Below are 57,201 nucleotides of genomic sequence, written 5' to 3'. Positions count from 1 at the left end.
TCAGGCATGCGCATTCTCACGAAGATAAATACGGGTTTCGGGCGTCGGAATGGCGAGCACGCCGCGCACGTCGTTCAGTAAATTGATGGCGGCGAGCCCCGCGCAATGGACGATGCCGCGCACATCCTGATCGAGGATGACGTCGATCGCCCGCTCCGACAGTTGCGCCCGAGTGTCGGCCGTGCACTCGTGGCCGATCAGCACGACGCGCGTCTTGTCACCCGATTCCTGCAGCGTCGACGCGATGCCGGAAATGCCGCCGCCCGTCACATACACGCCGACCAGATCCGGATGTCCCGCCATCAGTCCTTGCACGGCGAGTCCGGCGCTGTCGTCGTCTTCGGCGAAATCGGGCTCCGTGAGCCAGCGCAGGTTGCGAAAGTCCTCTTCGAGCACCTGGGAAAAACCCGTGCGACGCTCGAGCTGATCGTGCAGACGCGACGACGCCGACAACACGGCGACCGTGCCGATGCGCGAACCGACGAAGCGGCCCATCAGCAGCCCCGCCGTTCGTCCGGCAATGCGGTTATCGACACCCACGTACGCCGCGCGCGCACTCGACGGTAAATCCGAAAAGACCGTGACGACGGGCACGTTGGCATCCGTCAAGTCCTGAATCATCCGCTCGACCCAGGGGTAATCGAGCGGCACGAGCACGAGCGCGTCGTAGTCGATCAGTTGCTGCCCGAGTGAGCTTGCGTCGCGCTGGCTGGACAGGTCGCAACGGTAGAACGAGGGAACAAGGCGATGCTCGCGAAAAAAGCTGGCCGACAGCGCGATATCGCGCTCGACCTGATCGAGAAACCGGGAGTTGATTTGCGGTAAGACGAAGGCGACCCGGAATGACGTGGCTTTCGCAGGCCGGCCGCGACTCGCGCGATCGTCACGCAAAGTGGCCAGTGCGAGATGCACGCGCTCGGCTGTTTCAGGGCGAACCCCTTGATCGTCGCGCAGCACACGATCGACCGTGGCGACGCTCACGCCAGCACGACGCGCAATCATCATACGTGTTGCCGGCATGGGTCTCCTCCGGTGCCAGGCGAAGAATCGTTTTGTTAACCAAAGATAGTTTTTCACACGCGAAATGCAAGCTTTTTTGACGCGTTAAATGCGTCAAACCGGACGGTCGCCGAACGCGCTTACCGAGGACGAGCGCAAGCGCATCGCGGTGCATGAGGCGGGTCACGGTCTGGTCGCCGCGCTGCGTCGGATTTGCAGGAGGCATCGCGTATCGGCCTCGATATGGTGTCGAAGTTCGGCTTCAACACCGATGGGGATCTGTTCAGTCTCGCGGCGCTGCCGTCGCAGTACGCGGGCCTGCAAATGAAGAGCGCAATCGAGCATGCGAACGTGCTGCTCAGGGAACGCAACGAGCTTGGCTACGTCTTGCTGCAAGCGTACGAGCCGGTACTGCGCGACATTTCAGACCCGGTGCTAGAGCACGAGACCGTACTTGGGGATACAGTCTATCGGCTCATGGCCGAGCACAAGAGCACCGTTACCGTCGCGACATTAAATTTGTCACAACGCGGCGGACGACCGACCTGTGCCAACTGGATGGAGCTGAGAAGCGGCCGCGTCAAACTCCCTTTGTCACACGGTGCGAACTGCCGGTGTCGGACCCGTCTTGGAGATTCGCCCTTTCATGTCGAAACGGCTCGATCTGGATGAACTTCGGTCATTGAGCCGCCGAAACAGACTGCCGTCGAATGCAAACTCATTGTCGGCGCGGATATCATGATTCCCCCAGCAAGGCGCCGCTCATGCGCCGTTAGCGAGAGCAGCGCCGAAGCAAGTCGCGGGCTGCAACCGGCCGCGCAAACCAGCACCAGCTCGCGGGCGCGCCGGCGCCCGCAATGGCGAGGCTCAGAATTGCTTGCCGAGCGAGACGCCCACCACGTCTTCGGACAGGTGAACATTCGCATTGCCTCCACCGAAGGCTGCGGGAATCGAGTTGTCGCCGTTCACCGTGTTCTTGAACGCATGTCCATAGAAGAGGCCGAATGATGTTTTCGCATCGGGCTTCCACGTGGCGCCCAGGGTCGCCTGATCCTGCACAACACCCGGTGCGAGGATATTCAGGAATGTTTCCGTGCTAGCCACCGGCTGGCTCGAATGACTGTAGCCTGCGCGGAGCGTGAGATGGCTCGATACATCATAGCTCGTGCCGATCTTGATCACGTTCGTGTTGCGCCAGCCAAAGCCTGGGCCGTCGGACGATCCCAACGCATTGCCTGCAAACAGGTTGGCGAGCGGATTCGCGATCGAATTCACGTTGCCGTACATAATGCGCTGAAAGTCCGCCGCCACCGTCCATGCCGGCGTAACCTTCCAGGAAAACCCGACACCGTAGTTCTCCGGGATGTCGAATGAGCCGCCGTCCGCGAAGAGACCTTTGTATTTGTCGAAACGGCCATGAATCTTCGATGCCCACGTCACGCCGACGGTCAGTGTCGGCGTAATCTCCCCGGTATAGCCAAGATGCACGCCAACCCCGACCGAAGTGTCGGCACCCTGATCGGTTACGTTGCCGGGTGCGACCGACATGCCAGTGAACGGCTGCAGCCCGCTTGCCGTAAAGCGTTGAAACGCGACGTTCAGGCCGATGCCGAACGCGTGCCGGTCGAGCAGTTTGTAGGCAATTGTCGGCGAGAGAAACATCTGTTCGAGATCCACGCCTGCTGACCCCGTGGCACCGAACGCTTGATAGGGGTTATGGGCGTAGCCGGTGTCGAGCCCCCCGTTCGCGTACAGTGCAAGGCCCGCATACACGTTCGGCAGAAACTGATATGTAACGCCGAATTCGGGCAGCACGAAGATCGAGCGATTGTTGCCGTCGTAGTCGCCGTTAGCACCGTAACGGTTGCCGGACACGTTGGCGCCACGATCTGGCAGGAAGAGACTGATGCCGCCATCGATGCGGTTACCAACGAAGGCAATACCTGCGGGATTGGCCGCAGCGGCAAGGGCGTCCTGCGGAAAGCCGATGCCGACGCCGGCCATGCCCTGTGATGCGACGCCGTAGCCGTTGGAAAAATAGCCGTTGGTGGCCCATGCAAAGGTTGGTGCTGCCGCGACGACAGCAATGAGCGCGCGAGTGGCTTGTAGCTTCATTGTTTCCCCGAATAATATTTGGAATAGTCAGGGAGACGGAGTGTATTGATTCGATCTCGCGCCTCAAACCAAGTTTTTCACATAAGCACTAGGTTAAAAACATATAAAGTTTCTCTGCCGATGAGTTTTTCGATTCTTGCATTGACCTTCGGACCATGCAGGCTTCAGCGGAGAAAGCCTGCGCCCTACTCAAGGGCTCGCCAATCCTGCAAGAGACATGGTATTCACACCAAAAGGCGACGAATTCGGTGGCGGAGGCTGGCGGCTCCATCTCCGAATTCACCATGGTTCTGCCACAGCTGCTTATTGCAATGTTGCTGTCAGGGAGCTTGAAACGGCGCAACACTATCTCGTCGAATTTCGCTCTCAGCGCCGCGCGTAATGCTGTTCGATGCCGTGCGCGAGCTGTGTAACGAGTCGCTGCATCGCCACCTGAGTCCGCCATGCGACATGTGGAGTCACAATCAGATCCGTGCGCGCGCTGGTCAACAGCGGATGACCGATCGCTGGCGGCTCCTGCTCGAGGACGTCGAGCGCGGCGTTCGCGATCAGCTTGCGGTCGAGCGCCTCGATCAGCGCCCCCTCGTCGACGATGCCGCCGCGCGCGGCGTTCACGAGCGACGCGCTGCGCTTCATTCGCTCGAATTCGGCGAGACCGAAGAGATGTCGCGTTTCATCGGTAAGCGGGCAGTGCAGGCTGATTACATCCGCCTCGCGCAGCACCTCGGCGAATGCAGCGTAGCCTTCGCGCACCGCCTTGGCGTGCTTGCGTTCGGCGAAGAGCACACGCATGCCGAACGCGCCGGCCAGTTCGGCGAGTCGCTTTCCACCGTGACCGGCACCGACGATGCCGAGCGTCGACCCGTGCAGATCCGCGATCGGATGCAGTTCAGCGTAAAAAGTGGGTGACCCGCTCCAGCCTCCAGCATAGACGTCCTTCCAGTAAGGAATCAGGTTGCGGCGCAGCGCGAGCATTAGTGCGAACGCGTGCTCCGGCACGGAGATCGTCGAATAGCCCGGACATGCGACTACTTCGATGCTCCGTTGGCGGCATGTTTCCATATCCAGATGATTGACGCCTGCGGCCGGCACGCCGATCAGTTCCAGTTTCGGCAACTGCTCGAGCACTTCGCCCGACAGTGGAACCTTGTTGGTCACGACGATCTGCGCATCGCGGCAACGCTCCAGCACATGTTCCGGCGCCGTAGATGGATATTCGACCCAGCGATGCGAAAACGGAAAATCGGGTAGATCGGCCGACAGCGTCGCGCGGTCCAGAAAGACGATGGTTTTCAACAGGCTGCTCCACTTCATTAACGTTCGGACGTGCTCGTGGACACGGTGTCGAGCATGCGTTTCTTGCCCGTCTGCACGTGATTCTCGAAAGCCTCCGCAGCCGCGTCGGCTTGGCCCGCGCGCAGCGCCTCGAAAAGCTCGCGGTGTTCTTTCGCGGAACGCTGCATCTGCGTGAACGAATACACGCCTTTGTGAATATAGAGCGTCAGTTCATCTGCGACAGCCTGGTTGATCGTGATCAGCCGCGGATTCTTGGTCGCTGCCATGAGTTGACGGTGGAACTCGGTGTTCAGAGTCTGATACAGAGGGCTGTTGCGCTCGGCTACGGCGGAGTCCATCTTGTCAACGAGAAGGCTCAGCGACTGCTCCTCGTCGGTGGTCAGACGCAGAGCGGCGAGACGTCCCGCCGTGCGTGCGAGCCCTGCTCGAATCTCATAGAGATCCATCGCCTCTTCGAGCGACAGCCGCCGTACTTCGGCGCCCCGATTGGGGACGATTCGCACGAGCCCCGCCTGTTCGAGCGAGCGCAGGGCCTCGCGCGCCGAATTGCGGCCGACGCCGATCTGGTTTGCAAGCGCCTGCTCATTCACACGTTCGCCGGGGCGCAAGTCCCCCCGCTGGATCATGGCGCGCACCTGTTCGCGAATGTCGTCGAGCTTCGACGCGATTACCTCGGGCGCGCGCGCGTTCCCCTTGCCGTTCGGTTCACTGTTAAACGCGTTTTTCATGTTGATTGCCCTTTCTGTGTCATTCGATACCTTTATTTTGCTTGCAGAAAACCCGTCGATACCCACGGAACCAGCACTATCACGATGAGGGCCACCGCCAAAGCCCCCAGATACGGCCAAACGCGGCGCATCGCGGTGGACGGGTCGACCTTGCTGACCGCGCACGCCGCATAAAAGCCAAGGCCAAGCGGGGGGGCGAACAGGCCCAGTCCCATCGCGAACACCACGACCATTGCGTAGTGCACGTCCGCGATGCCCATCGCACGCGCGATCGGGAACAGTAGCGGCCCGAACAGTACGATTGCCGGAATTCCTTCCAGAAAGCTGCCGAGCATCACGAACGTAATCGCGGAGATCGCCAGGAAGCCGAGCTTGCCCCCAGGCGCAGCCATCATCAACTTGGCGAGTTGCGCGGAGAAGCCTGACTGCGTGAGCGCCCATCCCATCGCGGTTGCACACCCGATGATGATCAGAATCGCGCCAGACAGCGACGCCGCTTCCACCAGAATAGGATAGAGCCGGCTCCAGTCGAAACGGCGATACAGTAGCAAACCCGCCACACAGGTGTAAGCCACGCCGATTGTCGCCACCTCCGTCGCGGTCGCGATGCCTTCCACCACGGCCGCGCGGATCACGAAGGGCAGCGCGAGCGCAGGCAGAGAAATCAGGAATGCGCGGCCGACCTGGGCCCGGGAGGCCCGTTGCACGCCTTGCAGGATTTCCCCGCGGCTTCTGAACCAGACGACTGCCGCGAGTGCTACCGCGCCGACCACGGCCGGCATGAAGCCGCCTGTGAACAGCGCGGCAATCGAAACGCCGGTTACCGACCCAATCGTGATCAGCACGAGGCTGGGCGGAATGGTTTCCGACATGGCCGCCGCCGAACTGAGCATTGCGACGAGGTCGCCTTCATTCGCGCCGCGCTTTTTCATTTCCGGGAACAGGCCCGGCGCGAGCGCAGCCATATCCGCCACCTTCGAGCCGGAGATGCCGGAGACGAGATACATGGCGCCGATCAGCACATAGGCGAGGCCGCCACGCTTGTGCCCGATCAGCGAAGCGAGGAAACGGATCATCGCTTCGGCAAGCCCCATCGCTTCCATGAGCGCGCCGAGCAGGATGAACAGCGGGACGGCGAGCAGGATCAGGCTGGACATCCCCTGATTCATGGTGCTCACGACAATCGTCAACGGTGCGCCGGTGACGGTTGCGAGATAAGCAAACGTGCACACCCCGAAGGCGACCATGATCGGCACACCGAGACAGATGATCGTGACTACGCCGACGGCGAAAAAAAGGATCAGGCTGACCGCGGTCAGTGGCGCGAGCGCTTGCCGTGCGAAATAGAGCGCAATTGCGACCCCGGCCACCAGCGCGAACGCCTTCACGCAATCGCGCAGTGACGAGCGCTCGATCAACCGCGTAACGGCGAGCACGAGCATCAGCACAGCCGCCACGGGAATCGCGGCTGCGGGGATGGCATTCGGCAGATCGAGCGCCGGCGTGCTGATGATCCATTCGTTCATCGCCCAGTCGGTTGCCGGCCGTACCAGCAGCAGCACGAAGGTCATCACGATGAAATTTCCAAGCGTTTCCGCAAACGCGCGGTTTTGCGGGGACATTCTGGCAACCAACATCGTCAGCCGCAGATGTTCGCCGCGCCGCAACGCCACCACTGCGCCCAGCATCGACAGCCAGATGAACAGGATCGACGCGAGTTCGTCACCCCAGATCAATGGATCCTGCAGCACGTAGCGGCAGAAAACGTTGGTGAGCAGCAGCACCACTTCGGCCACTAGCAGCAGCGCAGCGGGCACTTCGGTGATCCACTTGATGGCCAGTTCCAGTGCGCTGCCGACGCGCACGACCTTCGATGCCGCATGTCGTTGCTTCGGCGCGCCCATGTCGTGGGCGAACACCTGCTCGGGATGAACTCGGGAAGTCATGACTCGTTCTCCAGAAACTCTTCGGTGGTCCGTGCTCATGCGAGCTTCTGCGTGTACTTCTCGAGCAACGCCCAAGCTTCATCGCCGTACTTCTTGCGCCACTGGTCGTAGAAACCGGCCTTTTGCAGCGAGGCGCGGAACGGCTGGATATCGGGCTTGTTGAACGCCATGCCGTGTGACTGCAACTTCCCGATCAGCGATGTGCTCAGTGCGGCGACGTCGGCGCGTTCAGCCACTGCGGCCGCATTCAGGTGTTTCGCCACGATCGTCTGCAAGTCCGGCGGCAGCTTGCCCCACGACCGCGCGTTGCCGAGAAACCAGAAGCCGTCCCAGATATGGCCGGTCAACGAGCAGAACTTCTGGACTTCATAGAAGCGTCCGGTTTCGATCAGCGCGAGGGGGTTTTCTTCTGCTTCAACGACCTTGGTTTGCAGCGCCGAATACGCCTCGCTGAAGTTGATGCTGGTGGGCGAGGCGTCGAGCGCCTTGAACATCGAGGTCCAAAGGGGGCTGACCGGCACGCGAATCTTTAAGCCTTTAAGGTCGGCCGGGCTTTGCACCGGCTTGACCGAGCTCGTGAGATGGCGAAAGCCGTTGTCCCACGGTTTCTCCATCGCGACGAGCCCGACCTTCGAGATCGCCGTGCGGATGTGGCTCCCGAGCTCGCCGTCCATTGCTGCCCATACCTGGTTGTAATCCTTGAACGCGAAGCCGATGCCGTTGATCGCCGAGACCGGCACGAGCGTCGACAGCACCACGCCACCTTGGGTCAGGAAGTCGATGGCGCCCGATCGAACCTGCGACAGCATGTCGGTATCCGTGCCCATCTGACCGTTCGGGAAAATCTGCAACTCGACACGGCCGCCGGATTCCTTCTGGATGGCGTCCGCGGCTTCTTTCGCGCGAACGTTGAGCGGATGGGACAGCGCGAGGTTGTTCGCGTACTTCAGCTTGAACTGCGCGCTCTGCGCTCGAGTGAGCGACGGCACGGCGCCAGTCCCCATCGCCGCCACCGTGGCGGCCCCGAGCGTTTGAAGAAAGGTACGACGGGAATACGAACTCATTTTCGTCTCGCTCCATGGAAAGCAAATGGTGGATGACGCATTCGGCGGCGCCGGTGGCGTTCTTCTTGTGAACCTCGGTTACTGAAAGTGCATGCGATGAATCGTATTTCGCTGACACAAACTCTAAAAGTGTTGACACTTAGATGTCAAGATGTTGATATAAGAAAAAGAGTGCATGCAAAGGAGTCCCCGGGAAAGCACCTACAAAGCCGCGAACATCCGCGATACCTGTCAGGAGGAAGCAAATGGAATTAGAGGCGCACTACCGCGAGCACGGCTTGCTGCTCGGAGGCCGCTGGCAAGCCGCGACGGCTGACAACTGCCAGCTTTCGATCAATCCGGCGACGGAACAGCGGCTGGGCTATCTGCCGCTGGCCACGCAGGCACAGGTCACCGAGGCCATCGACGCCGCGTCCGACGCCTCAGCCGCAATGCGCAAGCTCACGCCGTGGGAGCGCTCAGCGCTGCTGCGCCGGGCTGCGGCGATCGTCCGCGAACGCGTGCCGCAGCTCGCGCGAATCGTCGCGCTCGAAACAGGCAAGCCGATCGCACAGGCCAGTGGGGAAGCGAATGCTTCCGCTGAGTCGATCGACTGGTTCGCCGATGAAGCGCGCCGGGTGTTCGGTATGTCTTACGAAAGTCGCGTCAAGGGCGGACGGTATCTGGTGCATTACGAGCCGCTCGGGGTGGTCGCCGCTTTTACGCCGTGGAATTTCCCGCTGCTACTGCTGGCCCGCAAGATGGGTCCGGCGCTGGCTGCCGGCAACACGATCGTGATCCGGCCGTCGAACGAAGCGGCCGGGGCGACGATGGCACTGGTGCGCTGTTTCGTCGATGCCGGGTTTCCCGAGGGCGCGGTCAATCTGGTGATCGGCAAAGCCGACTCAATTACGCCGACGATCATGGCCGACCCGCGCGTGACGAAGATCAGCTTCACCGGCTCGGTGCCTATCGGCCGTCAGATCGTCGAAATGTCCGCGAAGACCCTCAAAAAGGTCACGATGGAACTCGGCGGCCATGCGCCCGTGATCGTGCATCGCGACGCCGACATCGGCGCATTTGCGCACCTCGCGTCACTCGGCAAGTTCCGCAATGCGGGCCAGGTCTGTGCGTCGCCGACACGTTTTTACATCCACGAATCGATCTTCGACAAGACCGTGAAGGCGCTGGTCGAGCGCTCCAAAGCGCTTCGCGTCGGCGATCCGTTGCAGCAGGACACCGATCTCGGTCCGCTGACCACGTCGAAGCGTCGCGACGCGATCGAACGTCTGGTCGATGAAGCCGTGAGTGAAGGCGCCAGCGTGCTATGCGGTGGCCGGCGCCCCTCGCAATTCGGTCGCGGCTGGTTCTACGAGCCGACGCTCGTCGCCCACCCCGCTTCGCACATCGGCCTGATGAACGACGAGCCGTTCGGCCCGGTCGGGACCCTCACCCCGTTCGCGACGATGGACGAGGTCATCACCGAGGCGAACCGGCTGCCGTTCGCGCTCGCGGCGTATGTCTTCACGCGCTCGATGCGCAACACGCTGGAAACCACGGAGCGCTTGCAGGCCGGCGTGGTCGGCGTGAACACGTTCGTGGCGTCGACGGCGGAGACGCCATTCGGCGGCAGCAAGGACAGCGGGTTCGGACGCGAAGGCGGACCGAACGCGATCCGCGACTACATGGACACCAAATTCATCAACCTCGAACTGGCGAACGACGAGCCTCTCGACGGCACCGCCTGAATGGAATCCCTCATGAGAACCATCAAGAATCACGCGAAAGCGCAACTCGCCGCGGGTGAACTGGCACTCGGCATGGGGCTGCGCCAGGCCCGCACCGTCGACATCGCGCAGATCGCGCAGACGGCGGGCTTCGACTGGCTGTTCATCGATATGGAACACAATTCGATGGACGTCGACACGGCCGCGCAGATTTGCGCGGCCGCTCTGGTGGGCGGTGTGACGCCGATCATCCGGGTGCCGGGGCACGAGCCGTTCCACGCCACTCGACTGCTCGATACCGGCGCAATGGGCATCGTGGTGCCGCACGTGAGTACGCGCGAACAGGCCGCGCGGATCGCCGACATGTGCCGCTTCCCGCCTGCCGGCGGGCGGTCGATCCCGGGCATGTTGCCGCAGGTCGGCTTCCAGGCTCTTCCGATCGCCGATGTGGTTCGCGCGATCAACGAAGAGGTGCTGGTCGTGGCGATGATCGAGACCCGCGAAGGGCTCGAGAACGTCGACGCGATCGCGGCGGTGCCCGGCATCGACGTGCTGCTGGTCGGCGCGACCGATCTTGCGGCGGATCTCGGCATCACTGGACAACTCGGCCATGTGCGTGTAGCGGCCGCCGTCGACGCCGTGTGCGCCGCATGTCACCGGCACGGCAAGGTGCCGGGCGTCGGCGGGGTGTACGACGAGGCACTGATGACCGCCTACGTGCAAAAAGGCGCGCGTTTCATTCTCAGCGGCTCGGATCTTGCGTTCCTGATGACGGGGGCGAAGTCGCGTTCGGAGATGCTGCGTGCAATCCCGCTCGGCCAGGCCGAACAAGACATGGCTCAACGCAAGGCGTCCTGATCGGACAAGGAGGAGACAGAGTGAATCCCGAATACGCAAGCAATCTGGTCAACCGGCGTGACCTGAAACCCTATCTGAATGCCGATCAATTCGAATTTCGAGATTCGGTGAATCGGGTGCTGACGCGCCATGCATCGCCGGAATACGTTCGCCAGTGCGACGAAGAGAAGCGCTTCCCACAGGAACTCGTGAAGGTGGCCGCCGCACAGGGCTGGTTCGGCATCACGCTGCCCGAAGCGTACGGCGGCGTCGGCGGCTATCTCGACATGGCCGCTTATCTGGAGGTCGTCGCGTATCACACCATCGCGCTCGCGCGCTTCTGGAATGCCAACGTGAACATGGTGGGCGGCGCGCTGGCGCGCTTCGCTCCGGACGATATCAAGGCCATGGTGTTGCCGAAGCTAGCCGAAGGGCGTGCCTTTCTTGCCTTCGCACTGAGCGAAAACGGCTCTGGCTCGGATGCCGCCTCGCTGACGACGCGCGGCGTGGCCGACGGAAATGACTTCATTCTCGACGGCACCAAGATGTGGATTTCCGGCGCGCTCCAGGCCGACTACATTCTGACCGCGGTGCGCACCAATCCGGAAGCGAAGAAGCACGACGGGATCAGCCTCTTCCTCGTACCGAAGGAATCCAGGGGACTGACCATAAATCCGATCGATTTGCTCGGCGGCCACGCTATCCGGACCTGCGAAGTGGTGTACGACGGGGTGCGTGTCCCGAATGAAATGATCGTGGGCGGCCTGCACGTGGGTTGGAAGAAGCTCACCACGGTGCTGTCGAAGGAGCGCATCGCGTTGTCGGCGATGTGCGTGGGCGGCGCACAGGCGGCGATCGATCTTGCGCGCTGGTATGCGAACGACCGCAAACAGTTCGGACAGTCGATCATCGATTTCCAGGCCGTGTCGCATCTGCTTGCCGATATGCAGACGCGCGTGGATGCCGCTCGCCTGATGGCGTTTCGGGCGGCGAAGCTGCTCGACGAAGGCGACAGCTGCGACGTGGAGTCGTCGCAGGCGAAGTACTTCGCGTCGGACACGTACGTGCAGGTCGCGACCGACGGCATCCAGATCATGGGTGCCAATGGCTACTCCGCCGAATACGCGATGCAGCGTCATTACCGCGAAGCCAAGATGTTCCAGATCTTCGGCGGCACCAATCAAATTCAGCGCAACATCGTGGCGCGCGCGCTCAAATCGTAAGCGGAGACGGACGTGACGGCAGTTCGGACATTGGAGAAATTCGGCTTTAGCGTCGACTACGCGCAAGCCGACGTAGTGGTGGTCGGCGGTGGCGGCGCGGCGTCGCGTGCTGCCGTGTCGGCGGCACAGGCGGGTGCGAAGGTCCTCATGCTGGCCAAGGCGCCGGTCGGACAGGGTGGCAGCACGGTGCACGGCGCTAGCGAAATCATGAGCATGGGGGCATCCGGCTACGGCAGTCCCGACGATAGCGCAACCGTGCACTACGAAGACACGATGCGTCCGGCAGCCGGCTTCATCGACCGCGACCTGGTGCGCGTTCTGGCGGAGGACGCACCGAAGCGCATCGCAGACCTGATCGAACTCGGCGTGCCGTTCGACCGCGTCGCTGATGGCTATAAGCTCATCCGCAGCGACTTCGGCAGCTATGCGCGCGCGCTAGGCGTGAAGGGCAAAACCGGCAAGGCCTTCGTGGGCGCGCTAGCCGAGCAAGGCAGAAAGCTCGGTGTCGAGACCCGTCAGCCGGCGGCGTTGATCGACCTTGTGCGCGATTCGACAGGGCGCGTGAGCGGCGTGGTTGCGATGGACCTCGATTCGCGGCGGCTGCTGGTGGTCTCGGCGGGGGCCGTCGTGCTTGGCACGGGCGGCGCGCACGGTCTGTTCTCGCAGCAGGTGTCGACAGCGGAGATGACTGGTGACGGCCAGGCGATCTGCTTCCGCCACGGCGCGGAACTCGTGAACATGGAGTTCCATCAGTTCGGGCCGGCGATGGTGCACCCTTACGTGCAACTCTTCAGCAAGTCGTGCTTCATCCTGCATCCAAAGATGCTCAATCGCGACGGTCACGAATTCCTCCCGGACTATCTGCCGACGGGCGTGACGCCCGAGGCTGCGATGGACGAGAAAGTGTTCCCGTTCACGATCTCGAACGAGTCGCGCTATATCGATATCGCGATCGCAACGGAAATCGCGCAGGGCAGGGGCACGGAACGCGGCGCGGTGCATTTCTCTTTCGCCGACATCGCCGAGGAACGGTTGGCGGCCACCATTCCGAACACCCTGCGCTGGATGCGCGCCAAGGGACTCGATCCGAAGCGCGATCTGCTCGACGTCGGGATTGCTTTTCAATGCCTGAATGGCGGTGTCCGGATGACCAACACCGACGCGATGTCGACCATCGAGGGGCTCTTCGTTATCGGCGAACTCGCGGGCGGTGTGCGCGGTCCGGATCGTCCGGGCGGCAACTCGCTTGCAGAAGGTCAGGTTTTCGGTCATCGCGCAGGCGTGGGTGCGGCCGCATTCGCACGCGGCAGTGCGGCGCCCGGCACGTCCGATGTGGCGCCGCTTGCACGGCGTCTCGAAACGGCGCTGAAGCCGAATGCGTCGTTCGACGCTCGACGTATCGCCTCCGATCTGCGTGCAGCGATGCAGGCGCATTGCCTCGTCGAGAAGACGGAAAGCGGTCTGAACATCGCGTTAGCGGCCGCTCGCGAGGCGCGCGCGGAGTTTGCCGCAGGGGGCGGGGCCACGCCGCAGCAAGTGATCGATGCGTTGACGATCGACAACATGGCGACGACTGCCGATGTGATCGTGCAGGCGTGCATCGAGCGGCGCGAATCGCGCAGCAGCCACTATCGCACCGACTTTCCTGAGCGCGACGACGCCCGTTTCGGTCATGCATTGACCATCACGCGCGGTGAGGCCGACCCGTTCCACCTCGCCTTCGACGTGCTCGACTACCCCCGTGCCGAACTCACGGACGCATCGCATTCCCAGGTGGCAAATCATGGATAAGAAGCAAGTCGGCCCGTTGTCGGGCTACCGCATTCTCGATCTCACCGTCATGACCGCGGGTCCGGTCGGTACAGTGCTGCTTGCCGACCTCGGCGCGGACGTGATCAAGGTTGAGGAACCGAAGGCCGGTGACCTCTCGCGCAATCTCGGTAATCAATTCGTCGAAGGCGAAAGCGTGCAGTTCCTGTCGCAGAACCGTAACAAGCGCAGCATCCGCCTCGACCTGAAGTCGCCGAAAGGACGCGATGCATTTCTGCGCATGGCGAAGCAGGCGGATGTCGTCGTCGAAAACTTCCGGCCGGGCACGGTGGATCGGCTCGGCATCGGCTACGAGGCCGTGAAAGCGCGCAATCCGATGATCGTCTATGCAAGCGTGTCGGCGTTCGGACAAAGCGGTCCTTACGCCGCTTGGCCCGCGAACGATCCGATCGTGCAGGCCGTGGCGGGTCTCATGGACATGACGGGCGAAGCCGGCGGCAATCCGGTTCGGCTCGGGGCGCCGTTGCCGGACTTCGGCGCGGCTGCGCTGCTCGCGTTCGGCATCTCTGCGGCGCTGTTGCATCGCGAACGGCATGGCGAGGGTCAGCGCATCGATACGTCGCTGCTGTCGGCTGCGCTTTTCAGCACCATCCCGCGCGACGGCGAGACGCTGAGAAGCGGCAAAGCGCCGGAGCGCCTCGGCAGCGGCCATCCGACGATGGTGCCGTATCGCAACTATCAGGGGTCCAATGGCCGCTATTTCTTCGCGGCCTGCTTCACCGAAAAATTCTGGCAGAACCTTTGCCGGGCGTTGGGCCGCGAAGATTTGCTGAGCGATGAACGCTTTGTCGGCAACACCGCGCGGACAGCGAATCGGCATGCGCTCGACGTAATCCTCGAACAGCAGTTTCTGCTGCACACCGCCGAATACTGGGTGGCGCATCTGAGTGCCGCGGACGTGCCATGCGCGATCGTGCAGGACTATCACACCGCGTTGACGGAGGACCCGCAGATCGCGCATAACCACGCGGTCGTCGAGATCGAACATCCGCTTGCGGGCAGGGTAACGAACATCGCGAGTCCGGTGAACTTTCACGGCAGCCCGGTGGCTTACCGCCGTGCGCCGCCTACGCTCGGACAACATACGGCTGAAGTACTTGCCGAGTTCGGTTTCGCCGAGGAGGAGATCGCAGCACTCGAAGGTCGTGAACCGGCCGCTGTCGGAGAGAAGTCATGAAATCGTACACAACGGACTACGTGATCGTCGGCGCGGGGACGGCGGGTTGCGTGCTCGCAAACCGTCTAACCGAAGACCCGAACGTCAAAGTGATTCTTGTCGAAGCCGGCGAGCGCGATCGTCACCCGTTCATCCACGTACCGGCCGGCTTCGTGCGATTGCTCGATCATCCAACCGTGACATGGCGCTATCGCACGCGGGCCGACGCCGAGACCAGCGGCCGCGCAATCCTGTTTCCGCGTGGACGCGGACTCGGCGGGTCCAGCGCGATCAACGGCCTGCTTTATGTGCGCCCGTTTGCGGAGGATATCGATAGCTGGGAGCAGTCGGGCGCCAAGGGCTGGACCTTCGGCAACTGTCTGCCGTTCTACCGCCGCTCCGAAACGTGGACCGAGGGCAACAGTCCTCAACGCGGCAAGGATGGTCCGATCCAGGTCAGCCGGGTGGAGGATCCGCCGGAGATCTGTGGTGCGGTCGTGCAAGCGGCCCAAAAAGCCGGTCTCGAGTTTGTAGATGATCCAAACAGCGATACGCGCGGTCCGTCGATCTGGTACTACCAGCAAACGCGCGACGGACGTCGCCGCTCCAGCGCAGCGCGCGGTTATCTGCGGCCCGCAATGGCGCGGCCGAATCTCACGGTGGTGACCGGCGTCCAGGTGTCTGGGCTCGAAATGAACGGCAAGCACGTGAGCGGCATCAATGCGACGACGACCGCAGGCGTTTCGATGCAGTTTCGCGCGACCCGCGAGGTCATTCTTAGCGCCGGCGTGATCGGCACGCCCAGGCTGCTCGAAATGAGTGGCATCGGCGATAAGGACGTGCTCGACAACGCGGGCATTCGAACACGAATCGCGTTACCGGGCGTCGGCAACAATTTGCAGGATCACTATGTAGTCCGGCTCGGCTATCGGGTACGGGGTGCAGGTACCGCGAACGAGCGCTCGCACGGACTCGCGCTCGCGCGCGAGATGATGCGCTACGTCGTGTCGGGGACCGGCGTACTGACCTATAGCGCGGCGATCGTCGGCGGCTTTGCGCAGACGCGGCTCGCAACGCGGCCCGACGTGCAGTTCGTGATCGCGCCAGGCAGCTTCGTCGAGGGACGGATCGGAGTGCTGGAGTCGGAGCCCGGCGTCTCCTGCGGGGTCTGGCAGATGCGCCCGGAAAGCCGTGGGCACGTGCACATCACCAGCAGCGAGATCACGGCAGCGCCGACGATCGCACCGTCATACTTGAGCAGCGAACTGGACCGCAACACGATGGTGGAAGGACTCAAGATCGGCCGCCGGATCTTCGCGCAGCCCGAGGTCGCCCGGTATATCGTCGACGAAACCGTACCAGGCCGTCAGGCGGACACTGATGAGGCGTTACTGCAATACGTGCGTGACAATGGCTCGACTGTGTATCACGCGGTTGGCACGTGCCGGATGGGAGAGGACGAAATGAGCGTCGTCGATTCCGAAATGCGGGTGCGCGGAACGACCGGCCTGCGCATCGTCGACGGCTCGGTGATGCCGTCGATAACCTCGACCAACACCAATGCGACGGTGCTCATGCTAGCCGAGCGCGCAGCTGACATGATCCGTTCGCCGATGACTGCGCGCACGGCTTCGGCATATTCGAAGGAGACGGTATGAAAGTGCTGGTAGGTGTAAAGCGAGTGGTCGACTACAACGTGAAGGTCCGGATCAAGTCGGACGGCACGGGTGTCGACATTGCAAACGTGAAGATGTCGATGAATCCGTTCGACGAAATCGCGGTTGAGGAAGCGGTGCGGTTAAAGGAAGCCGGCGTGGTTAGCGAGGTGGTGGCGGTTTCTTGCGGTGTTGCTCAGGCGCAGGAGACGCTGCGTACGGCGTTGGCGATAGGCGCCGATCGTGCTGTGTTGATCGAGTCGTCCGAAGACCTGCAGCCTCTCGCCGTTGCCAAACTGCTCAAGGCGCTGGTCGACAAGGAACAGCCTTCGTTGGTATTGCTGGGCAAGCAGGCCATCGACGACGACTCGAACCAGACCGGGCAGATGCTCGCCGCTTTGGCTGACCTTCCGCAAGCGACGTTCGCTTCGAAGGTCGTTGTGGCTGACGGGAAGGCGACCGTGTCGCGCGAACTGGACGGCGGAGCTGAAACGCTGTCGCTGACGCTTCCCGCCGTGGTCACAACTGATCTACGCCTGAACGAGCCGCGCTACGTGACGTTGCCGAACATCATGAAGGCGAAGAAAAAGCCGCTGCAAACGATCAGGCCCGAAGACCTCGGCGTCGATGTCACGCCGCGTCTTAAAACACTGAAAGTCGCCGAGCCGCCCACGCGTTCCGCCGGGGTGACAGTGCCGGACGCAAAGACGCTGGTCGAGAAGCTGAAGACCGAAGCGAAGGTGCTTTAGATAGAACGGCAACTATGTTGCATGGGACTGGAGTAAGCGCTAAAGCGCTAACTCCAGTCGACACGGAGACAAAGCAAATGACGAATCTGGTTAGCCTCGTAATAGCAGAACACGATAATGCGTCGATCAAGGCAGCGACACTGACTACCATTGCAGCGGCGAAGAAGATCGGCGGTGAAGTTCACGTGCTGGTCGCGGGTCACAATGCGCAGCCCGTAGCCGACGCGGCAGCGAACATCGTGGGCGTTAGCAAAGTATTGCTGGCCGATGCGCCGCAACTCGAAGCGGGCCTCGCGGAAAACATCGAAGCGACGGTGCTGACGCTTGTGCAAGATGCTGCGAAGAACTATTCGCACATCCTCGCGCCGGCCACCGCCTACGGCAAGAACGTCGTGCCGCGTATCGCCGCGAAGCTCGACGTCGCTCAGATCAGCGACATCACGGCAGTCGATTCACCCGATACGTTCGAGCGCCCGATCTACGCGGGCAACGCAATTGCGACTGTGCAATCTCAAGATCCGATCAAGGTCATCACGGTACGCACGACTGGCTTCGATGCCGTCGCAGCGGAAGGCGGCAGAGCCTCGGTCGAGAAGATCGAAGCCGCAGCCGACGCAGGCATCTCGCAGTTCGTGAGCCGCGAAGTGACGAAGCTCGATCGTCCGGAACTGACGTCGGCAAACATCATCGTGTCGGGCGGCCGCGGTCTCGGCAGCGGCGAGAACTACACGAGGGTGCTGGAGCCTTTGGCAGACAAGCTCGGCGCAGCGATGGGGGCATCGCGTGCAGCCGTCGATGCGGGCTACGTGCCGAACGACTATCAGGTCGGTCAGACGGGCAAGATCGTCGCGCCGCAACTGTATATCGCGGTCGGCATTTCGGGTGCGATCCAGCACCTTGCGGGCATGAAGGACTCGAAGGTGATCGTCGCGATCAACAAGGATAAAGAAGCGCCGATTTTCAGCGTCGCGGATTACAGCCTCGTCGGTGACCTGTTCACCGTCGTGCCCGAACTCGTCGGAAGCCTATGAGGCCCTTGATGACTGGCTGCTCGCGTTCACTGGCGGAGGAACCATTGGATCTTTCAATCGGGATACACCTGGTGTTCATACCGGCCTCATCGACGCCGTTGCCTAACTGTCGGCTTCGGCCGGTGCCCTTGAGTGACGGCACAGAATGTCCGTTCCCGCTGTGATACCTGCCCTTTAATCTGCGACGGCCCGACCGGGGGAATGGGTCGTGCATGGTCGCTCGATGACAGCGAAAGCTGTCGTTCACCCGGAACCCCGAGCATCCTCAACTGAGGTACCCATTCCAGCTGCTTACAATCTTGAGAAGCTCGGCGTGGACGTTTTTGCCTGGTAGCGGTCACAGACGCTTACGGGGCCAGTCGCAAGGATGGTTGACGAGCTTTTGCCGCGATGGAAGATTTATGGTTGAAAGTTGTTGGTCCTGGAAGTTATTTGAGTAAAAAGACCGTGGCCGAGGCCCCGTTTCTACCTCAGGCTCCGCCCAAAGCGGAAGTTATTTGGTTGAATTTTCGGAAGCCAATCGAGTTCTTCCACAAAATCCTCCATCCGGCGTCGCTGTTTCATCTGGAACACTCCCACTGCCTGAGCAGCTTTCAGTGTGTTGCGTCCATCGGTTGAATCCGCCGAGAAGATCAGACTCCACGGTAACTCAGAAGAATGTTGGTAAGCCCTTGCAGTCCGCATAGGCCGATACTCTCAAAATACCAGGAGGTTATCCAGCGATGCTATTGGCGCAGAGTCTTGTGGCAACAGTGCTAGGATTGCCATCAGCTAAAGTCTCTTCGAAGTGGTCGGACCAGTGAGATACGCCATGCAGGATGTCAAATCAGAATACCCGTCACAAATCGCGGATGTGGTCGCCGAACGCATAGAAAGCCTGATCGTCGACGGCGTCCTGAAACCAGGTCAAGCCTTACCGTCCGAGCGGCGTCTGATGGTCAAACTGGGTGTGTCGCGCTCCGCGTTGCGAGAAGGGTTGAAGGTGTTGCGGGCGCGCCGAATCATCGACACTGCGCACGGCCGCGGGTCGTTCGTCGCAGCGCTCACCTCGCAACCCGCCCTCACGCCGATGATGCATCTTCTCGGCTCGCAGCCGAGAACCCTCTACGACATTTTCGAAGTACGCGAGATGCTCGAGGCTGAATCGGCGCGTCTTGCCGCGCTTCGGGGAACGCAGGCGGATTTCGCGCTGATCACCCGCCGCTACGAGGAAATGCTCGCCGCGAACCGGAGCGATGTGGACGAGTCGACGCGTGCGCGGCTCGACTATGCGTTTCATCTCGCGATCTGCGAGGCCTCGCACAACCCAGTGCTCGTGCACACGCTGAGTTCGCTCACCGATTTGTTGCTGAGCTCCGTCTTCGCCTCCGTCAACAACCTCTACCATCGCGAGGCGGAAAAGCGTGTGATCGACAGGCAGCATGCCCGGCTCTACAAGGCCGTCATCGGCAAACAGCCGGAGCCGGCTCGCAAGGCTGCCGCTACGCATATCGCCACCACGATCACCTGTCTGAGAGAAATCGAAGCGGAGGAGCAGCGTCTGGTGCGGGCCACGCTGCGGCTCGAGGGCTGGGCGTGACGCGAGCCGCGAGCGAGCACGAGTGTGCGTCCGCCGGGGCACCAGTGTCTGCGTTGATTCGCGCGCGAAACCGCGTCCTGGCACCAAAAAATAACTGGTAGGACCAGTGCTGAAACGTCTCGACAGTCTCGTACTGGCGCGAAACAATGCGCGTTAGCAAACTCAGCTGCGGCGGCAAGCCGCACAGGAATCAGGAGACTCGCGATGACCTCGCACAACCCGCCAGGCGTGTCCGCCCGGCCCGCTACGGATAGATCCCGCACCCTCGCTTCAACTGCAACGACCGGGTTCGAAAACGCGACTTACGCGAAAGTGACCTGGCGTCTGCTGCCATTTCTCTTCATCTGCTATGTCGCGGCCTATCTGGATCGCGTCAACGTGGGATTCGCCAAGCTGCAAATGCTCAGCGACCTGAAGTTCAGTGAGTCGGTGTACGGGCTTGGCGCGGGGATTTTCTTCATCGGCTATTTCGTGTTCGAAGTGCCGAGCAACATTCTGCTGCATCGCGTGGGCGCACGCTTGTGGATCAGCCGGATCATGGTGACATGGGCGTTGGTGTCGGCGGCGTCGCTGTTCGTGAAGACGCCCGCCATGTTCTATACGATGCGCTTTCTCCTCGGCGTCGCCGAGGCAGGGTTCTTTCCGGGCATCGTGCTTTATCTGACGTACTGGTATCCGTCGGTGCGTCGTGGCCGCATGAACGCGCTTTTCATGATCGGCATTCCGGTGGCTGGGGTGCTCGGCGGCCCGCTGTCGGGTTGGATCATGCAGGCGTTCAACGGCGTGCGGGGTTTGTCGAACTGGCAATGGCTGTTCCTGATCGAAGCGCTCCCGTCCTTGGTGCTCGGCATTGTCACGCTGTTCGTGCTGCCGAACGGCATCCGCGCCGCGTCCTGGCTCGACGAACGGCAAAAGCAGCTTCTCGAGGACAACATTGCACGCGACGCAGATGCAGGCGCTGAGGCGTCGCTGAGCAGCGTCGTGTCCAATGGCCGCGTCTGGCGGCTCGCGGCGATCTACTTCTGTTGCATGATGGGTCTCTACGGCGTGAGCTTTTATTTGCCCACGCTGATCAAGGCGGCGGGCGTCAAGGAAGCGCTGGATGTCGGCATGGTGACTGCGGTGCCCTATGCGGTCGCGATCGTGTCGATGATTCTGGTCGCGCGCAGCTCCGACCGTCGCAACGAACGCCGCTGGCATCTCGCGATGGCGGCCGTTGCCGCCGCAGCGGGCTTTTACGCAAGTACGCTCCATGCGGGCAATCTCGCGCTCGTATTGTTCACGCTGTCGCTCGGCACCGCCGGTGTGTTGTCGATGATGCCGGTCTTCTGGACGTATCCGAGCAGCGTGTTGACCGGCACGGCCGCCGCCGCGGGAATCGCGATGATCAATTCGGTCGGCAATCTCGCCGGATTCGTCAGCCCGTCGATCATCGGATGGATGAAGGACGTGACGCACAGCACCAACGCCGGTCTGCTGGTCGTCGCGGCGGCGCTGTTCGTCGGCGCGGTGCTGGCGCTGACTCAGCGCACGCCGTCCGTATCGACATCGGCGGCGCAGCCGAGCCGGGTCTGATGCCACTCTTGCGTTGATATGTGATCGAAGGCCGTTATGTCCGATACAGCCTATTCCGCGATTTCCCCCGGGGATACGCGTAGAACATTGCTCGCGTCGCTCGGCGATATCGTCGGCGCGCGCAACGTGCTCACCAGTGATGCGCAAACGCGCCGCTACCGCACCGGCTACCGCTTTGGGAACGGCCGCGTGCTGGCGGTGGCGCGCCCCGGCACGCTGGTCGAACAATGGCAGGTGCTAGCCGCATGCGTCGCGGCGCGGGCGATCGTCATCACGCAGGCGTCGAATACCGGACTGACCGGCGGTTCGACGCCTGACGGCGACGACTACGACCGCGACGTTGTCATCGTCAGCACGACGCGCATCCGCCGCGTGCATCTGATCGGCGGCGGGCGTCAGGTCGTCTGCATCGGCGGCACGACGCTCGATCAACTCGAACGCACACTGAAACCGCTCGGACGCGAGCCGCATTCGGTGATCGGCTCGTCGTGCATCGGCGCGTCGGTGCTCGGCGGCATCAGCAACAATTCGGGCGGCTCGCTGGTGCATCGCGGACCGGCCTATACAGAAATGGCGGTGTTTGCCGCCGTCGATGCCTCGGGCACGCTGCGGCTCGTCAACCATCTGGGTATCGAACTCGGCAACACGCCCGAAGAGATTCTGTCGCGGGTCGAGAACGGCACGTTCACCGACGCGGACATTCGCAACGACGCGGCGGCTTCGGACCATGAATACGCCACCCATGTCCGCAATGTCGATGCGCCCACGCCTGCGCGCTTCAACGCCGATCCGCGACGCCTGTTCGAAGCTTCCGGTTGCGCCGGCAAGCTGATGGTATTCGCGGTGCGTCTCGACACGTTTGCGGCGGAGCAGGGCGCGAAGGTGTTCTACATCGGCACGAACGACACGAGTGTGCTGACCGAGATCCGACGCCATGCGCTCGCGAATTTCGCGCACCTGCCGATTGCCGGTGAATATCTGCATCGTGACGCGTTCGATGTTGCGCGAAAGTACGGGAAGGATCTGTTCGTCATCATCGACAGGTTCGGCACGGACCGGTTGCCGATGTTCTTCAATCTGAAAACGCGCTGCGATGCGTTGTTCGAGCGCCTCGGCTTCATGCCGAAGCATCTGACCGATCGTGTGCTGCAATGGATCAGCGAACGTCTGCCGGATCATCTGCCTGCGCGGCTCAACGCTTATCGCGAGCAGTACGAGCATCATCTGATGCTGAAGGTGCCGGCGGCGGGCATCGAGGAAGCGCGCGCCTTCCTGTCGGAACGCTTCGCGCAATCCGGCGGCGCGTATTTCGAATGTACCGAAGAAGAAGGCCGCAAGGCATTTCTGCATCGCTTCGCGGCGGCGAGCGCGGCCGTTCGATACCGTGCGGTTCATCATCGCGAGGTCGAGGATATCGTCGCGCTCGATATCGCGCTACGACGCAACGAGCGGGATTGGTTCGAGCGGTTGCCGAATAAAATCGAAAATGCGATCGTGCTGAAGCTGTATTACGGGCACTTCCTGTGTCACGTCTTCCACCAGGACTACATTGTCGCTAAAGGCAACGACTGTCTCGCACTCGAACATGGGATGCTCGAGTTGCTCGACATTCGCGGTGCCGAGTATCCCGCCGAGCACAACGTGGGGCATCTGTACGAGGCCAAGCCGCAACTCGCAGAGTTCTACAAGAAGCTCGACCCGTGCAATTGTTTGAATCCAGGCATCGGAAAGACTTCGAAATTCGCTGCCTATCGCGACTGCACAGTTGAAGCTTGATGGCGGTCTTCGCGGACTCGGCTGTTGAATAAAAGGGGACGGTCCGCCGACTTCTTAGGCGTCCGCATATCAAGGAGACGTGAATTGCATGTCCCTGGCGGCTTCGCGTCTTCCCGAAGGTCGTTTTCGGGGACGGGCAATCATGGCCTCAGCCAGCCACGACTTATCGGCCATGCAAGCAGCATACGATAGAGCGTGACCACCAGACCTGTCATCGCCGTGCCGCCCGTTTGCCACAGCCTCGCGATTGCCGCATAAGCGATGCACGCGACGGCCACTGCCCCGAGCATATCGAGCGGAAAATGCACGCCGAGAAACACCCGTGCCCACGCGACGATGATACCCACGACGAGTGTCACGCCACCGAGCCAGCACATCCGCCCGAAAAGCAGCGGCAGCGCGATGCTGGCAAAGAGGGTGGCGTGATCGCTTGGAAACGACGAATCGGGCGCATGCGCGAGGAACGTGTGGCCAAGCCCGATCATGAACGGCCGGGGGTGCTGCCAGACCAGACCGATCAACTGGTTGACGCCGAGCGCCAGCAGCGCGACGCAGCAGGCACGCAGGGCCAGCTCGCGCCGCTGGTGGTCCCCGGAAAGCCACATCATCACCAGGATGAGCGGGACTAACCAGACCAGATAGTTTGCACAGGCGAGCGCCGCGCTGACCAGCCATCCTGGCGTTGCCGGCGTGCCGTTGATCATCAGGAAGAGCGCGTGGTTGAATGCTTCGATGGTATTCATTGCGTCGTTTTGTGCTGAAGATGAAGAATGCGCCAGCCGCCGTGTGTCTGCGGCCGCGGCGCCTGGCTACACATGGCAACCAGCACCGCAGCGAGCGCGCCCCTGGGTGTTGCGGCGAAACCTTCGCGTCGCAGGCCGGGTCTGAGTTCATTGCCGATCAGCGGATCGGCCTCAGCCAGCAGTATTCGCATCCGCCGTCATCCTGGTCCCGCCGGTTCCCTGACGCGGTGGCGCAAGCTTACCGGCCGGAAGGTTAACACTGCATTAAGAGGCGGACACCGCGCAGCGTCGCCTTCACTCTGGCTTCAGCCTCGGGTCCGTAGACTGCTTTCTGTCGCGACCACGATGTCGCCCGTTCAAGGAGAACCAATGAAGAAGCTCATTGTTGCCTGCCTGATCGCCATGTCCGCCGCAGCGGCCCACGCGGCATACACAGGACCGGGTGCCGAAGCGACGGCCACGACGGTCCAACAGCTCCGCGACGCAGGCAGGGAAGACCAGCGCATCTCGCCGCGCGGCCATATCGTGAAATCCATCGGCGATCAAAAGTACCAGTTCGCCGGCGGCACGGGAGAGATCCCGGTCAAGATCGAGCACGAACGCTGGCCGGCCGGACAGGTCAAGGTCTATGACATCAAGGTGGTGCAGTAATGGTCGCCGGCCCCCTGCACACGTCCCGGCTGTTTGCACGGGAATGGGCGACGGCGCCCTGGTCGGTCGGCGCCATCTGCCCGAGCTCACGGCGACTCGCCGCGCGTCTTGCGCGGGAGGTGCCGGCAGGCAACGGTGTGGTCATCGAACTCGGTGGCGGTACCGGCGCGGTCACGCACGCGTTGCTCGAAAACGGCGTGCCAACCGACCGGCTGATCGTCGTCGAGCGCTCCCCTACCTTCGTGCGGCATCTGCGCGGGCGATTCCCGAATGTGTCGGTCATGCACGCCGACGCTGCCCGCCTGGCCTGGTGCCTGCCACTGGACCTGCGCGTCGACGCGATCGTGTCGTGTCTGCCGTTGCGCTCGTTGCCTCATCGCGAGGTGGATGAGATCGTTGACCAGTGGCGGCAGGTCCTGCGTCCTGGCGGTGTCGTGATTCAGTTTACTTACGATATCCGGCCGGACCGGAACATCGTGAATGCCGGTGGGATGGGCGACTTTGTGATGCTGTCGAGCCGGATCATCTGGGCTAACCTGCCGCCGGCCCGTGTCGTGACGATGCAACTGTAAGCGGCACGACACGCGTCCAGCGGTCATGGCAAGAGCGCCTCGCACGTGCATTGCCAGGGCTACCCTTCCTCCGCTTCCGGCACGACGAGCGGCGGTAGCGGGCAGTCGAGCGTATCGCAGATGGCGCGAAGCAGTTCGGCTTCGCGGACGGTGACCTGCCGATTTGCCAGGATGCAGGCCGTGCAGGCGGCGACGATCCGGCGCTTGATGGCCGGGACCGATTGATTGAGCGTTTGCAGGGCCGCGTCGAATCCGGCGAGCGAGCATTCTTCGCGAGGCGGCAAGCGGTGGGCGTGCTCGCCGCCGATGTAGCCGCGCATGCCCGTATCGAAAGCCCGGGCGGCCTGGTCGGTTTCCGGCTGGCCTTCCCAGGCCAATAGCGCCAACACCGTTGCCACCGGGTGCGCGAGGCTCTGCAGGGAGCCGCGCACTGCACGCGCCGGGCGCTGAGGGAGGAATTGGGCGTCGAGATGCCGATGCAGCACACAGCGAAGCGTGTACTCGAACAAGCTCAGCCGCTGGTCGGCGACCATCAGCATCTCGACCTGAGCGCGGAATGCATGATGCTGCCGCGGCGACATCTGCCGCAGTGCTGGCAGGCTCAGGTCCAGAAGGGGCAGCCGATGTGTGTCCGGCAGAGCCTGGACAGGGGCGATCAGCCGCAGGGTTTCGGCGAAGTCCTGAGGCTCAGCGCCGGCTTTCAGCCGGGTCAGCTGGAGTTCCCGCAGGTCCGACCCCGGGTCCATGAGAAGGGCATAGACCAGGGCGCGAGCACTGAACGGTTCCTGGGCGGCGACCCGGAGCAGGTCTGGCATGCCATCGTGAAGCCCCTGCGCATAGCTGATCAGTTCCGGATCGATGCGGCCGACCCGGGATGCTGTTTCGTCGGCGAGCCCCAGGACCGGCACCGGCACCTGCGGAAGCCCCGGTAGCGTGGGAGCCCCGCCGAACGGCGGGGCATGGCTGCGCCGGGGGCCTTCAGGTTCGTCCCGATCGACACCTACCGGCCGCACCTCCGGGAACCGGCCGTCGAACTGGGGATTGAGCCGGCGAATGCGCTCGACGAGGGGCGGGTGGGTAGCCAGCAGTCCGGCGAGTCCCTCGCCAGCGAAGGCGTTGGCGAAAAACATGTGACCGGCCTCTGCGGCTTGGGGGTTGCCGATGCGTGACCCCTCGGCCAGCCCGCCGATCTTCATTAGCGCCCCGCCGATTCCGTCGGGGTTGCGCGTGAACTGGACGGCACTGGCGTCGGCCAGGTACTCGCGCTGCCGCGACACCGCCGCCATGATCAGCCGACCGAAGAACGCTCCCACGAGACCGAGCACGAACACGCCCAGGCCCAGCAGCACCATGCCGCCCTGGGAATTCTGCCTTCCCGACGAGCGTCCTCTGGAAGCGAACATGAGGCTGCGGCCGATGATGGACAACACCATGATCCCGAAGATCAGGCCGATTAGCCGGATGTTGAGTCGCATGTCGCCGTTGAGGATGTGGCTGAACTCGTGGGCCACCACGCCCTGGAGCTCGTCGCGGGTCAGGTAGTTCAGGCAGCCCTGCGAGACGGCGACCACAGCATCGCCCGGAGCGTAGCCGGCCGCGAATGCATTGATTCCGGGCTCATCCAGAATATAAACGGGGGGTACCGGCACTCCCGCAGCGAGGGCAATCTCCTCGACGACGTTGAGCAGCCGTTTCTGCCGCGCGTCGGTGGTCGTGCGGGGTACCTCCACACCGCCCAACATCAAGGCGACAGCCTGGCCGCCGGAAGCGAGCTGGCTCACCTTGAATGCGCTGGCACCGCCGACCACAAGGCTCACCCCCAGCGCCGCGAGCAGGAGCATCTCCGGCTGCCACCAGGAGACCGGCGCGTGGGCGCCATAGGTGCTGAGCGCCACCAGCAGCCCGTAGACCAAGGCGATCAGTATCAGGATCGCCAGGACGAAATAGACCACCAGCTGAAAGGTCTTGTGTCGGGCCGAATCCTGCTGCTGAAAGAAATTGGTGGTCACGGTCAGAGCGGCTTGGGGAGCATGAGACGCACAGAGCGATCGCGGTCCCGGCCTACCGGAACGACACCTTGGGCGCTGCGCGCTCGGTCTCTGCGGTTTCCAATAGCGTCGCCTCCTTGAAGCCGAACATGCCGGCCACCGTAACCGCCGGGAAGACCTCGCGCCGGATGTTGTATTCGGTGGCGGCGTCGTTGAACGCTTGCCGGGCGAAGCCGACCTTGTTCTCGGTCGAGGTCAGCTCTTCCTGCAAGGCGAGCATGTTCTGGTTGGCCTTGAGGTCCGGGTAGGCCTCGGAGAGGGCAAAGAGCCTGCCCAAGGTGCCGCCCAGCAGAGCCTCGGCCTGGTTAAACCCCTTGATGGCCGCCGGGTCGCTGGGGTTGGCGGCGACTTTCTGCTCGGCAGCCATCGCGCTGTTGCGGGCCTTGATGACGGCGTCGAGCGTCTCCCGCTCGTGGCCCATATAGCCCTTGACCGCTTCGACCAGGTTCGGAATCAGGTCGTAGCGCCGCTTGAGCTGCACATCGATCTGCGCAAAGGCGTTCTCGAAGCGCTTCCGGGCAACCACCAGCCCGTTGTAGATGCCCATTAGCCAGAGCGCGAGCAACAGCCCGATGCCAAGGAGCACGAGCAGGGTGATGATGACGGGACTCATTGGCCGTGACCTCCGACGAGAGCACTGCTGGTTTGGACCATCGCACGACTATGGAAACAGGATAAACGAAATGGCGTTCAATTCAATCGAGTCGCGATGCCGATATATGTAAAACGACGGAGATTGATGCGCAATGCGCCAATTCCTTGCTTCCGTGATTGTTTCTTTATCTGGTGCCGCGTCCGCATCGAGAGATTATCGTTAGTTATCGGAATCGCGCCGAAAATTGTTTGAGCAGCAACTGACGGGTGAAATGACTCAACGTTTGTGGCCGGAACGAGGCCGGAAGCGGAAGCTATTTGGTCAACTTTCAGGAAGGCAATCGGGTTCCTCTACAAAGCCGCCAGTGGGCGGCGTGACACCCAATCTCGCCGCTGCGGCGGAAAAGCTTTTCTGCTCAGCGACGGCAACAAACGTGGTGATTCCGTCGAGGCGATCCTGTTCCATCACCTTTTGCAAGACCCGATTATCTGTTCTGATCGCTCCTTGCACGGTGCGGCGAAATCGAGTCAGGCTGATAAAAAGAAAATCAATTAAAGACCGTTGGCTGCGCTCTAATGGCGTTAGTCGTTTTGCCGAGGGCGGCGCGCCATTCTGTACCACGGCATCCTTGGCGGGCAAGTCAATTCTATCCTTGCGTCAATTGCTCAGTGTCAGCGCCGGGGCCATGTGTTTTAGTCAGCTCGTGCCCGCAATTGGAACCGATTCCAAAGAGGAGCGCTGACGCCGACCTATAGAAGTTGTCTGGTTGAATCCGGAGAACCTGATCGGCTTCCTGTACACATCGAGTGCCAGCGCCCGAAAACGCCGTAGAATTCCCCAAGCACAGTTCGCCCTCGTGCGATGCAACCGAGTTTGTGCGACCAGCGGTCGCCGCTTATCGGGAGACAGTCATGGCTGCGCGTTCAATTGCGTCTCTGACGCTTTCCTTCGGTCTGGTATCAATTCCGGTCAAGCTTTACTCGGCGACCGACAGCGCTTCAGGTGTGGGATTCCATCTCCTGACGCCTGACGGCGGACGGGTCAAACAGCAGTACATCTCCGAGGCGACAGGCGAGGTCGTGGCGCGAGCCGACATGAAGAAAGGCTATGAGTTTGAAAAAGGCCAGTTCGTCGTTTTCACGCCAGACGAACTGAAAGCGCTCGAGGAAGGCGCAACGCATGTCGTTGAGATTGTTTCCTTCGTGCCGGAGAAATCAGTCGACCCTCTGTATTACGACAAGGCTTATTTCATCGCGCCAGACAAGCGCGGCGGCAAACCGTACAGTCTGCTTCAGCAGGCGATGCGCGAAAGCGAACGGTGCGCGCTCGCAAAATGGTCATATAAAGGGAAGACACGCATCGTCCAGATTCGCCCGGCCGAGGACGGCATGGTGTTTCAGCAACTGTTGTTCGCGGACGAGGTTCGCTCGCTGACTGAATTGCATATCGAGCATGTAGCCGTGACGGGCACCGAGCTTCAGCTCGCGCTGCAAATAATCGACCAGGTGTCCGAAGATTCGTATGACCCAACGGCGTACGAGGATGAGGAAAAGAAGCGGATTCTGGCAGCGATTGACCAGAAGATCGCCGGCAAGCAGATCGTGTCTCCCGCCGAACCAGGCATGGAGTCGGGCGCCGAAGTGATTGACCTGATGGAAGCCCTTCGTGCGAGCCTTGGCCGCAACAAGACCAAGCAGGCCGCGCCCGCCAAAGCCGCGCCCGTAAAAAAGGCGCCCGCAGCGCCAGCCGATGAGCTCGCATCCAAACCGAGGCGACCGGCGAAGCGGGCGCCGGCCAAGGTCGAAGAAGCGGCTCCTGCCAAGGTTCGGGCGCGCAAGTGAAAAGGCGCAATGCCTCGCACGACTACTCGTTGCGCAGTCTCCAGTCGCTGCTGGGTGTCTCACGACGAGTGCTGTCCGGCCTGATAGACGCTGGATTCGTGCAACCGTCGCGCGGTCGCCGTAACGAGCTCCGGTTCACGTTCCGCGACGTCGTGTTATTGCGCACAGCTTTCCAGCTTCAGTCGGCCAAAATCGCGTCGCGAAAGATTCTGCGAGCGCTTGCGCGGCTCAAAGCGGAATTGCCTGAAGAACTTCCGCTGACCGGCATCCGCATCACGGCTGTCGGTGACTCGGTGGTCGTCAAGACCGGTGAATCACAATGGGATGCGACCTCGGGTCAGCTTCTGCTCGATCTGGAAGTGGCGCCTGTCAAGGGCGAAGTCGCGTTCCTCGACGCTGCCCCCCGCAACATCGTTGGCCGGGAAAAGCAAACCGAGGAGTGGTTTGCTCTTGCAGAGGAACTTGCCGATACCGACGTCATCGGTGCTGAGCAGGCGTATAAAAAGGTGCTCGAATTGTCGCCGACTCCGCACTACGACGCTTATAACAACCTGGGCGTCCTGCTTTGCGAAGTCGGCATGAAGTACGACGAGGCATTGTCCGTCTTTGACCGGGCGCTCGAGCATTTTCCGCAGGACGCTCTGTTGCACTTCAATCGCGCAGTCGCTCTGGAAGAACTGGAGCGCTACGACGCAGCGATGCAAGCCTATGAACGATGCATCGAGCTCAATCCCACGCATGCCGACGCTCACTTCAATATTGCACGCTTGAGCGAGATTCGAGGCGACAAGCAGGGACTTGTCAGGCACCTGAGTGCGTATCGCCGGCTAAGCAGGTGACGCGCACTCGACTGCTCCGCGGCGCAGGCACTTACGCGGCGCTATGCCTGCGGGCGGCGCGCCCGCCTCTGCACGCGGAACCGCTCAGCTCTTCTGCCGTCAGGAAAAATTGACTGTTGTCCGCGAGCCGTGAAACCGCAAAATCGATGAAGGTTCTCACGCGCAACGGTTGCTCGGTTCGGCGACGGTAGTAGACGTAGATCGACTCGCGCTGGGTCACATGCTGAGTGAGCAAAGGCACCAGTCGTCCGGCGCGGATGTGTGACACCGCTGAGAAGCTTCCGAGCTGCCCGATCACCAGTCCGGCTAGTACCGCTTCGGCTTCCGCGTCGACATCGTTCGAGCACACCGACGCAGCCATCTCCTTGTACACGATCTCTCCGCCGATCATGAATTCCCATGGCGCGTGCTTGCCGGTGTTCGCCCGCCGATACGCTGAGCAACGATGCGCATCGAGGTCATTGACGGTTTTCGGCACGCCGTACCGTTCGAGGTAGGCCGGTGACGCGCACACGATCAGCTGAATTGGCAGAAGTCGTCGGGCAATGGCGCCCCCAGATGGCGGCGACCCGCCGCGAAAGCCGACGTCCGCGCGATCGCTGACGAGATCCGTGAAGCGATCGTCGAAACGCACGTCGATCTGCACATCGGGGTATAGCGCCGCGAACTCCAGGATCAACGGCAACAGTACCGTCCGTCCGAGTGCGGTCGGCGCGCTCACACACAGTGGTCCCGCGACTTCCTCTTTTGAACGGCGAGCATCGTCGATCGCCGAAGACAGCATGGCGAGCGCCGGCTCGACGCTGCGCAACAGTCGTTGTCCCTCGTCGGTCAGGCTCAGCTTGCGTGTGGTCCGATGGAAAACCTGGACGCCAAGGGATTTTTCAAGCTGCATCACAGCGTGGCTCGCCGCCTGAGGCGAGATACCCAGATCGACGGCGGCGCGGCGGAAACTGCCGAGTGTCGCCGTGCGGACGAAAACCGAAATAGCGCGGACCTCGTTCATCGTCGCCCCCATTAGCAAATTTTTGTTGATTAATGACTCTAACATCCGTCGGGCTAGTGCATGTTAATCGTGCGTCCCATGCTGCTGTTCACCTTCACGACGAAATGGGAGGACAGCATGAGCAACGCTAAGAGCCCGAATAGCAACGCTGTGTACGCAGACGCCATGACCCTTAGAGAGGAATTGGAGAAACGCTTGTAAGCGAATGCGGCAAGCTCTGCCGAGAATCGAGTTGGCTGTCCTCGGGTCGCGTGCAGGCAACGCTACGGAGACGTGAACATGGGACAAGAAGAGGCCGTCGTTTCGGTAGCCTCAAAGGAAGCGCGGCGGCGCGCGGCACGCTTGCCTCCCTGTGTGTGCAGAGCATTCTCGCCATCGCGCCGGCGCTAACTGCCGAGTACGCACCGTTGTGGTTCCATCGAATCCGCAGACGCGCATATCGTTCTGACGAAAAAATCGTTGTCGACGCTTATCGCAGACGCCACTCTGGAAGGTATTTTGTTTCTCGGGTGTCTGAGCATGCTGAGTGATTCCACGGACGAAATGACCGACTGGCTGCTTTCCAGTCTCGAACTAAAGAGCACGGTGTTTCACGTTGGGCAGTACTGCGGCACGTGGCAAGCATCGACGGCAGGCCGTCACCTCGCCAGCTTTCATGTCGTGCTGTATGGCGAGTGCTGGCTGCATGTCGCAGCCGGACCGGAACGGGCGGCACACAGCATCCGCTTGCAAGCCGGTGATGCAGCGTTTCTGGTGCGAGATGTTCCGCATTGTCTGTCGCCGTCAGCCGAGCCGCCGGCGGCCGGCAGCGAGACCGCGCGCATGGGCGTGATGACGCCACTCGAACCCGGGCAGACTCACGAGCGGACCGCGGCGGGCGTTGGCATTGCTTGCGGTTTCTTCGAATTCGCGTCGGCGCTCGACGGGCTGCTGGTCGGGCTGTTGCCGGAAAGGATCATTGCGCGCCACGACCACCCGTCGATGGAAAAGGCACGCACGATCTTCCGCCTGATTCGGGACGAAGCGTTGGGCGGCGCCGATACAGTGTCGCTGGTTCTCGCCCGGCTCACCGGTCTGCTTTTTGTGTACGCGTTGCGCGCACATGATCGCGACGAGGATGCGGTGCCAAGCTTCTGGCGACTGTTGCGGCACCCCGCGTTCGCGCAACTGGCTGGCGCCATCGTCGAGACTCCCGAGAAGTGCTGGACGACGCAGACGATGGCCGCCTTCGTCCATATGTCCCGTTCGCGTTTTTGCCGGCTGTTCGGCGAGCTTGCCGGTCAGCCGCCTGCACGGTTCGTCGCCCTCGTCAGAATGAAACTGGCCGCCACCATGCTTGCGCATGGCGCATCGACCGCGAAAGTGATCGAGCAGGTTGGCTACCATTCCGAGTCGGCATTCGCGCGTGCGTTCCAGCGCGTGATCGGAGTACAGCCCGGATCATGGCGGCGCGGTCATCCCGTAGTGCGCGACCAACAGACAAGCTCCATACAAAGCGGCGCGATTCATTGAGCAGCAGCGGTCAAAGACAATCGGGCAGAAATTAGAGATGGTTTCGACTTGTTGGCAATCGGGCACGGCGCACAGAATACGTCTCCAACTGAAAGGAGTGCAATATGAGCCGCCTGCCCCTGCAGACTATCGAGAGCGCGCCCGAGGCGAGCCGCCCGTTTCTTCAGCGCTCACTGGCTGCAAATGGTTTCCTGCCAAACCTCGTTGCCGCGCTGGCGAATGCGCCTGTGGCGCTGGAAACGTACCTGAGCGTCGGAGAAATCAACTCGCGCGGCGGACTGACGTTGGCCGAGCGTGAAACGGTTCAGATCACGGCTGCGGCGATTCACGGTTGCGGTTTCTGTGTGGCGGGTCACACCGCGGTTGCGTTGAAGAAAGCACAACTTGCCCCGGCGCTGGTGGATGCGCTGCGTGCGCAGCAGCCGCTGCCCGACGCGCGGCTCGACGCGGTCGCTGTATTCACGCGCGCGGTGATCGCCACGCGCGGCGCTGTCGCCGACTCGGAACTCTCGGCGTTCCTGGCGGCTGGCTTTACCAATGCGAACGCGCTCGAAGTGGTCCTCGGCGTGAGTCTTGCGACGCTCTGCAACTTCGCGAACAACCTCGCTCGCAATGATCTCAATCCGCAGTTGGCCGACTATCGTTGGGAACCCGGGACGCAAACAGTATGAGTACCGCTTCTTTCGTCCCCGCCGATCTTGCCGTATGGCTCGACACGCACGCGGAGTCGCTCGACTCGAGCGCGGGGCACGCACGTGAAATCGTGCCGCGGCTTGCCGCCGCCGGACTCTTCGGCGTTGGCGTTCCCGCTACCTATGCCGGTGGTCGTGGTGGTGCCGCGACCGATGCAGTCGAAGCGATCGCGCAGGTTGCTTCCCACTCGCTGAGCGCCGCGTTCGTGTTCTGGGGCCATCGGACCTTTATCGAATACCTGTTGCACACTCCGAACGCCGGGCTGCGCGACACGTGGCTCGCGCCACTGCTGAGTGGCGAGGTCGCGGGCGCGACCGGCCTGTCGAACGCAATGAAGTACCTGTCCGCGCTGGAGCCGTTGCAGATGAGGGCCGAACCGGTTGCAGCCAATGGGTCCGGCGCGCGTCGCTGGGCGCTGTCGGGGAGTCTGCCGTGGATCACGAATCTGCGTCCCGAGGGATTTCTGGTGGCAGCAGCGTTCGATCACGCGGACAGCGGCAAGCCGTCGATTTTCGCGGTTCCGCACGATCTTCCCGGCGTTGGGCGTAGCGCCGATCTCGACCTGATCGCATTGCGCGCGAGCAATACCGCCGCGTTGAAGATCGAGGGCGCACAGCTCGACGAACGCTGGATGATCGCCGCCGACGCGAGTATGTTCCTCACACGCGTGCGTCCCGGCTTCCTGGGCTTGCAGTGCGGTCTTTCGCTTGGCCTTGCGCGTCGCGCGCTCGCGGCCGTGGCGCTGGCCCGTCCGGCATCGAGGCTGGCGCTGGCCGCAGACGCCGAACAGCTCGCCGACGAGCTTGCGCGGTTGACCGACCAGCTATGCACGGGCATTGCGGCTCAGACGTATATCGAGGATGCGCCGAACCTTTTCCGCCTGCGCATTGCGCTGGCGTCGCTGGTGGCATCGGCCGTGAACCTCGAGGTCCAGGCGAGCGGCGGACAGGGCTATCTGCGCGAGCAGTCGGCCGTTGCGCGTCGCGTGCGCGAGGCGTCGTTCGTGCCGATCGTCACGCCGAGCATCGTGCAACTCAAGCACCAGCTTGCGCTGCATGCCAGGACCGAATGATGGCCGAGTTCGTCGCACCTCACGTGGAACTCCACGACATCGCGCTCAGCTACGGACAGCGTCGGGTTATAGATGGCGTGACGTATAGCGTGCGACGCGGCGAGATCGTGTCGATCCTGGGTCCGAGCGGGGCGGGCAAATCGTCGTTGCTGCGGGTCGTGGCGGGACTGTCCGCGGCAACGCGCGGCACCGTCCTGATCGATGGCGAGCCCGTCAGTGGTCCGCGCCCGGACGTGGCCATTGCCTTTCAGGACCCCTGCCTGCTGCCGTGGTTGTCGGTGGAGCGCAACGTCGCATTCGGACTGGGCTTCGCGAGACAGACGAAGTTGTCCGCTGCTGAACGCCGGGCGCGTGTGGCCGCGGCGCTCGAAGAAGTCGGGCTCGCACACGCGCGAGACCTGGTGCCTTCACAGCTGTCTGGCGGCATGGCGCAGCGCGTGGCTCTGGCGCGTTGCGTGGCCCGGCGGCCAAAAGTATTGGTCCTCGACGAACCGTTCGGGGCGCTGGATGAAATCACCCGCGAGGGGATGCAGAAACTGCTGAAACAGGTTGTCGCCGACACGCAGGCAGCAACGCTGCTCGTCACGCACGACATCGATGAAGCACTGCTCGTCTCCGACCGCGTGGCGGTGCTTGGCCGGCGCGGCACGCTGGCGCTGGAACTGGACATCGACATCCGTTACCCACGCGTCGAACATCTGCAGAGGCTCGGCGCGTTGCGGCTGCGAATCTTGGAAGCGTTACGCGATTCGATGCCTTCATCCGTTTCCTCCCACAACGACTGAGGAATGCGTTTAATGTGCGAACACCCTATTTCCCGTCGCGACTGGCTCAAGCTCGCCGCGATGCTGACCGTGACTGGCGCGGCACCGTTGCTGAGTGCTTTCGATGCCCGTGCGAACGCCGAACCCGATGCACCCGTACGCATCGGTTACCTGCCTATCACCGATGCCGCGCCGCTGCTCGTCGCACATAACAAGGGCTATTTCGCCGCTGCCGGTTTGCAGGCGGACAAGCCCGTACTGCTGCGCAGTTGGGCTCAGCTCGTCGAAGCGTTCCTGTCAGGTCAGGTGAACGTGGTGCATCTGCTTTCTCCGATGACGGTATGGGCACGCTACGGAGCCAAGGCACCGGCAAAGATCGTCGCGTGGAATCACGTCAACGGGTCGGCTCTCACCGTCGCGCCGGACATTTCGACGGTGAACGATCTTGGTGGCAAGACCGTAGCGGTGCCGTTCTGGTACTCGATTCATAACATCGTGTTGCAGGACCTGTTGCGCGCGCATGGCCTGACGCCCGTGCTGACGAAGAGCGGTCCGCTCGAGCGCAATGAAGTTCGTCTCATCGTGATGGCGCCTTCCGATATGCCGCCCGCGCTTGCTGCAAAACAGATTGGCGGCTTCATCGTCGCGGAGCCGTTCAACGCCGCGGCCGAAAAGATGCAGGTGGGCAAGGTCCTGCGCTTCACCGGCGACGTATGGCGCAACCACGCCTGCTGCGTGGTGTTCATGCACGAACGGGATATCACCGGCCGTCCGCAGTGGACGCAGAAGGTGGTGGACGCGATCGTGCAGGCTCAACTGTGGACGCGCGCGCATCCGCAGGAAGCGGCGCAACTGCTTTCGCGTTCGGGGGCGGACCGCTACACACCGCATACGGCGGAGGTGCTTACCGATGTGCTGGCGCCGTCCGCGGCAGGCGAGGGCCGCTACCTCGGAGACCGAGCAATCGTTCACGCCGATTGGCACCAGAAGCGGATCGATTTTCAGCCCTATCCGTATCCGTCGTACACCGAGGAACTCGTGCGGCGGCTCAAGGCGACAAAGATCGACGGTAACCAGGCGTTCGTTGCACAGCTGGACCCGAAGTTCGTCGCGGGTGATCTCGTCGACGAGCGATTCGTGAGACGAAGCATTACATCGGTTGGCGGCATGCAGGCATTCGGTTTGCCGGACGGATTCGAAAGAAGGGAGACTGTGATTGTCTAGTAGTCTTTCATCCCGCACGGTGAGTTCATCGCGCACTGCGAGTCACGCCGACGGGGACAGGGCAGTGCGGCGCTCGCGGCGCCTGCCGAACGCGCTGCTCGGACTGCTGGGCGGCGCGATCGCGATCGTCGCCTGGTGGGCGGCGGTGACACTGCCTGGCGGTGCCGACGGCTTCGTTGCGCAGTTTTCACCGCTGCATGCGCTGGCGGCATTGCCGGGGCTCGTCGCCGACGAGCATCTGTTGTCGCATGTGGCAGCGAGTCTGCGCCGCGTCGCGGTTAGCCTTGGCTGGGCGCTCGTCGTCGGCGTTCCGCTGGGCTTTGCACTCGGCCGCTCGAAGCGCTTCGAAACGACGTTCTCACCGACGCTGCAGTTTCTGCGCATGATCTCGCCGCTCTCGTGGATGCCCATCGCGGTGATGTCGCTCGGCATCGGCGATCGCGCTGTGTATTTCCTGCTGACCTTCGCGGCCGTGTGGCCACTGTCGATGAGCACCGCGGCAGGGGTGGCGCACATCGATCGCCGGTGGGTGCAGCTAGGCGAGTCGCTCGCTGCGACGAGGCTCGAGATGTTGTGGCACGTGTATGTGCCGGGTGTCGCCTCGCACGTGCTGACCGGCGTGCGGCTCGCAATCGGCATCCTGTGGATAGTGCTCGTGCCGGCCGAAATGCTCGGGGTCAGCTCGGGGCTGGGTTATCTCGTCCTCGATGCACGGGACCGCCTCGCCTACGGCGATTTGACCGCCGTCGTTCTGATCATTGGCGCGCTCGGGTTTGCACTGGACTGCGCCGCGCGTGCCGCGCGGAAGTTTGTCGGCGGCATGCCGGGCCAGGATTGAGGCGGGGCGCGCGAATCACACAGCCGGTCAGCTTTTGAGGATGTCCGCAAGTACTCGCACAGCCTCATCGATCGAGGTATCCCATGGGTGGCCGAAGTTCAGACGGATGCAGTTTTCGAACGAGTGGGTAGCGGAGAAGATCGGCCCGGGCGCAATACTGATGCCGTGGGCGATGGCGCGTCGATGAAGCGCCATCGCATCGACCGCGTTGGGCAACTGAAGCCAGAGAAAGTAGCCCCCGTTGGGAAGGGTCCATCGCACGTCGCGCGGCAACGAACGCCGAAGCGCGGCATCCATTGACGCTAGCTGTGACTTGAACGCATTGCGCAGCTTGCGCAAATGCTTGTCATAGCCGCCATATTGCAGATAGTCGGCAATTCCGGCCTGTACCGGAATGCTGGCCGACAGCGTCGTCATCAGCTTGAGCCGTTGCACCCGGTCGGCGAATCGGCCAGCCGCTACCCAGCCGATCCGGTAGCCGGGCGCGAGCGTCTTCGAGAACGAACTGCAGTGCATGACGAGGCCCTTGGTGTCGAAGGCCTTCGCCGGCAGCGGCCGATCACGGCTGAAGTGAAGCTCCTGATAGACGTCATCTTCGATCAGCGGTATTTCGCGCTTGGCCAGTAGATCGACGAGCGCTTTCTTTTTTTCCACCGAGAGCGTCACGCCGGTCGGATTCTGAAAGTTCGTCATGAACCAGCAGGCGCGGATCGGATGCTTATCGAGCGCGACCGCGAGTGCGTCGAGGTCCAGTCCGGTGACCGGATCGACGGGAATCTCGACCGCGCGCAGGTCGAGCCGCTCGATGGCCTGCAATGCGGCGTAAAAGCCAGGCGACTCGACCGCGATGACGTCGCCCGGGCGCGTCACCGCCATCAGACAGAGATTGAGCGCTTCCAGAGCGCCGTTTGTCACGACGATTTCCTCGGTTGCCACGGAGAGGCCCGTGCCGACGTAGCGCAGCACGATCTGGCGACGCAGGTGGTCATTGCCCGGTGGCAGGTCCGCGACGGTACTCCACGGGCTCAGCGAGCGCGTGCCCTGTGCCAGCGACTTGAGGAGCCTGGCGGACGGAAAGAGCAGAGGAGAAGGAAAAGCGGAGCCAAGCGGCACGATGCCAGGATGCTTTGCCGCATCGAGCACTGAAAAGACGAGATCCGAAATGTCTACCTTCGCGGACTCCGCGAGTGTTGCCGCCTGCATGGAAACCGCTTGCTGGACTCCCGCACCCGGTGTGACGTAAAAACCGGAACGCTCCTCGGCACGAATGAGCCCCCACTCCTCGAGCAGATAGTACGCACGCAGAACGGTCGACTGACTGACGCCATGCTGCGCGATGATATAGCGCAGGGATGGAAGGCGAGAGCCGATCGGAATATGGCCGGCTCGGATCTCTTCAGCGAGTGTGGTAGCGAGTGCCTCGTAGCGGGTCATGTTGGTCTTTGTTGGAATGTTTGTCGCATGTTACTCGGCGTTGGACGTCATGTGATGTCTGGAGATGTGAACGTTCGGCGAGCTTGTCGGCGCACAGTATGGCTCGAAAGCGGCGCGGCCGCCTGCCAGATGCTGATGCCCGTCGCCGTTGTCACAGTCTGGACTCTCCCACTCACCGCAGCGGACAGTCGCAGACGATTCGGGGAAGGTCGGGCTTTGGCTGTATTCACGATGATCACCTGAGAGCCTCGGGGCGGCTATATGGCAGCGCGCATCTTCGCCTATCGTTCGCGAGTGCGACGGCCGATCAGATCGGAGAAGGAATGCGACGTCTTGCCCAGGCCATCGGGACGCACGATCGACCCGCAAGCACCCTCCAGCCGACCCTCGCTGAATCAGTGCGGGGCGAGAGCTGCTGCGCTCCATTAAGCGCCATCTGCTGCTTGAGGCGGCTACTGCGGCGCGATATTTTCCTTGTTCCGTGTGAACCACACGTCCGCCATTTCCGCACTATGTACCGCTACAACGAATTCGACAAAGCCTTCGTGCAAAGCCGCGCGGCCCAGTTTCGCGATCAGATCGAACGCTGGCAAGACGGCAGGCTGAGCGAGGATGCGTTTCGGCCGCTGCGCCTGCAAAACGGCTGGTACGTCCAGCGGCACGCGCCGATGCTGCGTGTCGCGGTTCCGTATGGCGAGCTCTCCAGCGCCCAGCTTCGCGTGCTCGCGCGAATTGCACGCGAATACGACGAGCCCGAAGCAGACGTGTACCGGCAGGCAATGGAGGCTCAGCGCAAGCTCGGCACCGTGCGCTTGCCTACCAATCAAGCGCACTTCACGACACGCACCAATGTTCAATTCAACTGGATACCGCTGTCGAAAGCCGCCGACGTGATGGACCTCCTCGCCACGGTCAACATGCACGGCATTCAGACCAGCGGCAACTGCATCCGCAACATTTCATGCGATGAGCGGGCAGGTGTGGCACCGGACGAGATCGCCGACCCGCGGCCCTTCGCCGAAATCATGCGCCAGTGGACCACGCTGCACCCCGAGTTCGCGTTTCTGCCGCGCAAGTTCAAGATCGCGATCAGCGGTGCAAAGGAAGACCGCGCGGCGACCGGATGGCACGACGTGGGACTGCGCCTCGTGCACGACGAAAATGGTGAGCTGGGCTTTCGCGTATCGGTGGGCGGGGGCATGGGCCGCACGCCGGTCATCGGCACCGTGCTGCGCGAGTTTCTGCCGTGGCGGCACATCATGAATTACATCGAGGCCGTGGTCCGCGTGTACAACCAGTTCGGACGGCGCGACAACAAATACAAGGCGCGTATCAAGATCCTCGTGAAGGCCGAAGGCCAGCGCTTCATCGACGAAGTAGAGGAAGAGTTCCGGCAGATCGTGGATCACGACGGCGGTCCGCACACGATTCCTCAAGCCGAGTTCGACCGCATCAGCACGTATTTCGTCGTGCCGCCGGCAGCGGCCGAGCGCCGAGCCGCCGACCCGGCCGCTGCTGCCGCGCTGCAAGCCGCTGCGCGGCAGACGCCGCAATTGCAGCGCTGGCTGGAGCGCAACGTCGCGCTGCACAAGGACCCGTCCATGCGCATCGTCACGCTGTCGTTCAAGCGGCCATTGCAGGCGCCCGGCGATGCATCGGCCGAGCAGCTCGAACGCGTGGCGGATCTCGTGGACCGCTTTTCGTCGGGAGAAGCGCGCGTCACGCACACGCAGAACATCGTGCTGCCGTGGGTCCACGTCGACGACCTGCTCGCGCTCTGGCACGCGGCGGTCGCGGTGCAGCTCGCAAGCGCCAATGTGCATCTGCTCACCGATATGATTTCCTGCCCTGGCGGCGACTTCTGCGCGCTCGCCAACGCCCGCTCGTTGCCGATCGCACAGAGCATCATGGAGCGCTATCAGGACCTCGACGAATTGAACGACATTGGCGAGGTCGATCTGCATATCAGCGGCTGTATCAATTCGTGCGGCCATCATCACAGCGGGCATATCGGCATTCTTGGCGTCGACAAGGATGGCGCGGAGTGGTATCAGGTCACGCTCGGCGGCGCGGATGGCTCCGCGCGCAGCGGCGACGCCCGCTCCGGCAAGGTCATCGGCCCGTCGTTCGCGTCACATGAAGTGACCGATGTCGTCGACGCGGTGCTCGGCCGCTATGTGGCGTTGCGCGAGCGGCGCGGCGAACGTCGCGAGACTTTCATCGAAACCGTGCGCCGGGTCGGACTCGATCCATTCAAGGCTGCCGCGGACGCGGTTCGCGCAACGGCGCAGGAGCGCGTATGAAGACCCCGGCACGCATTCGCCTGCTCGCCGCGCACGACCATGCCGCCGATGCAGCGGCGCCCGTACTCGCTTTGCCTAACGATGCCGATCCGCTCGCGCATGCGGCCGATATTTCAGCCGCCGCGCGCGTCGAGTTGCATTTCCCCACCTTCACCGATGGACGCGCGTACTCGCAGGCGTACCTCGTGCGCCGCCGGCTCGGCTTCAACGGAGACTTGCGGGCGACGGGCGAGGTACTGGTCGATCAACTGATGCAGATGGAGCGCATGGGCTTTTCAAGCGCGGTACTGGACGAAACCGTCGCCGTGGAAGACGCGCAGCGTCAACTCGAACGCTTCACCGGGTTTTATCAGGGCGATGTTGTGCGCGAGGCGCCGTATGGCGCGACAGGTATAGGCGTCGCGTCGGCTGCGTCCATTTTGCCGGTATCGCACGAAGAAAAAGCCTGAGCGCGGCGCAGCAGGTATATCGTTGCGATTTGCTAACCGCATCGCCAGAAGTAAGACTGCGGCGATGCCGGCGCGTGAATACCTGTGCTGAAGTGTCAGAGTCGGCCAGCCCCGGCTGCATTCCTCAAATTGATCACAACTGCTGCTGTTCTGAATCCGTGAGAAGCATGAACATTAGTCAACGTGATCAAACGAACAGGAGGAAGTGATGGAACTCATCCGGATGGCGCGCATCGTTCTGTGGAGTTTCTTCGGAGTGCGCAATCGAGCCGCCCACGAAGCCGACTTCGCCCATGTCAACTTTAGCTGGCTGCCGTTCGTGGCAATTGGGCTGGCTGCCCTCATCGGCGGGTGCATTCTGGGTGTCGTATTGCTTGTCACACACCCTGCGATAACCGCTCAGGGTTTCTAAGCGGCAGAACGGAGGTGGTGACTCGATTGGGCGTTTCACGGGCGCCATTTCAATTATTGTGCGCCCCGTTCTCTTTCGTCGGCACAGCAGTGTAGGCGAAAACCCTGGCTTCGGATCTCGCAGCGCCATTTCTTCAAGAATAATTGCGTGCCGGTGACATGATCGGCGAACTCATCAATGTTGATGCCGTGTTCGACTCAATCTTCTCGTATCAGCAGCGTGCTCTGAAAGATGGCTAATCCGTCGCAATTATCGAAAGCGAAGACTTTCGCGAGAGAGCTCGCTGACCGAGCTACATCCCATCAATTTCATGCCCCGCTCTAATTCTGTTTTCATCAAGGCCAGTGCCCGCTCGACGCCAGCCTGCCCAGCCGCTGCCAGCGGGAACAAATAGTAACGTCCGACGCCAACGGCTTTGGCCCCTAGAGCCAGAGCCTTCAGAACATGTGTTCCGCGTTGCACTCCTCCATCCATGATGACGTCCAGCTTGTCGCCCACGGCATCTGCCACCTCCGCAAGCTGATCGAACGCGGCTCTCGATCCATCTAGCTGCCTGCCGCCATGATTGGACAGCACGATGCCGGTACAGCCAATTGCGGCCGCACGCTTCGCGTCGTCGACAGACATCACGCCCTTCAGGCAAAACTGGCCGTCCCAGTCACGGACCATCTCGGCAACGTCGTCCCAATTCATCGAAGGGTCCAACATTTCCGTGAAGTAGCGGCCAATCGACATCGCACCGCCGCCAAAGTCGACGTGGGTCTCCAATTGCGGCATGGAAAAGCGCTCATGCGTGACGTAGTTCAGAACCCATTTCGGCTTCAGAGCGAATTGGAGCATACCGCCCAAGGTGAGTCTGAAAGGGATGGTGAAGCCTGTACGCAGATCGCGCTCGCGGTTTCCGCCAGTGATGCTGTCGACCGTCAGCATCATCACATCGATGCCAGTCTCTTTGGCGCGTTGCATCATTGCACGGTTTAAACCGCGGTCCTTATGGAAGTAGAACTGGTACACCTGCGGTGTCGGGAACGCTTTGCGTAACTCTTCCATGCTGACCGTGCCGAGCGAAGAAACGCCGAACATCGTTCCGTACTTCGACGCCGCAGCGGCCACTGCGCGTTCGCCTTCATGGTGAAAAAGGCGTTGCAGTGCGGTCGGGGAACAATACACAGGCATCGCCAGCCGCTGGCCGAGGACGTGCACCGAGAGATCCACGTCACCGACTCCCCGCAACACATTGGGTACCAGGTCACATTGCTGGAAGCTCGCGGTGTTCCGGCGATAGGTCACTTCGTCGTCGGCGGCGCCATCGATGTAGTTAAAGATCGGGCCCGGCAGTCTGAGCCGTGCCAGTTCACGGAAGTCGTGAAAGTTATGGCAATCGCTTATTTGCATATTGCGAGGTAGCCGCCGATTTGGCCTGCTGGAAGGCCAAATTTCAGGAACGATCAGTTCTCATGCCGCGTTTTTTTCATGGTCGCCGGATCGCGCACGATGGTGACCGCGCACGGCGCGTAGGCGAGCACCTGGCGGGCGACCGAACCGATCAGCCAGCGATCGAACGGCGTATGTCCGCGATGTCCCACCACGAGATGGTCGATAGCATGCCGCTCCGCGTACAGCACGATCTCTTTCGCCGGCGGCCCGACCACGAGATCGAACTCCACCGCTCCGTTCGAAGCGGCGAGCTTCGCCTTGACGCCGTCGAGGATCTCGTTGGCATGGCGCACTTCCAGCTCGATCAGATTTTTTCGCTCGACTTCGATCGCACCCCAGTCCGGCGTGCGCGCGACGACGAGCACATGCAAGCGCGCGTCGAAACGCTTGGCCAGATCGGCCGCGAAAGTCACGGCATATTGCGCGGATGCCGACCCGTCATAACCTACCAGCACGTTCTGCATGATCTGCTCCTGTGCGGTTCACACCGGGTCGCGACTTCGTCTGACGAAATCCATCGGGCCGTTTGCGTGAACCGCGAGCTGTCCCCGACTTCGCGGCGTCGGCGCGAAAGCACGTGCGATCCACTCGCGAACCTGCTGCGCGGATCGTCACGCGGACGGCGTCGGCGCCTGTGGTGTTGAATCAGTTGTCGTCGCTTCTGGACGGGAGATGCTCGTGAGGCTCGGGCTCTGCCGCGTCCGCGTTAGGAAGGTCGTCTGCGGCCGGTTTTTGCGAGCCCTTCGGATCGGGATGGCCAGTCGTGCCGGCGGAAGTTTGCGCGGGGTCGCGAGAGGTGCCGGTCGGCTCAGCGGATGGACTGGAGGTCATGATGTGCTCCTGCGCTGATGAATGCAGCTTCTCTCATGATAGTCCCCTGGCCGGTTTGAGTGATAGACGCTGTGACGCCCGCGCTGTCACGCCCGCCGGTATTTTCTAGCCACCGTCGGGCGATTCTTGAACTAGACTTTAAATCTTGCTGAATTGCATAGACAGTCTCAATGTAAGTTGATGCGGCGATCGATAAGCAAAAGGAAGGTTTTATGGCTATCGTCGTACACAACATCACTGTGGTTTCTTCGAGCTGGGGCGTAGCGTGACGGCGAGCGATGCCGCGCGCACTACGAGCGCCTGGCGGCATATCGTGCGCGCGCAGGGCATCAGCCTGTCCTACGGGAAGATACGCGCGCTGTCCGGTATCGACCTCGCCATTGGGCGCAACGAGATCGTCGGCCTGATCGGTGACAACGGCGCGGGTAAATCGACGCTCATCAAGGTGCTGACCGGTGTCGTGCGGCCGAGCACGGGCAAGCTTTTCATCCGGGACGAGGAGGTCGACTGGAGCCGCTTTTCCGTGCGCGAGGCGCACCGTTTGCGCTTCGAAACGGTCTATCAGGAAAAATCGCTGGGCGAGAAGCAGCCGCTATGGCGTAATTTTTTTGTCGGCCGGCAAATCACCAACCGGTTCGGTTTCATCAACGTTGCCGAACAACGGCGCATCGCCAACGAAATCTTGAAGCACCAGCTCGGTTTCCGCGGCGTGGGAATCGACGCGGATTCGTTGATTGCGAAACTCTCCGGTGGCGAGCGCCAGGGCATCGCGATCGGACGCGCAATGTATTTCGAAAGCGATCTGATCATTCTCGATGAACCAACGGTGGCGCTCGCCATCAGCGAGGTGCGCAAGGTTCTCGACTTCGTGCGCTCGATCAAGGATTCCGGCCGCGCTTGCATCTACATCGAACATAACCTTGCCCATGTGCACGAGCTCGCCGATCGACTGGTCGTGCTCGATCGTGGCCGGATCGTCGCGGAATTCAAGTCCGGTGAGATGAGCCTCGAGGAACTCACCCGGTTCCTGATTTCGCTGCAGCAGAGCGGGCACGGGCCGGGGCCGGTTGCGGGGACACGGACGTGAGCGATCCGATAAAAGAAAAACGGCCGGCGCGGTTAGTGCTTTTTCGCCTGCCCGGTTTTGCTCGCCTGGAAGGTTTGCCGAGCGTGGTCGTGTTTGCGTTGGTGGTCGGCTTGTTCATGGCGACCGCACCGCGGGTCTTTCTGGGCTGGCCGATCTACTTCTCCTTCCTGACCACCGTTCCGCCGCTGGTGGTGTTGGCGATCGGGCTGACTCTGGTGATTGCGGCTGGGGAGATCGATCTTTCGTTCCCGTCGGTGATGGCATTCGCGGGCTTCCTGTTCGCCTGGTGCGTGAACACCACCGGTTCGGCCTGGCTTGCCGTTATTGCGGCGTTGGCTGGCGGCGCGCTGGTCGGCGTGGTGAACGGGGTTTTGGTCGCGGTGGTCGGCGTGCCGTCGATCATCGTGACAATCGGCACGCAGTTCCTCTGGGCCGGGGTTGCTTCGATACTTTCCGGCGGCCTTTCGAATGCGCTACAGCAACTCGCCAGCGGTTCGGCCTATGCAGTATTCGCGGGCACGCTGTTCGATCTGGTCCCGATGCAAGCGCTCTGGGCGCTCGGGCTCGCCATATTCATGTGGTTCATCCTCAATCGCCACCGTTTCGGCGAGCACGTGCTGTTCATCGGAGACAACCGCAACGTGGCGAAGGTCGTGGGCATCAATGTGCCGCGTGAGACGGTGAAACTGTTCACGCTAATGGGTGTGCTGGCCGGTTTCGCAACGGTGCTGCTCACGCTCGAGAACTTGAACTACTTCTCGACCCAGGGGCAAGGCTACCTGCTGCCGGCGCTGGCCGGCGTGTTCATCGGCGGAACCTCGGTGTTCGGCGGCACGGCGACGATCGTGGGTACGTTCTTCGGCACTTTCGTGATTGGCATGCTGGAGGCGGGAATCGTTGCGACAGGTATCGCCGGCTTCTGGGTACAGGCGATCGAAGGAGTGGTGTTCATCGTCGCCGTGATCCTGCATCTGTTGGTCGAGAACCCTGCCAGGCTGCGTGTGTTGCGCGAAAAACTCAGGTTTGGCGGGAGATAAAGCCGTTAAATCAGGAGATAGGAGCAGAAATGATCAAGATCATGACGGGATTGCTACTAGGCGCGAGCGTTGTTGCGTTCGGCCTCGCGCCAACCGCCGGTGCCACCGAGCCGACCACGACGGGGCCGCTCGGCGCCGGTATGACGATGTATATGCAGATGGGCGGAAACCCCGGCGACGGCGCGACGCTGCCACGTCAGACCGGCGCTGCGGACGCGGGACATGCGCTAGGCATCAAGGTGATCGAGCAGTTCTCGGCCTGGAGTCCGGAGACGATGCTTGCGCAGTTTCGCCAGGCGATGGCGGCGCATCCGACGTGTATCGGCATCATGGGCCATCCGGGCGATCCAGCCTTCGCACCACTGATCAAACAGGCGGTAGACCAGGGCATCATCGTTACCGTCGGCAATACGCCGCTGCCCGAAAACCAGAAGCTCTACGACGCGAAGGGCTTTGGCTACGCCGGCGTCGAACTCTATATCGGCGGGCAGATCACTGCTCAGGCGATGCTCAACGCCGGACTCAAGAAGGGCGACGAGGCGCTCGAATACGGTGTCTTCAACGAGAGTGTGCGCAGCCAGTCCGACCGTGGCCTTTCCGAGACGCTGGAAAAGGCCGGTGTGAAGGTGACGAGGCTCAACATCTCACCGCAGGTGGATGCCGATTCATCGCTCGCCGTGCCGATCCTGGTCGCCTTTATCCAGGCGCACCCAGATCTGAAGGCGATCGGCACGCAGCACGGCGGTGTGACCGGGTTCATTCCGCAGGCGCTCCAGCAGGCTGGCAAGAAGCCGGGGCAAATCATCGTGGGCGGCATCGATCTGGCGCCCGCCACGATTTCCGGGTTGCAGAACAAGTACCTCACTGCGACGCTCGACCAGCAGCTTTATCTGCAGGGCTTCCTGCCAGTCACGCAGTGCGTGCTCTCGGCTGCTTATCATTTCGCGGGACTGACCATCAACACCGGCGCAGGTGTGCAGACACCGGCGACGATCGACTCGCTGATTCCGCTGATCAAGCGCGGCATCCGCTAAGAACGAGCGATGCTAATGGAATGGCTAGAGCGCCGGCAGTCAGGCCTCCAGGCGTTCGGGGGATGTCTGCACGACTTCGACAGCAGGTTCGCAAACGAACCGGCCTTCCGGGTCACGGAGCGGGTGCGCCAAGTTTGAGCGTGCCCGCCACGAACTCGCGCACGGTCTTCCTGGCATCGACTGCGGCCTTTTCGTCGTACGCGAGGGTCGCTCCATACCCGACGCAGGGATCGCTGTAAGTAAAAAGCTGGCCCGTCGCTGCGTCCATGATCTGGCCGTTCTGTGCTTCGCTCAGTTGACAGCTTCTTATGGTCTGCGCCTTGGCGAGAACGATGGGCTTCGCCGCGGCTTTCCAGTCGAACATATGCTGGGCCCCCGAGTACTCGATGAACTTGATGTCTTTTCCCTTGGCTCGCAGTCTTTCGACGTATGCGCGGCATGATGCGACAGGAGCAAATTCATCTGCACTGCCATGAAAAACGAGCACGGGCTTGTCGTCGAAATCGTCATCGGCTCTGAAGGTCGTATTGCAGTTCGGATAGAACGCGATGTACCCGGCGAAGCCCTTGCCGGAAGTGGGGCCATGCAATTGTTGAAACCGTTTGAGGTCGGCGTATAACGCTGGTTGTCCGCCGCGCGATTCGCCCATCAGTATCACCCGCTCCGGATCGATTCTTGGATGCTTCTGGAGCAGGTCGAGTGCGCGATACGCGTCCTCGAGCTGCACGAGCCGGCCCAGTTGCCCCTGGTCGTTGAGCGTGCTGACGATACCGCGCCCCGCGAAACTGTCGACCACGAACGTGGCGACGCCCATCGCCAGGAACTCCTGCTGCCAGTCGGTGATACCGCTGTTGATGCCTCCCGACGGATGAAGCATGACGATCGCAGGAAGACGATCCGAACCCGCCTTGGGTAGGCTCAGCACCCCGGCAACGGTGACCGGCTTGCCCGCTTCGTGTCCGCCGAGGAACTGCTCGTCGGTGAGCGTGACCGACTGCAGCGGTAGAACCTCGGTCCGCACTACCTGCGCAGCGATCGAAGTAGAAAAGGCCGCCGCCACGGTTATCGATGTGACTAGACATAGATGCCGCAGTCCAGAACCGGATTGCGCGAGTAATGACATGGCGACATCCTCCTGTCCGCAACGGCGCGTCGGCCCAATAACGTCTCTTCGAACATAGACGATCGAATGGGCTTCTCAAGATCGAGGCGACACCTAGCCCCGACGTTCTGAAGAATGTCTTATAAGTTCTGGTCCGGGGGACTGGCTCAAACATTGCTGACCGACGCCATGGAACAGTTGCGCGATGTGCATGGCGGTGACTCATCGGCGTGCCGACACTCTGCTACGCGCCCTATGTCGTATTATTCGTGATAAGTCCGCTGCTGACCGTGGTCGTGAGGTGCCCTCGCTCGTGGCCGGCCCCCGGCGCGCGATGCGTTTCCAACCTGGTGCAAGCGTTCTTCCACCCGACGAACCGGGCACGCACTCTAACCGGCAGTCGGCAACACTGTAAGGAGCAGTCACGATGAAAATGCAACGAAACGCTCCCCGGATCGCGTCGACCCTGCTCGCCGCGGCGTTCACCCTGGTGCAGGCAGGCGTAGCAGTGGCGCAGACGGCTGCTCCGCAGAGCGCCAGCGAGATCCACAGGACCGGCATGCCACCGACGCAGCAGCAGGGCGACATATCGTTCGTGACCGGCGGAGTTGGTCGCGACGAGTCGACCGCGCTGCGGCAGGCACGCAGGCAGTGGCCGCTGTCTCTGCAGTTCACGGGACCCGGTGCGAGCTATGTGGCCGACGTCCAGGTGCAGATCGCCAAAGGCGGCGCTTCCGTGTTCGAGGCCACGTCGAAGGGGCCGTACATGCTCGTGCGGCTGCCTCAAGGGCGCTATACGATCAGCGCCACATACAGCGGCGTGACCAGGAAGCAGACGGTGAACGTCCGCGGCAATGGCAGCGCGCGCGCCACTTTCTCGTTCCCATCCGGCGGCCACTAAGCGCGGTCCCGGCGCCGCGCCGAAGCTCGCGCGCGGCGCGTTCGTTTGCTAACGCGAAAGCCTCATGCCTTGAGCATCTTCTTGCCGTTCGCCCCGAGCAACGGCAAGTCGCGAATCCGCACACCAGTCGCGTCGTCGATCGCGTTCGCGAGCGCCGCGGCGGCCGGGCCTTGCGCCGCTTCTCCGACACCCAGGAATGGCAAGCCCGGCCGGTCGATCAACAGCACGTCCACGCGTTTGGGCACGGACGAGAAGCGCATGATCGGATAAGTGCTCCAGTCATAGCTCGTGATGCGTTGCGGATCGAATCGAGTTTCTTCATAGAGCGTCCAGCTCGCGGTTTGCAAAATGCCGCCTTCGATCTGATTGCGCACGCCGTCCGGATTCACGATCTGTCCGCAATCGACGGCCGCGACGACGCGCTCGATGCTGAGCTCGCCGGTATCGTGCAGCACCGTCACATCCATCGCGACGGCAAGGTAGGCCATCAGGTTCTTGTATTGGGCAAACGCAAAGCCGGTGCCGTGTGAGCGCGGGCTAGCGTCGCCCGTTAGCGCGCTGCGGGCATGCCAGCCGAATTGATCGGCTACCGCGCGAATCACGGCATGGGCGCGCGGATCATCGAGATGTTTGAGGCGAAACGCAATCGGGTCGGCGTGCGCGGCTCGGGCGAGCTCGTCGATGAAGCTCTCGATCGCGAACACGTTCATGTGCGCGCCGAGCGAACGCATCGCGGAGACGCGGATCGGCATCGTGGGTACGAAATGATGCTGCACGTGCAGGTTGGGCACGCGGTAAAGCGGAATGCTGTTGCGGTCGCCTCCGCCTTCCGGCATCGGAATCGGCTTCGGCGGCGCGGGGGTGAACGGCTGCGCGAGGAGCTGCGCGGGCAGCAGGCGGCCGGCATTCTCGATGCGGTTGTTATGCGTATTGCTCCATAGCTCGTAACGCCAGTCGGCAATCATGCCTGCCGCATCGAGCGTTGCCTTCGCGTCGACTGTCATGGCCGGGCCGAACGGTTCCCACATGTGTTCCTGTTCGCGCATCAATTGCACGCGCACCGGGCGGCCAGGCAACTCGCGTGCGATGAGGGCGGCGTCGGCCGCGACATCGTCCGCGCCGTTGTGTCCGTAGCAGCCCGAACCTTCCACATGCACGCAGCGCACCTTGCCGGGCGGCATCGCGAGCATTTCGGCGATACCGGCATGCAGCGGATAGACGCCTTGCGTGTGCGTCCAAACGGTCATCACACCGTTGTCGAGTTGCGCGACCGCGCACGATGGCCCGATCGAGCCATGCGTCAGATACGGCCTCGAATAGCGCGCCCGCAGCGTCGCCATCGGTGCGGCCGCGCCGGTCGCCGCGCCGTGATCGGCCACCGCGATTTCCTGTGCGGGCAGACTCATCAGCAACGCGTGGACGTTCGCCGGATCCGGCAGCGGTGGCCCCGAGCGCCACTGCGCGGCGAGCGCAAGCTCACGCATCGCGAGGATCGCGCGCCATTCGTCGTCGGCGGCCACTGCGAGGTAGTTGCCGTTGCGCACGACCTTGACGACCCCTGGCAGCGCCTCGACGCGCCCGCTATCGAATGCAACGAGGCTCGCGCCATAAGACGGCGGCCGCACGACGCGGGCATGCAGCATGCCGGGCAGCCGCAGGTCCTGGACATAGCTCGCGCCGCCCGTCACCTTGCCCGGGATATCGACGCGCGGCAGCATATGGCCAATCAGCGCGTAGGCCGTTGGCGGCTTTCTCGGCGCGTCGGCCTGGGCGTTCTGATGGAGGTCCGCGTGTTTCACGGCTTCGCCATAGCTCACGCGTCTTCCGTCGGCGGCAATGATGGCGCCGTCGCGTGTCGTCAGGGTCGCCGCGTCAAGGCCCAACTGTGAGGCCGCGCTCGCGACCAGCAGCGCGCGCACCTGAGCCGCGGCGTTGAGGATCGCGGTGCCGCTGTCGGCCATCGTGTGACTGCCGGCGGTGTAGCCTTCGTTCGGCGTTCTGGTGGTGTCGGCGGTGATCAGTTCGATCGCATGAGGCGCGAGGTCCAGCTCTTCCGCGGCGACCTGCAGCAATGCGGTGCGAGTGCCCGTGCCAAGCTCCGCTTTGCCCGTGAATACGCTCACGTGGCCGTCGGGGGCGACTTTGATCCACGCATCGAGCAACGGCGTGGTCTTGAGACTGCCCGGCAGCTTCGGGTCGCTCGCGTTGAAGGTGCCCGCTTCGGTGGTGGTTTGCGCGAGCGCGGCCATGGCCGGCGCGATCGCGAAGCTCACCATCAGCGAGCCGCCAACGAGGAAGCGGCGCCGCGCAGCGTCATCCGGGCCGCTGCCGTGGGCGGCGGAGAATGGGCGGCCGTCGCTCACGATTGCGCTCCCTGGCCCGTACGCGGCGAACCGCTCGCGACTTGCCGGATCGCCGCGAGAATGCGCATGTGCGTGCCGCAGCGGCACAGGTTCGGCTGCATGTAGCGGCGGATCTGTTCATCGGTTGGGTGCGGGACCCGGTCCAGCAGCGTTTGCGCTCGCATGATCATGCCGGCGATGCAATAGCCGCATTGCGCGGCCTGCTCGTCGATGAAGGCTTGCTGAAGTGGTCCCGGATGTTGCGCGCTGCCGAGGCCTTCGACGGTTCGCACTGGCCGCTCGCCCACGGCCACGACCGGCATCAGGCACGAGAACACCGGTTCGCCGCCGACGCTGACCGTGCATGAGCCGCATTGACCGAGACCGCAGCCGAACTTCGCGCCGTCGAGTTGCAATTCGTTGCGCAGCACGTAGAGCAGCGGCGTGGATGGATCGACATCGACCGCATGACTGACGCCGTTGACGTTGAGTGTGATCATCGTGGCAAGCCGTCCTTGCGAAATTGCGCGACTGCGCGGGCGTCGAGCGTGGGCCACGCGTCGCGTGCGGTGAAGCGTTCGCGCGTGTAGTTGGCGAGCTCCGCTATCTGCTCATCCGTGAAGGTGTTGGCAAATGATGGCATGAAGGGCGCGCTATCGCTTTCGTCCCAGTCGATGCCATAGAGGATGAAACGGACCATGTTGCGAGGGCTGTCGGCGTTGACGGCCGTGGAAAGAGACAGCGACGGTCGAGCGCCCCCGTTCGACATCGGCGCGCCTTCGGCATGGCACGATGCGCAGGCCGCGGCGAACAGATTCGCGCCGCCGCCGGGCGAGGGGGACACGGGCATGGAGGTAGCGGAGGGGGAGGCGACCGGATGCTCCGGCACGCCTCGCCCATCGGATGGCAACGCCAGCAGATACGCGGCTATCGCCTCTACGTCGGAGGCGGATGCGTCGGCGAGCGTGCGAGTGACGGGGCGCATCGGACCGGCTGCCGCGCCATGGGCGCTGGCGAGGCCCGTGCGCAGATAGCCGACGAGTTGTGCCTGCGTCCAGGGCGTCGGGCGTGAAGCGAGGTCCGTCAGCGCGGGCGCGTCCCATCCGTCGATCGTGCCGCCTTGCAGCGCATGGTCGCGACGCTCTGCGCCGAGGTGGTCGAGCGGCGTGTGGCATGCACCGCAATGACCGAGGCTTTCGACCAGGTAACGCCCGCGTGCGAGGTCCGGCGCTTCGCTCGGCGACGGTGCGGCTTCGCTACCGGTATGCAGGTAAAAAAGATTCCACACGGCTATGAGGGGCCTGAAGCCGAGCGGGAAGATCAGCTCGTTATGCGGCGCAGGCGCTTTGACGGGAGCACGGCTCATCAGCCATGCATACAGCGAGCCGATATCGGCATCGCTCAGGTGCGTGAAGTGGGGATACGGGAACGCGGGGTAGAGCAGATGTCCGTCGCTGGACACGCCGCGCCGCATCGCACGTTCGAACGCGTCGAGCGTCCAGCCTCCGATGCCGGTTTCGTTGTCCGGGGTGATGTTGGTCGAGTAAACGATGCCAAAAGGAGTTTTCAGCGGCAGTCCGCCCGCGAGGGGCTGGCCCTCCGTCGCGGTGTGGCACGTGACGCAATTGCCAATGGCCGCGAGCTTCGCGCCGCGCGCCGCGGCCGCGGTATCGCTGTCGGCCGCGATGGGCGCGGTGACGTCGCCGGGCGCGGGCTCCCGCGCATGCGCAGTGGGGCCGTACGCGGCCATGAGGGCGACCAGAACAACGGCCACGCCCGCACTTGCCACCCGTCCTTTCATCTGGCCTCCATCGCCGAACCGTCCGCGCATCGTCGTTGCGGAATGCATCGCGCGTCTGCGAGTCACGCAAGCGGCGTTCCCGATAGCGGCGGGTCGCGATAGCGGCTTCGTCTAGCCAGCAGCGACCGCGATAGCGATCTGCACGAACAGCACCTTGACGATGGTCATCGACGGAAAAATCATCGCGTACATGACGTCGGGCTGATCCGTCGGCGCGATGCGGTTGGCGAAGGCGAGAATCGCGGGATTGCCGGTCGCGCCGCAGATCACGCCGACCGACGTATCGAAAGACAGTCTAAAGATCCACAGGCAGCACACAGCCGTGACACCGACGAGCACCAGCAGCGTGATCACGCCATAAAGCAGCAGCAGCGGTCCGGCGGTGCCAACGGTCGCAACGAACTTCGGTCCGCAAGACAGGCCTACCTGGGCGAGAAAAATCGTCAGCCCGATATTGCGCAGCACGAGATTTGCGGAGAGCGGCATCACCCACACGAAAGGTCCGCTGCGGCGCACCTTGCCGAGGCACAGCGCGACCAGTAGCAACGCCGCGAGACCCAGGCTGAACGCGCCGAGACCGGGCGCGCGCAACGGGATCGCGCCGACCAGCAGCCCCGCTGCCGCGCCGATGCCCAGACAGATGAAACTCAGCTCGGCCGTGCCCTTGATCGAATCGCCGAAGAACGCACGGACCCTCGCGCGATGCGCGTTACTGACGAGCAGGCCGACGCGGTCGCCCGCTTCGAGGATGAGGTCCGGCGTCGACAGCAGATCGGCGTCGCCGCGCCGCACGTGCGCGACCGCGCAGGTCACGCCATCCGGAAAGCGCAAGTTGCCGAGCGCCGTGCCGACCACCGACGGACTCGATGCGAACACGCGCAGATAGTCCAGGTCTTCCCGATGACTCGAAATACGCCCTGGCTGCAGCTCGCCGCATAGCGCGGTGGCTTCGTCGAGCGGGCGGCGCTCGGTGGCGGTCGCGAGGAGCACGTCGTCGGCGCGCAGCGTGAAGTCGTCGCTGGGCAGCTGATTGTGATGCGCTCGCCGCACGGCCGCGATCACCACGCCGGCAGGCAAGCGGCTCGAAAGCTCCGCCAGCGTGAGACCGAAGAGACTGGCATTGCGCAGCGCGATTTCAGCGGTCTCCAGCACCTTCGCGGTAGGCTTCGGTATTTTGGCTTTGAGGGCTGCGTTCAGCACATAGAGGAACAGGATCGGCCCGGCCACGCCGAACGGATAGGTGACGCTATAAGCCACGGCGGCATTGCTGCTTTTCATCGATGCGATGGCAACCTGCAGGCTCGCCGTGCTGGTGCCGCTGCCCGCGAACATGCCGAGCGCATCGGCGAGCGTGATGCCGAAATGAATCAGGGCGCACGCCACCAGGCCTGAAGCGATCACGCCCACACATGCGGCCGCGTTGGCCTTCATGCCGTCCCGGCTGGTGAGTCCGCGAAAGAACTGCGCGCCGTACTGAATGCCGATGCCATACAGAAACAGCAGCAGACCGAGCGTGCCCAGCAACGCCGGCGGCGCGGATTTCGGCGCGAACGCGCCGAGCCCCAATCCGACGAACAGCACGGCCCCCGAGCCCAGAGCCACGCCCTTGATAGTGATTTCGCCGACCAGGTAGCCGAGCGCAATGGTCAGAAAAAGCGCGAGCAGCGGCTGAGTTTCGAGGAAAGTTCTGACTGCTTCCATGCCGTCCCCCATGTACGCGTCGCTCCTATCGCATTGCGCCTGCGAGGTTGCCCGAGCCGAGACCTACGATCAGATCGACTGCACCGTTCTTCAACGCTTGCGTGGCGAGCACGCCCGCCGCTTTCAAGCCGGCCGCGTCGATGCGCGACGCATCCGATAGCTCGACACGCAACCGCGTGGCCGCCAGCGCGTCGAGCTTCACGATGTTGGCCGCGCCGCCCAGCGCCGCACGAATCTTTTCCGCGCGCTCCGTTTCCTGCGGCGAGTGTTGCGCCGAGGCGGCCACGGCCGCTGGAGCCGCGGCAGTCGCCGCTGCCGCGCCTTGCGCATCGGCCGCGCCTTCCGCTGGCAGATCCGCTTCGGCGCCCGCTGTCTTCAGATAGTCCTGCATGTCGGTTTTCATGTTCTCCGACAACGGCCCGAAGATCGCCTGCACGCCGTTGCCCACGCGCACCACACCCGCCGCACCGAGCGCCTTGAGCTTGTGTTCGTCGACGCGCGCCGGGTCCTTCACGGAGATGCGCAGCCGCGTGATGCAAGCGTCGAGACTGGTGATATTGGAGCGGCCGCCAAAGGCGAGCACGAGTTCGCGCGAGCGGCCGCCCGTGCCGCTCGCGGCGACCGCCACGGTATCCGCCGTGTCGTCCTCGCGCCCGGGTGTTTTGAGGTTGAAGCGCGTGATGACGAAGCGGAACACGCCGTAATAGATCACCGCGTAAATTGGACCGAGAATGAAAACGTACCAGGCGTGCGTGGCCTTTCCCCCGATCAGGTTGAACATCAGAAAATCGATGCCGCCTTGCGAGAACGTGAAGCCCATGCGCATGCCCAGGGTGTTCGCCACGAACTGTGCCGACGCCGCGAGGCATGCGTGAATCAGGTAGAGCACCGGCGCGACGAACAGGAACGCGAATTCGATCGGCTCGGTGATGCCGGTGAGGAAAGAAGTCAGCGCGGCCGAAACCATCATGCCGCCAACAGCGACCTTCTTCTCCGGCTTCGCGCAATGCCAGATCGCGATCGCGGCGGCCGGCAGGCCGAACATCTTGAACAGGAACGCGCCCGCAAGAATCCCGGCGGTGGGATCGCCCGCGAAATAGCGGGTGATGTCGCCGTGAACCTCCTTGCCGGTGGTCGGGTCGACGAAGCTGCCCATTTCGAAGAAGAATGGCACGTTCCAGATGTGATGCAGACCGAATGGAATCAGCAGACGTTCGACGAAACCGTAGACCGTCGCGGCGGTGCGCGGGTCAGAAACCGCTGCCCAGTGTGAAAAGGCTTTGATTGCGCTGCCTATTGGCGGCCACACGAAGGACAGGATCGCGCCGAGCACGATCGAGCCGATCGCGGTCACGATGGGCACGAAGCGCTTGCCGGCGAAGAAGCCGAGATACGGCGGCAACGTGATCCGGTAGTAGCGGTTGAACATCCAGGCCGCAAGACCACCGGCGAGGATGCCGCCGAACACGCCGGTCTGGATCGACGGTATGCCCATGATCGTGTCGGTTTCGATGCCCTCTATCTTCGCGATCACACCCAACGTGGCCGTCATCACCAGATACCCGATCGTTGCGGCGATGCCCGACACGCCATCGTTCTCGGTGAAGCCGAGCGCGACGCCGATCGCGAAGATCAGCGGCAGGTTCGCGAAGATCACGTCGCCCGCG

General features: G+C 62.6%; 50 protein-coding genes and 1 pseudogene. 29 read left to right on the top strand and 22 right to left on the bottom strand.

Going from position 1 to position 57,201, the window contains the following annotated elements; all coding sequences use genetic code 11:
* Entirely contained in the window at positions 1-1,020 is a 1,020-nt protein-coding gene (locus tag ACLFKU_RS21740; RefSeq protein ID WP_410850429.1) for a LacI family DNA-binding transcriptional regulator, read from the bottom strand.
* A gap of 115 nt (positions 1,021-1,135) precedes the next feature.
* Between ACLFKU_RS21740 and ACLFKU_RS21735 the strand changes: the two are divergent.
* Positions 1,136-1,506 (top strand): annotated as a pseudogene (locus ACLFKU_RS21735) (hypothetical protein); the annotation flags it as partial.
* A gap of 360 nt (positions 1,507-1,866) precedes the next feature.
* Here ACLFKU_RS21735 and ACLFKU_RS21730 read toward each other — a convergent pair.
* From ACLFKU_RS21730 to ACLFKU_RS21710, 5 genes are all read right to left on the bottom strand, one after another.
* Complete coding sequence (locus ACLFKU_RS21730) at positions 1,867-3,114, bottom strand: OmpP1/FadL family transporter (RefSeq protein WP_368582069.1); 1,248 nt, start codon at positions 3,112-3,114, stop codon at positions 1,867-1,869.
* A gap of 366 nt (positions 3,115-3,480) precedes the next feature.
* Positions 3,481-4,410 carry a D-2-hydroxyacid dehydrogenase gene (locus ACLFKU_RS21725; RefSeq protein WP_410850428.1) on the bottom strand — a complete coding sequence of 310 codons (930 nt, stop codon included), beginning with the start codon at positions 4,408-4,410 and terminating at the stop codon, positions 3,481-3,483.
* A gap of 17 nt (positions 4,411-4,427) precedes the next feature.
* A complete protein-coding gene (locus tag ACLFKU_RS21720; RefSeq protein ID WP_410850427.1) occupies positions 4,428-5,204 on the bottom strand; it encodes a GntR family transcriptional regulator in 777 nt (258 codons plus the stop codon).
* Positions 5,171-7,042, bottom strand: a complete 1,872-nt coding sequence (locus tag ACLFKU_RS21715; RefSeq protein WP_410850499.1) for a TRAP transporter large permease subunit — start codon at positions 7,040-7,042, stop codon at positions 5,171-5,173. Before ACLFKU_RS21715 ends, ACLFKU_RS21720 begins: the two co-directional genes overlap by 34 nt.
* 77 nt (positions 7,043-7,119) lie before the next feature.
* Positions 7,120-8,148, bottom strand: a complete 1,029-nt coding sequence (locus tag ACLFKU_RS21710; RefSeq protein WP_410850426.1) for a TRAP transporter substrate-binding protein — start codon at positions 8,146-8,148, stop codon at positions 7,120-7,122.
* Positions 8,149-8,393: 245 nt separating this feature from the next.
* Between ACLFKU_RS21710 and ACLFKU_RS21705 the strand changes: the two genes are divergently transcribed.
* The 11 genes from ACLFKU_RS21705 (at position 8,394) to dld (ending at position 23,265) form a co-directional block, all read left to right on the top strand.
* Positions 8,394-9,875, top strand: coding sequence for an NAD-dependent succinate-semialdehyde dehydrogenase (locus tag ACLFKU_RS21705; protein WP_410850425.1), 1,482 nt, complete (start codon positions 8,394-8,396; stop codon positions 9,873-9,875).
* Between the two features lie 12 nt (positions 9,876-9,887).
* Positions 9,888-10,712: an HpcH/HpaI aldolase family protein gene (locus tag ACLFKU_RS21700; RefSeq protein ID WP_410850424.1), complete on the top strand. Its 825-nt coding sequence runs from the start codon at positions 9,888-9,890 to the stop codon at positions 10,710-10,712.
* A 20-nt stretch (positions 10,713-10,732) separates the two neighbouring features.
* Positions 10,733-11,914 (top strand): acyl-CoA dehydrogenase family protein, encoded by a 1,182-nt coding sequence (locus ACLFKU_RS21695; RefSeq protein WP_410850423.1) that lies wholly within the window; start codon positions 10,733-10,735, stop codon positions 11,912-11,914.
* A gap of 12 nt (positions 11,915-11,926) precedes the next feature.
* Positions 11,927-13,705 (top strand): FAD-binding protein, encoded by a 1,779-nt coding sequence (locus ACLFKU_RS21690; protein WP_410850422.1) that lies wholly within the window; start codon positions 11,927-11,929, stop codon positions 13,703-13,705.
* Positions 13,698-14,921 (top strand): CaiB/BaiF CoA transferase family protein, encoded by a 1,224-nt coding sequence (locus ACLFKU_RS21685; protein ID WP_410850421.1) that lies wholly within the window; start codon positions 13,698-13,700, stop codon positions 14,919-14,921. The genes ACLFKU_RS21690 and ACLFKU_RS21685 overlap by 8 nt, the downstream gene beginning before the upstream one ends.
* A complete protein-coding gene (locus ACLFKU_RS21680) occupies positions 14,918-16,558 on the top strand; it encodes a GMC family oxidoreductase (RefSeq protein ID WP_410850420.1) in 1,641 nt (546 codons plus the stop codon). Before ACLFKU_RS21685 ends, ACLFKU_RS21680 begins: the two co-directional genes overlap by 4 nt.
* Entirely contained in the window at positions 16,555-17,304 is a 750-nt protein-coding gene (locus ACLFKU_RS21675) for an electron transfer flavoprotein subunit beta/FixA family protein (RefSeq protein WP_410850419.1), read from the top strand. The genes ACLFKU_RS21680 and ACLFKU_RS21675 overlap by 4 nt, the downstream gene beginning before the upstream one ends.
* Positions 17,305-17,390: 86 nt before the next feature.
* Positions 17,391-18,335 (top strand): electron transfer flavoprotein subunit alpha/FixB family protein, encoded by a 945-nt coding sequence (locus ACLFKU_RS21670; RefSeq protein WP_410850498.1) that lies wholly within the window; start codon positions 17,391-17,393, stop codon positions 18,333-18,335.
* Positions 18,336-19,146: 811 nt separating this feature from the next.
* Complete coding sequence (gene glcC / locus ACLFKU_RS21665) at positions 19,147-19,914, top strand: transcriptional regulator GlcC (RefSeq protein WP_368582056.1); 768 nt, start codon at positions 19,147-19,149, stop codon at positions 19,912-19,914.
* Between the two features lie 204 nt (positions 19,915-20,118).
* A complete protein-coding gene (locus ACLFKU_RS21660; RefSeq protein WP_410850418.1) occupies positions 20,119-21,489 on the top strand; it encodes an MFS transporter in 1,371 nt (456 codons plus the stop codon).
* A gap of 36 nt (positions 21,490-21,525) precedes the next feature.
* Positions 21,526-23,265 (top strand): D-lactate dehydrogenase, encoded by a 1,740-nt coding sequence (gene dld / locus ACLFKU_RS21655; protein ID WP_410850417.1) that lies wholly within the window; start codon positions 21,526-21,528, stop codon positions 23,263-23,265.
* A gap of 140 nt (positions 23,266-23,405) precedes the next feature.
* Here the strand turns inward: dld and ACLFKU_RS21650 are convergent, their stop codons facing one another.
* Positions 23,406-24,008 (bottom strand): phosphatase PAP2 family protein, encoded by a 603-nt coding sequence (locus tag ACLFKU_RS21650; protein WP_368582053.1) that lies wholly within the window; start codon positions 24,006-24,008, stop codon positions 23,406-23,408.
* Positions 24,005-24,199, bottom strand: coding sequence for a hypothetical protein (locus ACLFKU_RS21645; RefSeq protein ID WP_410850416.1), 195 nt, complete (start codon positions 24,197-24,199; stop codon positions 24,005-24,007). Before ACLFKU_RS21645 ends, ACLFKU_RS21650 begins: the two co-directional genes overlap by 4 nt.
* 178 nt (positions 24,200-24,377) lie before the next feature.
* On the opposite strand from ACLFKU_RS21645, the gene ACLFKU_RS21640 reads away from it, so the two are divergent.
* Together ACLFKU_RS21640 and ACLFKU_RS21635 are read left to right on the top strand one after the other, a co-directional pair.
* Entirely contained in the window at positions 24,378-24,659 is a 282-nt protein-coding gene (locus ACLFKU_RS21640; protein WP_410850415.1) for a NirD/YgiW/YdeI family stress tolerance protein, read from the top strand.
* Positions 24,659-25,231 carry a class I SAM-dependent methyltransferase gene (locus ACLFKU_RS21635; RefSeq protein ID WP_368582049.1) on the top strand — a complete coding sequence of 191 codons (573 nt, stop codon included), beginning with the start codon at positions 24,659-24,661 and terminating at the stop codon, positions 25,229-25,231. Before ACLFKU_RS21640 ends, ACLFKU_RS21635 begins: the two co-directional genes overlap by 1 nt.
* Positions 25,232-25,290: 59 nt before the next feature.
* Here ACLFKU_RS21635 and ACLFKU_RS21630 read toward each other — a convergent pair whose 3' ends face one another.
* The 3 genes from ACLFKU_RS21630 to ACLFKU_RS21620 all read right to left on the bottom strand — a co-directional run bounded on the left by ACLFKU_RS21630 (position 25,291) and on the right by ACLFKU_RS21620 (position 28,513).
* The gene (locus ACLFKU_RS21630) at positions 25,291-27,240 is read right to left on the bottom strand and encodes a M48 family metallopeptidase (RefSeq protein ID WP_410850414.1); all 1,950 of its coding nucleotides are present in this window, start codon (positions 27,238-27,240) and stop codon (positions 25,291-25,293) included.
* A gap of 52 nt (positions 27,241-27,292) precedes the next feature.
* On the bottom strand, positions 27,293-27,892 hold the full coding sequence (locus ACLFKU_RS21625) for a LemA family protein (protein WP_368582047.1): 600 nt from the start codon (positions 27,890-27,892) through the stop codon (positions 27,293-27,295).
* A gap of 303 nt (positions 27,893-28,195) precedes the next feature.
* A complete protein-coding gene (locus tag ACLFKU_RS21620; protein WP_410850413.1) occupies positions 28,196-28,513 on the bottom strand; it encodes a LysR family transcriptional regulator in 318 nt (105 codons plus the stop codon).
* 272 nt (positions 28,514-28,785) lie between these two features.
* Between ACLFKU_RS21620 and ACLFKU_RS21615 the strand changes: the two genes are divergently transcribed.
* Positions 28,786-29,715, top strand: coding sequence for a Ku protein (locus ACLFKU_RS21615; RefSeq protein WP_410850412.1), 930 nt, complete (start codon positions 28,786-28,788; stop codon positions 29,713-29,715).
* Positions 29,712-30,554, top strand: coding sequence for a tetratricopeptide repeat protein (locus tag ACLFKU_RS21610; protein WP_368582044.1), 843 nt, complete (start codon positions 29,712-29,714; stop codon positions 30,552-30,554). The genes ACLFKU_RS21615 and ACLFKU_RS21610 overlap by 4 nt, the downstream gene beginning before the upstream one ends.
* A 31-nt stretch (positions 30,555-30,585) precedes the next feature.
* Here the strand turns inward: ACLFKU_RS21610 and ACLFKU_RS21605 are convergent, their stop codons facing one another.
* On the bottom strand, positions 30,586-31,560 hold the full coding sequence (locus ACLFKU_RS21605) for a LysR family transcriptional regulator (RefSeq protein ID WP_410850411.1): 975 nt from the start codon (positions 31,558-31,560) through the stop codon (positions 30,586-30,588).
* Positions 31,561-32,079: 519 nt separating this feature from the next.
* Between ACLFKU_RS21605 and ACLFKU_RS21600 the strand changes: the two genes are divergently transcribed.
* The 6 genes from ACLFKU_RS21600 (at position 32,080) to ACLFKU_RS21575 (ending at position 37,663) form a co-directional block, all read left to right on the top strand.
* Entirely contained in the window at positions 32,080-33,072 is a 993-nt protein-coding gene (locus tag ACLFKU_RS21600) for an AraC family transcriptional regulator (protein WP_410850410.1), read from the top strand.
* Between the two features lie 104 nt (positions 33,073-33,176).
* Positions 33,177-33,743, top strand: a complete 567-nt coding sequence (locus tag ACLFKU_RS21595) for a carboxymuconolactone decarboxylase family protein (RefSeq protein WP_410850409.1) — start codon at positions 33,177-33,179, stop codon at positions 33,741-33,743.
* Complete coding sequence (locus ACLFKU_RS21590; protein ID WP_410850408.1) at positions 33,740-34,837, top strand: acyl-CoA dehydrogenase family protein; 1,098 nt, start codon at positions 33,740-33,742, stop codon at positions 34,835-34,837. The genes ACLFKU_RS21595 and ACLFKU_RS21590 overlap by 4 nt, the downstream gene beginning before the upstream one ends.
* Positions 34,837-35,622 (top strand): ABC transporter ATP-binding protein, encoded by a 786-nt coding sequence (locus tag ACLFKU_RS21585; protein ID WP_368582220.1) that lies wholly within the window; start codon positions 34,837-34,839, stop codon positions 35,620-35,622. Before ACLFKU_RS21590 ends, ACLFKU_RS21585 begins: the two co-directional genes overlap by 1 nt.
* Before the next feature lie 12 nt (positions 35,623-35,634).
* Entirely contained in the window at positions 35,635-36,825 is a 1,191-nt protein-coding gene (locus ACLFKU_RS21580) for an ABC transporter substrate-binding protein (protein WP_410850407.1), read from the top strand.
* 64 nt (positions 36,826-36,889) lie between these two features.
* Positions 36,890-37,663, top strand: coding sequence for an ABC transporter permease (locus ACLFKU_RS21575; protein ID WP_410850406.1), 774 nt, complete (start codon positions 36,890-36,892; stop codon positions 37,661-37,663).
* 27 nt (positions 37,664-37,690) lie between these two features.
* Here ACLFKU_RS21575 and ACLFKU_RS21570 read toward each other — a convergent pair whose 3' ends face one another.
* Entirely contained in the window at positions 37,691-39,097 is a 1,407-nt protein-coding gene (locus ACLFKU_RS21570) for a PLP-dependent aminotransferase family protein (RefSeq protein WP_410850405.1), read from the bottom strand.
* A 512-nt stretch (positions 39,098-39,609) separates the two neighbouring features.
* Here ACLFKU_RS21570 and ACLFKU_RS21565 point away from each other — a divergent pair.
* The 3 genes from ACLFKU_RS21565 to ACLFKU_RS21555 all read left to right on the top strand — a co-directional run bounded on the left by ACLFKU_RS21565 (position 39,610) and on the right by ACLFKU_RS21555 (position 42,261).
* Entirely contained in the window at positions 39,610-41,400 is a 1,791-nt protein-coding gene (locus tag ACLFKU_RS21565; RefSeq protein WP_410850404.1) for a nitrite/sulfite reductase, read from the top strand.
* Positions 41,397-41,849, top strand: a complete 453-nt coding sequence (locus ACLFKU_RS21560) for a DUF934 domain-containing protein (protein WP_410850403.1) — start codon at positions 41,397-41,399, stop codon at positions 41,847-41,849. Before ACLFKU_RS21565 ends, ACLFKU_RS21560 begins: the two co-directional genes overlap by 4 nt.
* A 208-nt stretch (positions 41,850-42,057) precedes the next feature.
* Positions 42,058-42,261 (top strand): DUF2970 domain-containing protein, encoded by a 204-nt coding sequence (locus ACLFKU_RS21555; RefSeq protein WP_368582032.1) that lies wholly within the window; start codon positions 42,058-42,060, stop codon positions 42,259-42,261.
* A gap of 249 nt (positions 42,262-42,510) precedes the next feature.
* Here the strand turns inward: ACLFKU_RS21555 and ACLFKU_RS21550 are convergent, their stop codons facing one another.
* The 3 genes from ACLFKU_RS21550 to ACLFKU_RS21540 form a co-directional block, all read right to left on the bottom strand.
* A complete protein-coding gene (locus tag ACLFKU_RS21550; RefSeq protein ID WP_368582031.1) occupies positions 42,511-43,656 on the bottom strand; it encodes an alpha-hydroxy acid oxidase in 1,146 nt (381 codons plus the stop codon).
* Positions 43,657-43,709: 53 nt separating this feature from the next.
* A complete protein-coding gene (locus ACLFKU_RS21545; RefSeq protein ID WP_410850402.1) occupies positions 43,710-44,162 on the bottom strand; it encodes a universal stress protein in 453 nt (150 codons plus the stop codon).
* Between the two features lie 181 nt (positions 44,163-44,343).
* Positions 44,344-44,529 carry a hypothetical protein gene (locus tag ACLFKU_RS21540; protein ID WP_410850401.1) on the bottom strand — a complete coding sequence of 62 codons (186 nt, stop codon included), beginning with the start codon at positions 44,527-44,529 and terminating at the stop codon, positions 44,344-44,346.
* A 313-nt stretch (positions 44,530-44,842) separates the two neighbouring features.
* Between ACLFKU_RS21540 and ACLFKU_RS21535 the strand changes: the two genes are divergently transcribed.
* The 3 genes from ACLFKU_RS21535 to ACLFKU_RS21525 are packed head-to-tail and all read left to right on the top strand — an operon-like array spanning position 44,843 to position 47,687.
* A complete protein-coding gene (locus tag ACLFKU_RS21535) occupies positions 44,843-45,616 on the top strand; it encodes an ATP-binding cassette domain-containing protein (RefSeq protein WP_368582028.1) in 774 nt (257 codons plus the stop codon).
* Positions 45,613-46,653 (top strand): ABC transporter permease, encoded by a 1,041-nt coding sequence (locus ACLFKU_RS21530; protein ID WP_368582027.1) that lies wholly within the window; start codon positions 45,613-45,615, stop codon positions 46,651-46,653. The genes ACLFKU_RS21535 and ACLFKU_RS21530 overlap by 4 nt, the downstream gene beginning before the upstream one ends.
* Positions 46,654-46,682: 29 nt before the next feature.
* The gene (locus ACLFKU_RS21525; RefSeq protein ID WP_410850400.1) at positions 46,683-47,687 is read left to right on the top strand and encodes a substrate-binding domain-containing protein; all 1,005 of its coding nucleotides are present in this window, start codon (positions 46,683-46,685) and stop codon (positions 47,685-47,687) included.
* Positions 47,688-47,799: 112 nt separating this feature from the next.
* Here the strand turns inward: ACLFKU_RS21525 and ACLFKU_RS21520 are convergent, their stop codons facing one another.
* Positions 47,800-48,810 carry a dienelactone hydrolase family protein gene (locus ACLFKU_RS21520; RefSeq protein ID WP_410850399.1) on the bottom strand — a complete coding sequence of 337 codons (1,011 nt, stop codon included), beginning with the start codon at positions 48,808-48,810 and terminating at the stop codon, positions 47,800-47,802.
* Positions 48,811-49,216: 406 nt separating this feature from the next.
* Here ACLFKU_RS21520 and ACLFKU_RS21515 point away from each other — a divergent pair, with 406 nt between their 5' ends.
* Positions 49,217-49,690: a carboxypeptidase regulatory-like domain-containing protein gene (locus ACLFKU_RS21515; protein WP_176120497.1), complete on the top strand. Its 474-nt coding sequence runs from the start codon at positions 49,217-49,219 to the stop codon at positions 49,688-49,690.
* Positions 49,691-49,752: 62 nt separating this feature from the next.
* On the opposite strand, the gene ACLFKU_RS21510 is transcribed toward ACLFKU_RS21515, so the two are convergent.
* The 5 genes from ACLFKU_RS21510 to ptsG all read right to left on the bottom strand — a co-directional run.
* Complete coding sequence (locus tag ACLFKU_RS21510; RefSeq protein WP_410850398.1) at positions 49,753-52,053, bottom strand: molybdopterin cofactor-binding domain-containing protein; 2,301 nt, start codon at positions 52,051-52,053, stop codon at positions 49,753-49,755.
* Positions 52,050-52,532 (bottom strand): (2Fe-2S)-binding protein, encoded by a 483-nt coding sequence (locus ACLFKU_RS21505; protein ID WP_368582023.1) that lies wholly within the window; start codon positions 52,530-52,532, stop codon positions 52,050-52,052. Before ACLFKU_RS21505 ends, ACLFKU_RS21510 begins: the two co-directional genes overlap by 4 nt.
* A complete protein-coding gene (locus ACLFKU_RS21500; RefSeq protein ID WP_410850397.1) occupies positions 52,529-53,833 on the bottom strand; it encodes a c-type cytochrome in 1,305 nt (434 codons plus the stop codon). Before ACLFKU_RS21500 ends, ACLFKU_RS21505 begins: the two co-directional genes overlap by 4 nt.
* A 111-nt stretch (positions 53,834-53,944) precedes the next feature.
* The gene (locus tag ACLFKU_RS21495) at positions 53,945-55,534 is read right to left on the bottom strand and encodes an aspartate:alanine exchanger family transporter (protein WP_410850396.1); all 1,590 of its coding nucleotides are present in this window, start codon (positions 55,532-55,534) and stop codon (positions 53,945-53,947) included.
* 25 nt (positions 55,535-55,559) lie between these two features.
* A partial coding sequence (gene ptsG, locus ACLFKU_RS21490) for a glucose-specific PTS transporter subunit IIBC (RefSeq protein ID WP_410850395.1) occupies positions 55,560-57,201 on the bottom strand: 1,642 nt, incomplete at its 5' end.

Origin of the sequence: Paraburkholderia sp. EG304 (genome assembly GCF_046543485.1) — a bacterium.
Taxonomy (GTDB): Bacteria; Pseudomonadota; Gammaproteobacteria; order Burkholderiales; family Burkholderiaceae; genus Paraburkholderia; species Paraburkholderia youngii.
The sequence above is the reverse complement of the archived record's forward strand: the minus strand, read 5'-3'. Positions and strand labels throughout refer to the sequence as shown.

What these genes read in the sequence shown, in the direction of transcription:
- ACLFKU_RS21740 (WP_410850429.1), bottom strand. Translation starts at nt 1,020, where the DNA reads ATGCCGGCAACACGTATGATGATTGCGCGTCGTGCTGGCGTGAGCGTC.
- ACLFKU_RS21730 (WP_368582069.1), bottom strand. Translation starts at nt 3,114, where the DNA reads ATGAAGCTACAAGCCACTCGCGCGCTCATTGCTGTCGTCGCGGCAGCA.
- ACLFKU_RS21715 (WP_410850499.1), bottom strand. Translation starts at nt 7,042, where the DNA reads ATGGGCGCGCCGAAGCAACGACATGCGGCATCGAAGGTCGTGCGCGTC.
- ACLFKU_RS21710 (WP_410850426.1), bottom strand. Translation starts at nt 8,148, where the DNA reads ATGAGTTCGTATTCCCGTCGTACCTTTCTTCAAACGCTCGGGGCCGCC.
- ACLFKU_RS21705 (WP_410850425.1), top strand. Translation starts at nt 8,394, where the DNA reads ATGGAATTAGAGGCGCACTACCGCGAGCACGGCTTGCTGCTCGGAGGC.
- ACLFKU_RS21700 (WP_410850424.1), top strand. Translation starts at nt 9,888, where the DNA reads ATGAGAACCATCAAGAATCACGCGAAAGCGCAACTCGCCGCGGGTGAA.
- ACLFKU_RS21685 (WP_410850421.1), top strand. Translation starts at nt 13,698, where the DNA reads ATGGATAAGAAGCAAGTCGGCCCGTTGTCGGGCTACCGCATTCTCGAT.
- ACLFKU_RS21680 (WP_410850420.1), top strand. Translation starts at nt 14,918, where the DNA reads ATGAAATCGTACACAACGGACTACGTGATCGTCGGCGCGGGGACGGCG.
- ACLFKU_RS21675 (WP_410850419.1), top strand. Translation starts at nt 16,555, where the DNA reads ATGAAAGTGCTGGTAGGTGTAAAGCGAGTGGTCGACTACAACGTGAAG.
- glcC (WP_368582056.1), top strand. Translation starts at nt 19,147, where the DNA reads ATGCAGGATGTCAAATCAGAATACCCGTCACAAATCGCGGATGTGGTC.
- ACLFKU_RS21660 (WP_410850418.1), top strand. Translation starts at nt 20,119, where the DNA reads ATGACCTCGCACAACCCGCCAGGCGTGTCCGCCCGGCCCGCTACGGAT.
- dld (WP_410850417.1), top strand. Translation starts at nt 21,526, where the DNA reads ATGTCCGATACAGCCTATTCCGCGATTTCCCCCGGGGATACGCGTAGA.
- ACLFKU_RS21650 (WP_368582053.1), bottom strand. Translation starts at nt 24,008, where the DNA reads ATGAATACCATCGAAGCATTCAACCACGCGCTCTTCCTGATGATCAAC.
- ACLFKU_RS21645 (WP_410850416.1), bottom strand. Translation starts at nt 24,199, where the DNA reads ATGCGAATACTGCTGGCTGAGGCCGATCCGCTGATCGGCAATGAACTC.
- ACLFKU_RS21640 (WP_410850415.1), top strand. Translation starts at nt 24,378, where the DNA reads ATGAAGAAGCTCATTGTTGCCTGCCTGATCGCCATGTCCGCCGCAGCG.
- ACLFKU_RS21635 (WP_368582049.1), top strand. Translation starts at nt 24,659, where the DNA reads ATGGTCGCCGGCCCCCTGCACACGTCCCGGCTGTTTGCACGGGAATGG.
- ACLFKU_RS21625 (WP_368582047.1), bottom strand. Translation starts at nt 27,892, where the DNA reads ATGAGTCCCGTCATCATCACCCTGCTCGTGCTCCTTGGCATCGGGCTG.
- ACLFKU_RS21615 (WP_410850412.1), top strand. Translation starts at nt 28,786, where the DNA reads ATGGCTGCGCGTTCAATTGCGTCTCTGACGCTTTCCTTCGGTCTGGTA.
- ACLFKU_RS21605 (WP_410850411.1), bottom strand. Translation starts at nt 31,560, where the DNA reads ATGAACGAGGTCCGCGCTATTTCGGTTTTCGTCCGCACGGCGACACTC.
- ACLFKU_RS21600 (WP_410850410.1), top strand. Translation starts at nt 32,080, where the DNA reads ATGCTGAGTGATTCCACGGACGAAATGACCGACTGGCTGCTTTCCAGT.
- ACLFKU_RS21595 (WP_410850409.1), top strand. Translation starts at nt 33,177, where the DNA reads ATGAGCCGCCTGCCCCTGCAGACTATCGAGAGCGCGCCCGAGGCGAGC.
- ACLFKU_RS21590 (WP_410850408.1), top strand. Translation starts at nt 33,740, where the DNA reads ATGAGTACCGCTTCTTTCGTCCCCGCCGATCTTGCCGTATGGCTCGAC.
- ACLFKU_RS21585 (WP_368582220.1), top strand. Translation starts at nt 34,837, where the DNA reads ATGGCCGAGTTCGTCGCACCTCACGTGGAACTCCACGACATCGCGCTC.
- ACLFKU_RS21580 (WP_410850407.1), top strand. Translation starts at nt 35,635, where the DNA reads ATGTGCGAACACCCTATTTCCCGTCGCGACTGGCTCAAGCTCGCCGCG.
- ACLFKU_RS21570 (WP_410850405.1), bottom strand. Translation starts at nt 39,097, where the DNA reads ATGACCCGCTACGAGGCACTCGCTACCACACTCGCTGAAGAGATCCGA.
- ACLFKU_RS21565 (WP_410850404.1), top strand. Translation starts at nt 39,610, where the DNA reads ATGTACCGCTACAACGAATTCGACAAAGCCTTCGTGCAAAGCCGCGCG.
- ACLFKU_RS21560 (WP_410850403.1), top strand. Translation starts at nt 41,397, where the DNA reads ATGAAGACCCCGGCACGCATTCGCCTGCTCGCCGCGCACGACCATGCC.
- ACLFKU_RS21555 (WP_368582032.1), top strand. Translation starts at nt 42,058, where the DNA reads ATGGAACTCATCCGGATGGCGCGCATCGTTCTGTGGAGTTTCTTCGGA.
- ACLFKU_RS21550 (WP_368582031.1), bottom strand. Translation starts at nt 43,656, where the DNA reads ATGCAAATAAGCGATTGCCATAACTTTCACGACTTCCGTGAACTGGCA.
- ACLFKU_RS21545 (WP_410850402.1), bottom strand. Translation starts at nt 44,162, where the DNA reads ATGCAGAACGTGCTGGTAGGTTATGACGGGTCGGCATCCGCGCAATAT.
- ACLFKU_RS21540 (WP_410850401.1), bottom strand. Translation starts at nt 44,529, where the DNA reads ATGACCTCCAGTCCATCCGCTGAGCCGACCGGCACCTCTCGCGACCCC.
- ACLFKU_RS21525 (WP_410850400.1), top strand. Translation starts at nt 46,683, where the DNA reads ATGATCAAGATCATGACGGGATTGCTACTAGGCGCGAGCGTTGTTGCG.
- ACLFKU_RS21520 (WP_410850399.1), bottom strand. Translation starts at nt 48,810, where the DNA reads ATGTCATTACTCGCGCAATCCGGTTCTGGACTGCGGCATCTATGTCTA.
- ACLFKU_RS21515 (WP_176120497.1), top strand. Translation starts at nt 49,217, where the DNA reads ATGAAAATGCAACGAAACGCTCCCCGGATCGCGTCGACCCTGCTCGCC.
- ACLFKU_RS21505 (WP_368582023.1), bottom strand. Translation starts at nt 52,532, where the DNA reads ATGATCACACTCAACGTCAACGGCGTCAGTCATGCGGTCGATGTCGAT.
- ACLFKU_RS21500 (WP_410850397.1), bottom strand. Translation starts at nt 53,833, where the DNA reads ATGAAAGGACGGGTGGCAAGTGCGGGCGTGGCCGTTGTTCTGGTCGCC.
- ACLFKU_RS21495 (WP_410850396.1), bottom strand. Translation starts at nt 55,534, where the DNA reads ATGGAAGCAGTCAGAACTTTCCTCGAAACTCAGCCGCTGCTCGCGCTT.